At 61.5% G+C, this 57,671-nt stretch carries 52 protein-coding genes (1 of these 52 cut by a window edge); 41 read left to right on the top strand and 11 right to left on the bottom strand.

Annotation, left to right across the window (positions count from 1 at the left end; all coding sequences use genetic code 11):
* Positions 1-3 precede the first annotated feature (3 nt).
* From sake_RS09265 to sake_RS09255, 3 genes are all read left to right on the top strand, one after another.
* Positions 4-1,116, top strand: coding sequence for a dipeptide epimerase (locus tag sake_RS09265; RefSeq protein WP_129360608.1), 1,113 nt, complete (start codon positions 4-6; stop codon positions 1,114-1,116).
* Entirely contained in the window at positions 1,113-2,162 is a 1,050-nt protein-coding gene (locus sake_RS09260; protein WP_129360607.1) for a C40 family peptidase, read from the top strand. The genes sake_RS09265 and sake_RS09260 overlap by 4 nt, the downstream gene beginning before the upstream one ends.
* Positions 2,163-2,329: 167 nt before the next feature.
* Positions 2,330-3,016, top strand: coding sequence for a GDSL-type esterase/lipase family protein (locus tag sake_RS09255; protein WP_178945874.1), 687 nt, complete (start codon positions 2,330-2,332; stop codon positions 3,014-3,016).
* A 63-nt stretch (positions 3,017-3,079) separates the two neighbouring features.
* Here the strand turns inward: sake_RS09255 and sake_RS09250 are convergent, their stop codons facing one another.
* Genes sake_RS09250 through sake_RS09235 form a run of 4 tightly spaced genes read right to left on the bottom strand, consistent with a single transcriptional unit; the run spans position 3,080 to position 7,039 of the window.
* Positions 3,080-4,237 (bottom strand): isochorismate synthase MenF, encoded by a 1,158-nt coding sequence (locus tag sake_RS09250; RefSeq protein ID WP_178945873.1) that lies wholly within the window; start codon positions 4,235-4,237, stop codon positions 3,080-3,082.
* Positions 4,234-5,034 carry an SDR family oxidoreductase gene (locus sake_RS09245; RefSeq protein WP_178945872.1) on the bottom strand — a complete coding sequence of 267 codons (801 nt, stop codon included), beginning with the start codon at positions 5,032-5,034 and terminating at the stop codon, positions 4,234-4,236. Before sake_RS09245 ends, sake_RS09250 begins: the two co-directional genes overlap by 4 nt.
* On the bottom strand, positions 5,031-5,696 hold the full coding sequence (locus sake_RS09240) for an isochorismatase family protein (protein WP_238147705.1): 666 nt from the start codon (positions 5,694-5,696) through the stop codon (positions 5,031-5,033). The genes sake_RS09245 and sake_RS09240 overlap by 4 nt, the downstream gene beginning before the upstream one ends.
* 44 nt (positions 5,697-5,740) lie before the next feature.
* Positions 5,741-7,039, bottom strand: a complete 1,299-nt coding sequence (locus sake_RS09235; protein ID WP_178945871.1) for an alpha/beta hydrolase-fold protein — start codon at positions 7,037-7,039, stop codon at positions 5,741-5,743.
* A gap of 250 nt (positions 7,040-7,289) precedes the next feature.
* Between sake_RS09235 and sake_RS09230 the strand changes: the two genes are divergently transcribed.
* From sake_RS09230 to sake_RS09195, 8 genes are all read left to right on the top strand, one after another.
* Complete coding sequence (locus sake_RS09230; protein WP_129360602.1) at positions 7,290-8,405, top strand: nucleotide disphospho-sugar-binding domain-containing protein; 1,116 nt, start codon at positions 7,290-7,292, stop codon at positions 8,403-8,405.
* Positions 8,406-12,131, top strand: a complete 3,726-nt coding sequence (locus sake_RS09225; RefSeq protein ID WP_371811984.1) for an ABC transporter ATP-binding protein — start codon at positions 8,406-8,408, stop codon at positions 12,129-12,131.
* A gap of 49 nt (positions 12,132-12,180) precedes the next feature.
* Positions 12,181-13,350: a hemin ABC transporter substrate-binding protein gene (locus sake_RS09220; protein ID WP_178945870.1), complete on the top strand. Its 1,170-nt coding sequence runs from the start codon at positions 12,181-12,183 to the stop codon at positions 13,348-13,350.
* Positions 13,351-13,356: 6 nt separating this feature from the next.
* The gene (locus sake_RS09215; RefSeq protein WP_129360599.1) at positions 13,357-14,415 is read left to right on the top strand and encodes an iron ABC transporter permease; all 1,059 of its coding nucleotides are present in this window, start codon (positions 13,357-13,359) and stop codon (positions 14,413-14,415) included.
* Complete coding sequence (locus sake_RS09210; protein ID WP_197964423.1) at positions 14,412-15,278, top strand: heme ABC transporter ATP-binding protein; 867 nt, start codon at positions 14,412-14,414, stop codon at positions 15,276-15,278. Before sake_RS09215 ends, sake_RS09210 begins: the two co-directional genes overlap by 4 nt.
* Before the next feature lie 66 nt (positions 15,279-15,344).
* Entirely contained in the window at positions 15,345-17,087 is a 1,743-nt protein-coding gene (locus tag sake_RS09205) for a (2,3-dihydroxybenzoyl)adenylate synthase (protein ID WP_178945869.1), read from the top strand.
* A 26-nt stretch (positions 17,088-17,113) separates the two neighbouring features.
* Positions 17,114-17,347: a phosphopantetheine-binding protein gene (locus sake_RS09200; protein WP_129360598.1), complete on the top strand. Its 234-nt coding sequence runs from the start codon at positions 17,114-17,116 to the stop codon at positions 17,345-17,347.
* Between the two features lie 5 nt (positions 17,348-17,352).
* On the top strand, positions 17,353-21,435 hold the full coding sequence (locus sake_RS09195; RefSeq protein WP_178945868.1) for a non-ribosomal peptide synthetase: 4,083 nt from the start codon (positions 17,353-17,355) through the stop codon (positions 21,433-21,435).
* Positions 21,436-21,443: 8 nt separating this feature from the next.
* On the opposite strand, the gene sake_RS09190 is transcribed toward sake_RS09195, so the two are convergent.
* On the bottom strand, positions 21,444-22,352 hold the full coding sequence (locus sake_RS09190) for an acyl-CoA desaturase (RefSeq protein ID WP_243155673.1): 909 nt from the start codon (positions 22,350-22,352) through the stop codon (positions 21,444-21,446).
* Positions 22,353-22,828: 476 nt separating this feature from the next.
* Between sake_RS09190 and sake_RS09185 the strand changes: the two genes are divergently transcribed.
* Positions 22,829-23,344: a hypothetical protein gene (locus tag sake_RS09185; protein ID WP_178945866.1), complete on the top strand. Its 516-nt coding sequence runs from the start codon at positions 22,829-22,831 to the stop codon at positions 23,342-23,344.
* A gap of 22 nt (positions 23,345-23,366) precedes the next feature.
* On the opposite strand, the gene sake_RS09180 is transcribed toward sake_RS09185, so the two are convergent.
* Entirely contained in the window at positions 23,367-24,209 is an 843-nt protein-coding gene (locus sake_RS09180; protein ID WP_178945865.1) for a serine hydrolase, read from the bottom strand.
* 46 nt (positions 24,210-24,255) lie between these two features.
* Positions 24,256-26,214, bottom strand: a complete 1,959-nt coding sequence (locus tag sake_RS09175; protein WP_178945864.1) for an acyltransferase family protein — start codon at positions 26,212-26,214, stop codon at positions 24,256-24,258.
* A 171-nt stretch (positions 26,215-26,385) separates the two neighbouring features.
* On the opposite strand from sake_RS09175, the gene dapB reads away from it, so the two are divergent.
* From dapB to sake_RS09120, 11 genes are all read left to right on the top strand, one after another.
* Entirely contained in the window at positions 26,386-27,141 is a 756-nt protein-coding gene (gene dapB / locus sake_RS09170; protein ID WP_129360592.1) for a 4-hydroxy-tetrahydrodipicolinate reductase, read from the top strand.
* Positions 27,142-27,144: 3 nt separating this feature from the next.
* A complete protein-coding gene (locus tag sake_RS09165; RefSeq protein ID WP_129360591.1) occupies positions 27,145-27,762 on the top strand; it encodes a hypothetical protein in 618 nt (205 codons plus the stop codon).
* 21 nt (positions 27,763-27,783) lie between these two features.
* Positions 27,784-28,713 (top strand): 4-hydroxy-tetrahydrodipicolinate synthase, encoded by a 930-nt coding sequence (gene dapA / locus sake_RS09160; RefSeq protein ID WP_178945863.1) that lies wholly within the window; start codon positions 27,784-27,786, stop codon positions 28,711-28,713.
* Between the two features lie 55 nt (positions 28,714-28,768).
* Positions 28,769-30,475, top strand: coding sequence for a ribonuclease J (locus tag sake_RS09155; RefSeq protein ID WP_129360589.1), 1,707 nt, complete (start codon positions 28,769-28,771; stop codon positions 30,473-30,475).
* A 112-nt stretch (positions 30,476-30,587) separates the two neighbouring features.
* Complete coding sequence (locus sake_RS09150) at positions 30,588-33,611, top strand: DNA translocase FtsK 4TM domain-containing protein (RefSeq protein ID WP_129360588.1); 3,024 nt, start codon at positions 30,588-30,590, stop codon at positions 33,609-33,611.
* A gap of 34 nt (positions 33,612-33,645) precedes the next feature.
* Entirely contained in the window at positions 33,646-34,266 is a 621-nt protein-coding gene (gene pgsA, locus sake_RS09145) for a CDP-diacylglycerol--glycerol-3-phosphate 3-phosphatidyltransferase (RefSeq protein WP_178945862.1), read from the top strand.
* On the top strand, positions 34,263-34,772 hold the full coding sequence (locus tag sake_RS09140) for a CinA family protein (RefSeq protein ID WP_129360586.1): 510 nt from the start codon (positions 34,263-34,265) through the stop codon (positions 34,770-34,772). Before pgsA ends, sake_RS09140 begins: the two co-directional genes overlap by 4 nt.
* A gap of 212 nt (positions 34,773-34,984) precedes the next feature.
* A complete protein-coding gene (locus tag sake_RS09135; protein WP_129360585.1) occupies positions 34,985-35,437 on the top strand; it encodes a helix-turn-helix domain-containing protein in 453 nt (150 codons plus the stop codon).
* 223 nt (positions 35,438-35,660) lie between these two features.
* Positions 35,661-35,882, top strand: a complete 222-nt coding sequence (locus sake_RS09130; RefSeq protein WP_129360584.1) for a DUF3046 domain-containing protein — start codon at positions 35,661-35,663, stop codon at positions 35,880-35,882.
* A gap of 222 nt (positions 35,883-36,104) precedes the next feature.
* On the top strand, positions 36,105-37,259 hold the full coding sequence (recA, locus tag sake_RS09125; protein ID WP_129360583.1) for a recombinase RecA: 1,155 nt from the start codon (positions 36,105-36,107) through the stop codon (positions 37,257-37,259).
* A complete protein-coding gene (locus sake_RS09120; RefSeq protein ID WP_238147703.1) occupies positions 37,259-38,035 on the top strand; it encodes a regulatory protein RecX in 777 nt (258 codons plus the stop codon). The genes recA and sake_RS09120 overlap by 1 nt, the downstream gene beginning before the upstream one ends.
* Here the strand turns inward: sake_RS09120 and sake_RS09115 are convergent.
* Entirely contained in the window at positions 38,032-39,045 is a 1,014-nt protein-coding gene (locus sake_RS09115; protein WP_178945861.1) for a hypothetical protein, read from the bottom strand. The two genes, sake_RS09120 and sake_RS09115, sit on opposite strands and share 4 nt — an antisense overlap.
* A 90-nt stretch (positions 39,046-39,135) precedes the next feature.
* On the opposite strand from sake_RS09115, the gene miaB reads away from it, so the two are divergent.
* The 3 genes from miaB to dapF are packed head-to-tail and all read left to right on the top strand — an operon-like array spanning position 39,136 to position 42,665.
* The gene (miaB, locus tag sake_RS09110) at positions 39,136-40,659 is read left to right on the top strand and encodes a tRNA (N6-isopentenyl adenosine(37)-C2)-methylthiotransferase MiaB (RefSeq protein WP_129360828.1); all 1,524 of its coding nucleotides are present in this window, start codon (positions 39,136-39,138) and stop codon (positions 40,657-40,659) included.
* Between the two features lie 53 nt (positions 40,660-40,712).
* Positions 40,713-41,648: a tRNA (adenosine(37)-N6)-dimethylallyltransferase MiaA gene (gene miaA / locus sake_RS09105; RefSeq protein WP_129360827.1), complete on the top strand. Its 936-nt coding sequence runs from the start codon at positions 40,713-40,715 to the stop codon at positions 41,646-41,648.
* A 51-nt stretch (positions 41,649-41,699) separates the two neighbouring features.
* Positions 41,700-42,665, top strand: coding sequence for a diaminopimelate epimerase (gene dapF, locus sake_RS09100; RefSeq protein ID WP_129360826.1), 966 nt, complete (start codon positions 41,700-41,702; stop codon positions 42,663-42,665).
* On the opposite strand, the gene sake_RS09095 is transcribed toward dapF, so the two are convergent.
* Positions 42,658-43,278, bottom strand: coding sequence for a class I SAM-dependent methyltransferase (locus sake_RS09095; protein WP_129360581.1), 621 nt, complete (start codon positions 43,276-43,278; stop codon positions 42,658-42,660). The genes dapF and sake_RS09095 overlap by 8 nt on opposite strands.
* 172 nt (positions 43,279-43,450) lie before the next feature.
* Between sake_RS09095 and hflX the strand changes: the two genes are divergently transcribed.
* Positions 43,451-44,998, top strand: coding sequence for a GTPase HflX (gene hflX, locus sake_RS09090; protein ID WP_129360580.1), 1,548 nt, complete (start codon positions 43,451-43,453; stop codon positions 44,996-44,998).
* 29 nt (positions 44,999-45,027) lie between these two features.
* Positions 45,028-47,067 (top strand): ATP-dependent DNA helicase, encoded by a 2,040-nt coding sequence (locus sake_RS09085; protein WP_178945860.1) that lies wholly within the window; start codon positions 45,028-45,030, stop codon positions 47,065-47,067.
* 92 nt (positions 47,068-47,159) lie between these two features.
* Here the strand turns inward: sake_RS09085 and lexA are convergent, their stop codons facing one another.
* The gene (gene lexA, locus sake_RS09080; RefSeq protein ID WP_129360578.1) at positions 47,160-47,888 is read right to left on the bottom strand and encodes a transcriptional repressor LexA; all 729 of its coding nucleotides are present in this window, start codon (positions 47,886-47,888) and stop codon (positions 47,160-47,162) included.
* Between the two features lie 288 nt (positions 47,889-48,176).
* On the opposite strand from lexA, the gene sake_RS09075 reads away from it, so the two are divergent.
* The 7 genes from sake_RS09075 to sake_RS09045 are packed head-to-tail and all read left to right on the top strand — an operon-like array spanning position 48,177 to position 52,934.
* Positions 48,177-48,569 (top strand): LysM peptidoglycan-binding domain-containing protein, encoded by a 393-nt coding sequence (locus sake_RS09075; RefSeq protein ID WP_238147702.1) that lies wholly within the window; start codon positions 48,177-48,179, stop codon positions 48,567-48,569.
* A gap of 23 nt (positions 48,570-48,592) precedes the next feature.
* The gene (locus sake_RS09070; protein WP_129360577.1) at positions 48,593-49,720 is read left to right on the top strand and encodes a histidinol-phosphate transaminase; all 1,128 of its coding nucleotides are present in this window, start codon (positions 48,593-48,595) and stop codon (positions 49,718-49,720) included.
* A 57-nt stretch (positions 49,721-49,777) separates the two neighbouring features.
* Positions 49,778-50,392, top strand: a complete 615-nt coding sequence (gene hisB, locus sake_RS09065) for an imidazoleglycerol-phosphate dehydratase HisB (protein WP_129360576.1) — start codon at positions 49,778-49,780, stop codon at positions 50,390-50,392.
* Positions 50,393-51,157: an imidazole glycerol phosphate synthase subunit HisH gene (hisH, locus tag sake_RS09060; RefSeq protein ID WP_129360575.1), complete on the top strand. Its 765-nt coding sequence runs from the start codon at positions 50,393-50,395 to the stop codon at positions 51,155-51,157. It abuts the gene before it with no gap.
* Positions 51,154-51,321 carry a hypothetical protein gene (locus sake_RS09055; RefSeq protein ID WP_178945859.1) on the top strand — a complete coding sequence of 56 codons (168 nt, stop codon included), beginning with the start codon at positions 51,154-51,156 and terminating at the stop codon, positions 51,319-51,321. Before hisH ends, sake_RS09055 begins: the two co-directional genes overlap by 4 nt.
* Positions 51,322-51,330: 9 nt before the next feature.
* Positions 51,331-52,071, top strand: a complete 741-nt coding sequence (gene priA, locus sake_RS09050; protein WP_129360574.1) for a bifunctional 1-(5-phosphoribosyl)-5-((5-phosphoribosylamino)methylideneamino)imidazole-4-carboxamide isomerase/phosphoribosylanthranilate isomerase PriA — start codon at positions 51,331-51,333, stop codon at positions 52,069-52,071.
* A gap of 2 nt (positions 52,072-52,073) precedes the next feature.
* Positions 52,074-52,934 carry an SseB family protein gene (locus tag sake_RS09045; RefSeq protein WP_178945858.1) on the top strand — a complete coding sequence of 287 codons (861 nt, stop codon included), beginning with the start codon at positions 52,074-52,076 and terminating at the stop codon, positions 52,932-52,934.
* A gap of 33 nt (positions 52,935-52,967) precedes the next feature.
* Here sake_RS09045 and sake_RS09040 read toward each other — a convergent pair whose 3' ends face one another.
* A complete protein-coding gene (locus sake_RS09040) occupies positions 52,968-53,429 on the bottom strand; it encodes a DUF1844 domain-containing protein (RefSeq protein ID WP_178945857.1) in 462 nt (153 codons plus the stop codon).
* A 308-nt stretch (positions 53,430-53,737) separates the two neighbouring features.
* Here sake_RS09040 and infC point away from each other — a divergent pair, with 308 nt between their 5' ends.
* The 6 genes from infC to sake_RS09010 all read left to right on the top strand — a co-directional run.
* Entirely contained in the window at positions 53,738-54,451 is a 714-nt protein-coding gene (infC, locus tag sake_RS09035; protein WP_129360571.1) for a translation initiation factor IF-3, read from the top strand.
* Between the two features lie 156 nt (positions 54,452-54,607).
* Complete coding sequence (gene rpmI / locus sake_RS09030; RefSeq protein ID WP_030016127.1) at positions 54,608-54,802, top strand: 50S ribosomal protein L35; 195 nt, start codon at positions 54,608-54,610, stop codon at positions 54,800-54,802.
* Positions 54,803-54,887: 85 nt separating this feature from the next.
* Complete coding sequence (rplT, locus tag sake_RS09025) at positions 54,888-55,271, top strand: 50S ribosomal protein L20 (protein WP_129360570.1); 384 nt, start codon at positions 54,888-54,890, stop codon at positions 55,269-55,271.
* A gap of 140 nt (positions 55,272-55,411) precedes the next feature.
* A complete protein-coding gene (locus tag sake_RS09020) occupies positions 55,412-56,347 on the top strand; it encodes an RNA methyltransferase (protein ID WP_178945856.1) in 936 nt (311 codons plus the stop codon).
* A 60-nt stretch (positions 56,348-56,407) separates the two neighbouring features.
* The gene (locus sake_RS09015) at positions 56,408-57,373 is read left to right on the top strand and encodes a cation diffusion facilitator family transporter (RefSeq protein WP_129360568.1); all 966 of its coding nucleotides are present in this window, start codon (positions 56,408-56,410) and stop codon (positions 57,371-57,373) included.
* A gap of 3 nt (positions 57,374-57,376) precedes the next feature.
* A protein-coding gene (locus sake_RS09010; RefSeq protein ID WP_178945855.1) for a (deoxy)nucleoside triphosphate pyrophosphohydrolase crosses the window boundary here: on the top strand, positions 57,377-57,671 show its 5' portion. Its footprint extends 146 nt past the window's final position; 295 of the gene's 441 nt are visible here — the first part of the coding sequence; its start codon is at positions 57,377-57,379; the stop codon falls past the right edge of the window.

Raw genomic sequence — 57,671 nt, 5'->3', positions numbered from 1 at the left:
AATATGGTTTCGAACGGACAAATTCGGGTGCGGGACCTCCGCGCCATGCCGTACAGCGGACCCCTCAAGCGCCCCTTTGTCACCTCGCGCCGACGCGTCGATTCCATCCAGGGGGTCCTCGTCGAAATGGATCTCGATGACGGCTCCCACGGATTCGGCACCGCCGCGGAAACGTGGGCAGTCACCGGAGAATCCGTGGCCTCTGTCCTCGCCGCGATCAACGGGCCCCTCTTCGAGGCACTCATCGGAAAGGACGTGTCCTTGCGGGAAGCGGAGGACGCGGTTGCGAACAGTTGCGAGGGGAATATGAGCGCCAAGGCCGCGGTCGACGTCGCTCTCCACGATGCCTGGGCATCGAGCCTGGGATTGCCTCTCGTCGCGGCGCTGGGCGGGCGCAGCGATGCGCACGCCGTGACCGACATGACGATCAGCTTGGGGTCGCCGGAGACCATGGCACGGGAAGCCGTCGCGGCCAGCGAGGAAGGTTTCGAAATCCTCAAGATCAAGTTGGGCAGCGACCCTCGGACTGATCTGGACAGGCTCGAGGCCGTCCACGAAGCGGTCCCGGCTGCACGGTTTCGGCTGGATGCCAACCAGGGGTGGGAAACCAAGGAAGCAATACGCATGATTCGGCGTCTTGAAGATACGGGGATACCAGTGGACCTCGTCGAACAGCCCACGCCCAAAGGAAATTTGGAAGCCCTCGCGAAGGTAACGGCCGCCGTTGAGACCCCGATCATGGCCGACGAATCGGTGGCTACCGAGCGAGACGCCCTGAACGTGCTCCGCCGGGAGGCAGCGGACCTGATCAACATCAAACTCGCAAAATGCGGAGGCATTCGCTCGGCCATGTCGATCGCCGATCTGGCGGCGGTCTCCGGTGTCGGTTGCATGATGGGGGCCATGATGGAACCTCGCGTATCCATTGCCGCGGCCGCCCACGCGGCGCTGGCTCATCCGAACATCCAGCTGATCGACTTGGACTCCGCCGAATGGATCCAGGACCCACGCATCGCGCGAGGGTACGAGCGCGAGGGATCAAAGATTTCCCTCGCTGAGACTCCGGGGCTCGGCATGGACCTTGACCCCTCACTCACGGAAGGAACAGCATCATGAGATTTCACCGAATTATCGCGGCCGCCGGAGCCTTGGGCCTGGCATGTTCTCTCGCCGGAGCGCCGGCCATGGCGGAGTCCGACGGAGGAAGCCCGCAGGCGGCCACGCCAGGGGAGGGGATCAGTGTCGGCGACACTGCATTTGTAGACACTACGGTCGCAACGCTATGGGGCGAGCCCGGCAAGGACCGGCCGATCGACAAACCGTCCACGACCAACCCGGTGGATCTCGACCAGTGGAACAAGAATATGGAGGATACCGAAACCCGGGGCTGGTTGACCGGCAACACGGAAACCCAGGCAGTCTACGGCTCCGAGGTTTCGGTAACCGAGATTCAGGGCGACTGGTCCAAGGTCGTGGTACACGACCAGTCGACCCCGAAGAATGAGCAGGGGTACCCGGGTTGGGTCCCGACTCGGCAATTGATCGAGAACAACACCTTCGACCACCAGAAGGACGCCGGTCAACGAGCGGTCGTCACATCGCAGAAGGCCACGCTGACCAATGACTCGGGGAACGCGGATGAGAATCTGGAGCTGAGCTTCAACACCGAGCTTCCCGTGGTTCAGCGGACCGAATCCGGAGTGCAAGTGAGCTTGCCCGACGGTGGGACGGGCTGGGTCCAGCCGGACGAGGTCGCGCTCTATTCCCCGGGTGAGGGACCCTCCCGTCCGACCGGCAGCGACGTCGTCGAAACCGGCAAACAGTTCTTGGGCCTGCGTTACCTGTGGGCCGGTGTATCAGCCTACGGATACGACTGCTCGGGCTTCACCTACAGCATGTACCGAGCCCACGGGATCGATATCCCGCGCGATGCGGACGCACAGGCCGAATTCGGCCAGGACGTCGCGGAAAGCGACCTGCAGCCCGGCGACCTGCTGTTCTTCGCCCAACCGGGAGGCACGGGTGCCGTCCACCACGTCGGCATGTACATGGGCGATGGGAAAATGATCCACGCCCCCAACGAGTCGACCACTGTTTCGATCACCGACTGGAAGCAGTGGGACTCGAAGAGCGAGTTCTCAGGCGCCAAGAGAATGCTCTGATCTTGTGTCCGTCACGGCCCGGGCGTAGAACGCGTTATCGGGCCGTGGCTGCCGCACCATGGCGATGATGTGTACTACGTTTCTGGATAAGAGCCTGTGACCGGAAGAATCTCGGGCTGAACGACAAAGTGGCAGGACACAACATGGCGAGAGGGCTGAAGGATATTGTGAATTCCTCACAAGGAGCGTCGGACACAGCGGACAGGATCGGTGCGACGACCGCTTTGCGAAGGCGCGTCAGAAGCAGACTGTCAGCGCGGCGATACAAACCTCAGCAGATCAGCCGGCGGTCCCAGCTGGACACGTTGCCCTTGCCCGCGGGTCGCGTGGTTTTTCTCGGCGACAGCATCACCGAACACGGGCAGTGGCAGGAATGGTTCCCGGACATCCCCGTCGTCAATCGCGGAGTCGGAGGAGAGACCAGCGGGGACATACTCGAACGGGTGTACGGCGTCATCAACAGCCCGTCGGCGGTCATGCTCCTGATGGGCACCAACGACATCGGCCAGGGGAAACCGACCGAAGGAATTCTGAACAACCTCGCCGGGATTCTGGACCACATCGATTATTGCGCTCCGGGGACGTCCGTGGTGGTCCAGTCGATCATGCCCCGGGCTCTTTCCTACCGCGGCGAGGTTCTCTGGGCCAATGAGAGAATCCGGGAGATCGTTGCCTCGTACCCGGAGAATATTCGGTACCTCGACCTGTGGCCGGCACTGGCCACCCCGGAGGGGGCCTTGCGTCCGGAACTGAGTGAGGACGAACTCCACCTCAACGGGCCCGGGTATCAGGCGTGGGTCCATGTCCTCGAGCCTGTTCTCCGAGAACTCACCGTCGGCTCGCACACGGGGTAGACCGCAGAACGGCCCGACGGCTTCGGAAGCCGCCGGGCCGTTCTATCCGGTGAACCAGCCCGCTCAGGCCAGCCCCTCCAGCGTGCGCAGCACTGTCCCGAACTTGGAGGCCGTCTCGGCGTGTTCGCTTTCGGGCGTGGATCCCTGGACGATACCGGCTCCCGCGTAGAGCGTAATGTTCCGCTCCTGAATGCTCGCACACCGAAGGACGAGGGACCACCGACCGTTTCCGGCGGAATCGGTCCATCCCACCAAGCCGGAATAGTAACGCCTCGATTGGCCTTCGAGCTGACGAATCGCCGCGACGGCCTGTGCTGCCGGTGTTCCGCCCACGGCCGGGGTCGGGTGGACGGCCAGGGCCGCCTCCAGCGCCGAAACACCGGGCTTCAGAAGACCGGTGATCCGGGTCCCCAAATGCCACATGGAGTCCGTCCCGAAGAGCTCCGGTTCGGCGGGCACGCGGAGTTCACGCGCGAGCGGGCAGAGAGCATCGCGGATATGTCGGGTCACGAAGCCGTGTTCGTGCATGTCCTTGGGCGAGGAGCCGAGAAGTCGAGCGGCCTCGTCGGCCTCGGGCCCGCCCGGAGAACGGCCGAGGGAACCTGCCAAGGGATGGGTCACGAACCTGGAGTCGTTGAGATCCGCGATGATTTCCGGACTGGCACCGAGCCATGTGACCCCGTCGCTCAACCGGATCCGAAAGATATCGGCCCTGCCTCCAGCCGAGGAGAGCCGCTCCAGGATCCGTTGCTCGGTAGTATCCCGGTCTTCTCCCGGAAGGGGCAAGGTCATAGAACGGGACAGCACGATCTTTTTCATCTCACCGAGCTCGATCCGATCGAGGGCCTCCGAGACGATTCTCCGGTAATGCGGAGAATCCGGTGTGGTGTGCCGTGTTGTCGGAGCCGAAGCTGTACGTCTCGACACCTTCTGCGGAATCCACGCTGCTTCGCCAGTTATCCGCAACTCGGCCGGCTCGGAAGTGTCGAAGGGAATGATGCCGTAGAGCACCTGGGTCCGGCTCGTGGCCTGCTCCCGGTCGCGCAACCGATTCATCAGGTCGCCGGCCGCACCCGATTCGTGGGCGAACACCGGACGCAGAATCTCACCGCCCGATGCCTCCAGTGTCCATCGGCCTGAAGAGAACGTGAAATTCGGTTCGGGGTCCGTGGCTCGGTCCGGGTCCGTCGCCGGATGCGCCGTCAGTGTAGAGGGGTTCATCGTTGGGTGGCTCCTCCATCTACGGTCAGTTCCGCCGCCGTGATGTGAACTGCCCTAGCCGAAACCAAGAACTCGACGACCTCAGCGATATCCGCCGGCTCGGCGATGCGCCCCAACGGAATGCCTGTCCGATACAACCGGGAATCGCCCGCGACGGTCTGTTCCGTACGGGCGGCACCTTGCCACAGGGATTCCACCATGGGAGTCCGCGTCGTTCCCGGGTTCACGACGACGCAGCGGATTCCGGCCGAACCGACCTCCAATCCGAGGCTACGGGTGTAGTGGGAGGCGAAGGCCTTGCTGGCACCATAAGCGGCGAAGTCAGCACGCGGCCCGGTGCCCGCGTTGGACGCGACCGTCACGATGGATTTTTCGGGGCGTTGACCCGGCTCATGATCACCTTGGCGGATCATGGTGCGTGCAGCGGCGGAACTGACGTTGACGACACCGAGCGAATTGACCTCGATCATGTGGCGAACTTCCGATTCGGGGGCTTCCAACGCCGGTCCGGTCGCGATGATTCCGGCAGCGTTGATCACTGATCGAAGGCGGTATCGTGAGGACAATTCGTCGAAAACTTCCGTGACCGCGCCCGCGTCTGTGACATCGAGGTCGATGTACTCGACCCCAGAATGCTTCGGCTTGTCGGCACCTTCAGAGGCCGCGCCGGTACGGTCCGTCGAAATGACCACGGCATCACGGTGATCGGCGGAGCGGCGCCTCAACAGACTGACAATCTGGCGTCCGATGCCTCCCGAGCCGCCCGTCACGACAATTGCGTGAGGAAGTTCTTTCACCAGGCCATCTCCTCGATTGGACGCAAAGCAGCACCGAACTCTTCGATCACGGCCGAGGCCGCGCACACCTGACCGCAGCGGCCGGCGACGTAATCGAGGGCCATCTGATGGTGCTCACGGTCGAAATCCGCCTGAGCATCGGCAACGAAGAAGACCTGGATCCCCCTCATATATGCTTCCAACGCGGTAGCCAGGCACCCGATGTGGGAATAGACCCCGGTGATGACCAGCTGGTCCTTCCCGTGATTGCGCATCCGGTGTTCGAGGTCGCTGCGGTAGAACGCGCTGTATCGCCACTTCGTCAGAACAGTGTCTTCCGCATGGGGATCGAGCTCGTCGATGATTCGGGCCGCTTCCTCATCCGTCAGTCCCGGCCCCCAAAAGTCCGTCAATAACTGACGGTCGGCCGGGTCCTGAGCCGGAGGCTGAGCGGTGTACACCACCGGGGCCTCGGCGCGGTGAAAAGCTTGCCGGAGAGCCGCAGTGTTGTCTACCGCGGCGTCGATCTGCGAACCCGGCGAGCGATCGAATGCGTCGATGAAATGGTTCTGCATGTCGTGGATCAGGAGCAAGGCCCGTTGGGGGTCAAGCCGCCAATCGGTTCGGTTCGGCCATGGCGTGGGGGAATCGAGGTGATAGGGCAGGATTCTGGGTAGTGGCAAGGGGGCTCCTCACAGGTGGGGTTGAGATGATGGGAATTGCTTTCTCACCGAGAAAGCAAAGACATGAATGTGTTGTTGAGACCGTCGAGGACGGCCCCACGCCACCAGGCGAAATCGTGCCCACCGGCGTACGTATCGAACGTTGTTGCCCAACCCGCGTCGAGCATGACCTGGTGGAGTATTCGGCCATGGGGAAGGGTCAGTCCCTCGCGCTCGCCGACGGCCATGCTGACTCGGACGTCGCCTGCAGCGGATTGATGGAACCTTTCGGTGATCCAGTCCATTCCTTCGCGGGCTCCGAGATCTCGGGGTTTCGAGGCTCCGTCGGGGGTCCACCACAGGGAGGGCGAATGGGCGAGGGCATGACCGAAGACGTCGGGCAGTTCGAGGGCGGCGACGAGCGCGGAAAGACCGCCGAGACTCTGGCCGACGATCACGCGGTCTTCTCGACCGGACAGTTCCACTCCGGCGGATTGTGCGCGCTCTTCGGCCCAAGGAATGGCATGGTCCGCCACTGCGCGAAGGAAATCAGAGTTCGCCCCTAGATGGGCAATCCGATCGGGCGTGTCGGTATTGGAGATACCTAGTACGGCCAGCGGAGGTATCCGCCCGGCCTCGACCGCGGCTTCGATCGCGTGGTGGAGCGAGAGATTGCCGAACCAGATCTCGGCGTCGAAGATCGTGACCAAGGGCACGGGAGAACCGTCGGCGCCCGGCGCTTCCGGGGAGGGCACATAAAGCCAGTGGTCACGGGCCGTTTCCTCGGCGACGTCGCAGGGCAGTGTCCTCGTGCTCCTGAATATCCGGCCTTCCACGATCCGGGACGTGTGTCTGTCCCATTCCTGTTGGGCGGGGGAGAGTGGCCCCGAATACAGGGAAAGTCCGTGGGCGCCGCGATCCACGAGGGGATCCGAGGCGTTGAAGATGTCCCGAAGCGTGTCATATCGGTTGAATCGGGGCGGGCCCGGGTGCGGGGTCTCCTCGGGTTTCATGGGTTTGAAGCCGTAGCTGACCCGCAAATTCGGCTCAAGTTCCAGAGTCCTGACCCAGATATCGGTTCCGGGAACGTGTCGCATCAGACCGTGGTCGTAGTTGTCCTTGTCCGTGACCCTGTTCATGGCGAGGTGAACGGATTCGGTGCCCTGTGGATCGTCCTGGACGTGAGTGCCCCGCCAGAGAAAAGTAACCCTGCTCGAATCGGGGTCATTGATCGGAGTGCCCGACCGAGCCACCTGCTCCCACCATTGGCGAAGTTCACCGGTGTCGGCATGTGCCCAGGATCGGATCACAGCGTCTTCGTCCAAGAAGCCTGTGATCGTCGAAGGGCGATTCTGGCAGTTCATCGTTCGGGCGCATCCTCAAAGGTTGTCAGTCGTTTGCGGCATCCCTAAGGATCTACCGCAAATAAGCTATAGAAATCTAACTTATTTCATATTGAATCTCGGTGTGCAAGCGCGAGAGGGGAAGCGGGACGAGCATCGCGCCTCAGATTGAAATGTTGTTTGACCTGATGGACATCAACTCACAGATATGGTTAGGCTCAACAAACGTCGTATGCAGTAAAGCTTAGCTCCCTGAATTCTAAGGATATTGATGAGAGTCCTCGTGATCGGTCCGCCCCTTTACGGGCTGTTGTACCCCGTGATTTCCCTGGCTCAGGGGTTCAGGACAGCTGGACACGAGGTGGTCGTGGGAACCGCCGGTGAAATGGCACAGCATGTTGCCCAAGCCGGCCTCGTGTCCTTCGACGCCGCTCCGGCCCTCGACCCGGACGCCGAATACCGACGTCGGGAAGCAGAGCGGAAACGTCAGAATCTGGGAACGAAGCCGGGAGATTTCTCGTTCTTCAGCTACGAAATGACGGACCGACTGGTCGAGTTCACGGGTCAGTGGCGCCCCGACCTGATCGTCTACCCGCCGCTGGGAGTGGTCGGCCGACTGCTGGGTGCCCGATTCGGAATACCGACTGTCCTGCAGACCGTGGGATTTGCGCACCAGCAGAAGCATGTGGACACGGTCACCAGCTCATTGAGGGAGAAATTCAAGGAGCACGGCGTCGGTGAACCGTGTGAGGACGTGGCCTGGCTTGACGTCGCACCACCCAGCATGAGCGTTCTCGAGCACCCGACGGAGAGAACCCTGCCCATGCGATACGTTCCGTACAACGGCGGAGCTGTCTTCCAGGATTGGTGGCTTCGTCCCAGCAAACCTCGCGTCCTCGTGAGTCTGGGAACCCTCAAGCCCATGGTGGATGGCCTCGATCTGATTCAGTGGGTCATGCACCGGGCTGACGAGATCGATGCCCAAGTGGTTCTTCAGCTCAAGGACAATGCACGCGAAGAACTCGTCGACGAACTCCCCGACAACGTGGTCCTGACCGACTGGATCCCCATGGGCGGCTTGGTCAACAACTCCGATGTTTTCATCCATCACGGCGGAGCCGGAAACACTTTTACCGCTTTGGCCGCGGGAGTTCCTCAGATCGTCTTCGGCGAGGGAGCCGACCGACCCATGAACGCCAAAATCGTTCAGGACCGCGGCTGCGGGATTGTGCCTGACGAAGAAGGACTCACCGCGGATACGATTCGCGCCGTGGTTGACGGGCCCGCGTACAAGGAACAAGCCGGTCAGGTTCGCTCGGAGATCCAGGCCATGCCGGGACCGGCCGAGATCGCCGACCGGTTGGCTGGCGTCTTGGTGGGGGTGTAGATCATCTCTTCGACCGTTCACACCGGAGCCGCGACTCTCCGAAAGGAGGGTTGCCTCCGTCGGCTGATTCGTGTCTGCTGCGAATTTCCTCGCCTCGTTGTCCTGATTCTTATCGTGTCCGTCGCAACGATCGCGGCCGTCGTCGCCGGTCCTCTGCTGACGAGAGAAGGCATTAACGGGGCCATGGACGGGGACGTCTCCAAACTGTGGTGGCTCGGGGCCGGACTCGTGGCGATCGCCGCATTCGACTTCCTGGGTGACTACCTGCGTCGCTTCGCGGCGGGCAAGCTCTCCCTTCGCGTGCAGCACCGCCTCAGAAGCAGGGTCTTCGACTCGATTCAGAGGCTCGACGGTCCGGCTCAGGATTCGTTGCGGACCGGACAGGTCGTCTCGCGTACCAACAACGATCTGCAACAGGTCCAGTCCATGCTGCAGATGTGCCCGGTCCCCGTCTCTGTCATCTCCTACTACGTCTTCGGAATCGGGGTCATGCTCTGGCTGTCACCGAGTCTGACCCTCATCGCCGTGTCCGTCGTGTTTTTGCTGGGCATGACTGCTTGGCGAACACGAAAGCGGGTTTTCGAGACGTCGGCCAGAGCGCAGCACGACGTCGGCCAGATCACCGAGAACATTCGCTCGGCCCTGTCCGGGATATCGGTGGTCAAGTCATTCGTCCAGGAGACCCGCCACGTGAAGTGGGTCGAGAAGGCAAGCCATTGCCTGTTCTCCCGCCGAATGCAGACCATGCGGGCCCAGGCGGCACCCAGCGCGACGATGCTCGCCCTTCCTCCCGCGGGGCAGGCTGCACTGCTCCTGGTCGGCGGATGGCAGGTCACCACGGGACGCCTTGACCTCGGAACCTTTGTTGCGTTCTCCACGTATCTGAGCATGCTGACCGGTCCGACCCGCGTCATGGCCTCTTTCCTGGTGATCGCGCAGCGGACCCGCACGTGTGCGGAAAGAATCTTCGAGCTGACAGACGCCAAGCCCGAGATGCGGGATGGCGAGGCAACCCCGCCCCGGAGCACCGGGTTGGAGATGCGCAACGTTTCCTTCGGATACACTTCGGACGAACTCGTTCTTCGCGACGTGAACCTGACCGTCAAGCCGGGGGAGACCGTCGCGGTCGTCGGGGCCTCCGGCTCCGGAAAATCAACCCTTGCGCTTCTGGCACCGCGCTTCTACGACGTCAGCGGTGGCTCCGTGCTCATCGGCAACCCGGCGGATGCCTCGGACGTTCCCGAGGACGAGCGCCCCCGCGATGTCCGGGAACTGAAGCTCGAGGAGCTTCGGCGGGACGTCGGTGTGGTTTTCGAGGATCCGTTTCTTTTCCGCGCCACGGTGCGAGACAACATCGCCTACGGGACTCATGCCTGTTCGGACGAGGACATCCGGACCGCGGCCCGAGCGGCCGGTGCCGATGAATTCATCGCGCGTCTGGACCGCGGGTACGAGACCGAATTGGCCGAAGGCGGTCAGAATCTCTCAGGCGGGCAGCGGCAACGTATTGCCCTGGCCCGAGCCCTGCTGACCCAGCCCAAGGTGCTCATCGTCGACGACGCCACGAGTTCCGTGGACGCGACCACGGAGAGCGGCATCAACGAAACCTTGCGGCACTACGCGAGCGCCGACCGTCAGGGAGATTCTTCAGCCCGGCGTTGCACGCTCTTGATCGCCCGACGCCGCAGTACCCTCGACCTCGCGGACAGGATTGTCGTCCTGGACCGTGGCCGGACCGTGGGTGTGGGTACCCGTGAACAGCTCCTTCGGGACTGCCCGCAATTCGGCGAGCTCATGGCCGGTGGACACGAGGCCATCGACCGAGTATCGGCAGACGCGAGTCTTTGGCCCGCGGCCGAGGACCCGGACGGTACCGAGGATGACCTGGCAACCGATATGCCGGAAGGCGACTCGGCGAAACCCGGCTCTTGGCTCACGACCCTTCCCGAATCCGTGATGAACATGGCCGCCGATTCGAAAATCACGCGCGTCGTCCAGATGTTGAAGCCCGTCAAGGGCCTCTTCGGCGCGGCCCTGATCCTGATTGCCCTGAGCGCGCTGGTCAACGTGCTGGTGCCTCTCATGATTCAACGAGGCATCGACCTCGGGATCGCGCCGAGGGACCACTCAACGTTGCTCCTCTACGCGGTACTCGCGTGGGCAATGATCGCCGGGGACTGGTTCTTTTACATCGGGCAATCGCTGTTCAGCTCCAAGGGCTCGGAATCCGTTCAATACGGCGTTCGCGTGCGGAGCTTTCGCCACGTCCTCGGATTCGGACTTCCATACTTCGAGAAGGAACAGGGCGGACAGGTCATGACCCGGCTGACCGTCGACGTCGATTCGCTCTCGCGTTTCCTGCAGACGGGCTTGGTCAACGGGACGATGTCTCTGATCTCGATGTGCGGGATCGGAATCGCCATGCTGATCTTCAACCCGTTGCTCGCCGTCATTGCGTTGTCCCCGATGCCGCTGGTTCTCATAGCGACCCTGATATTCCGCAAACTGTCTACTAAGGCCTACGACCAGGCGAGAGAGGACATCGGAAAGGTCAACAGCTCTCTGCAGGAGAATATCTCCGGTCTGCGCGTGGTCCAATCGCACGGAAAACAGTCCGTGGCGGCCGGGTTCTTCCAGAAGGTCTCCGACACATACCGGAAATCCCGCGAGAAGGCGCAACGCTACATCGCCCTCTACTTCCCTTTCGTCGTGTTCTGCTCCCAAGTATCCAACGCATTGGTCCTTGTCGCCGGCGCGCACTTCGTCTCCGATGGCAGCCTGACCCCTGGCATCATGGCCGCGTTCTTGTTGTTCCTGGGACAGTTCTATGCGCCGATTCAGCAGCTGGCAAATATTTTCGATTCGTACCAGCAGGCGCGAATCGGCCAGAAGCGGACCGACGAACTGTTGTCCACCCCGCAAGAGGAAAGCGATCTCGTGGATTCGGACGAGCCGCATTCGCAGAATCCGGCTCGACTCTCGGGCGATATCCGCTTGAGCGGGGTCGGCTACACCCACGATGGTGCCTCCCAACCGGCCCTGAAGGATATCGACCTCGAACTCGCGAGAGGATCGAGCCTTGCCGTGGTCGGGAGCACCGGTGCCGGGAAGACGACCTTGGTCAAGGTCATGGCGTGGCTCTACCAAGCCGACCAGGGGCGAGTGCTGGTCGGTGGCAGCGAACGCGGTGGCCTGAATCGGCAGACCTACCGGCGGCGCGTCGGTGTGGTCAACCAGGCACCACACCTTTTCGACACCACGATCGCCGAGAACATCCGGTATGCGAGGCCCGGCGCGACGAATGCCGAGGTCGAAGAAGCCGCGCGACGCAGCGGGGCGATCCTCGCGATTGCTCGTCTGCCCAGAGGTTTCCAGTACCGCGTCGACGACGGCGGGGCGAATCTTGCCCAGGGTCATCGCCAGCTCATTGCGCTCGCCCGTGCCGAGCTCGCCGGAACGGATCTGCTGCTCCTGGACGAGGCTACGGCGCACCTCGACGCCGCATCGCAATCGGCCGTCATGGATGCGCTAGAAGCCACGGACGCGACCTCCGTGATCGTCGCACACAGACTCGCAACGGCCGCTCGGTGCGACCGAGTCGCCGTCATGGAGAACGGAAGGATCATCGAGTTCGGGACCCATGACGAGCTGATCACGCTGGGCGGCAGATACAGCCAGCTCAACGCTTCCGCCGCCCCCGTACCTGCTGCTTCCGACCGTGGCTGAAGAACCACCCCTAAGGAAGGGCCTTGTCGGCCCGAAGAAAAGAGGAAACATGTTACCGCATCATGAGAAACTCAACGAATCGAAGACCGTCGCTGTCGAGGAGAACGAACGCCCGTATCCTCCCGCGGACGGAAGCAACGGCAGAACACGTTCCCGCCGTGCCAGGGCCGGCCTGCGCGCCACGGGAGCGTTCGCTGCGCTGAGCATCGGAGCGCTGGTCTTGGCCGGTTGCGGGGACGCAGCCAGCACCGCCTCCGAAGGGGATCAGGCCAGCTCGAGCTCGGAGTCCTCATCGTCCGGCAACGGACAGGATCTCAAGCTGCCCGCCGGTTGGAAGCACGCGGTCGGCACCACCAACTTCGAGGACATCAAGGCTGATCCCCAGCTGCCCACCACGGTCAAGGACGGAACCGGAACCGAGGTCACGGTCAAGGACGCGTCCAAGATCATCTCGGCAGGGGACGGCATTTCGTCGACTTTGGCGGCCCTCGGCCTCCAGGACAAGATTTACGCCGCCCCGAGCAACAGCACCTCGCCCGCCGGCAAGGATGCCCCGGAGCACTTCGAGTTCAGCAAGCAGACCGGAACCGAAGGACTTCTGGCCCTGGACGGAACGTTGTTCATTGGGGACAACACCAAACGGCACGGTGAGGTTGCACAGCAGTTCCGTGACGCAGGAACCGACGCCGTCGTGGTGGACGACCAAACCACCCAGGCAGACAAACTCCAGGCAGTGGCCGACTACGTGGGGGCTCACGATGCCGGCGTGCAACTCGTGGATTCCTTGAACGCGGATATGGACAAGGCCAAGAAGAAGGTCAAGGACTCCAACCTCCAGGACCACAGCGTGATCCAGGTGACCTCCAACGGAGCCGGTGGCCAGAACTCGGTTGCGGGTACCGGAACACCCGGAACCGAGATGATCGAAAGCCTCGGTATGAAGTCCGTGGGGGCCGAGAGCGGGCTGCGCGGCCTGTCCCGCGAATTCAGCAACGAGGGGATCCTCGCGTCCGACCCGGACGTGATCGTACTGGCCGAGTCGGACTACGAGGCTTGGGGAGGAGAAGACGGATTGTGGGAAGCGTTCCCGACCCTCAAGGAGACTAAGGCCGGTAAGGAAGGCCGAATCGTGGTTATGCCGGACGCCCAGGTTCGCTACTCGAGCCCCGAACTGGGCGCCGGGGCGGAAGCTCTCGCCAAGGCGATTTCGGAGTTCTGAGACTGAATGCCGACAACACGCAGAAATTCGCACGGCGAGGAGATCCATCGTCTTCCCCTCTCCGCGACGTTGGCCCTTGGGGTCGTGATCCTGCTCGCCCTCATGGTCCTCTCGGTCTCGATCGGGCCTGTACGGGTCATGCTCGTCGATGTGTGGCACATCCTCTCGGCTCCACTTTTCGGTGGCGACGATTCGCTGAACCAGCGGGACGTTTCTGTGGTCTGGCAGTTGCGGGTCCCCCGCATTCTCCTTGGGGTGATGGTCGGGGCCGCTCTGGCGATCTCGGGTGCATGCCTTCAGAGCCTCTTCAACAATCCTCTGGCCGACCCCGGTATCGTCGGGGTCACCAGCGGGGCGTCCGTCGGCGCGGTCGGCGCGATCGTTCTGGCCGGTGGGTTCGCAACCGCGTGGGTTGTTCCTCTAGGCGCATTCGCAGCCGGCCTGGCCGTCACTGGGCTGATCTATCTCTTGGCCAGACCCGGCAGGACCACAGGTACGGCGAGGATGCTCCTCGTCGGAATCGCGGTTGGTTCAGCCTGCCAGGCCCTGGTCGGATTCTTCACCTACATTGCCGATGACTCGCAGCTTCAGACCCTGGTCTTTTGGCAGATGGGTTCGTTGGGACGGGCCAATTGGGCGCAGCTGGCTGCCGTTCTGCCGATTTTTCTTGTTGGCATGCTTTTGGTCCTTCGTTTGTCCAAGACTCTCGATGTACTGACCCTTGGCGAGCGTCAGGCTCAACACTTGGGCCTCAACGTCAAGGTCAGTCGATTCGTGGTGATCGTGACCACGGCACTGTTGACCGCGGCCGCCGTTGCATTCGCTGGGTCCATCGGTTTCGTCGGGCTCGTTGTCCCTCACATCATGCGCTTCATCGTCGGCCCTGGACACAAGGCGCTGCTGCCGGCCTCGGCAATCGCCGGAGCGGTTTTGGTCGTGGCCGCCGATGCCGCCTCGCGCACCCTGAACCCGCCGACCGAAATACCCATTGGTTTGTTCACGGCCGCGGTCGGCGCGCCCTTCTTCCTGTTCCTGATCCTTCGAGAGAAAAGGAGGATTTCATGATCCGCAAGGACCGCTCATCACGGAGGAAAATCAACCGAGCGCCCGAAGCAGATTCGGAGCCCGTGGCGAATACCTTGGCCACGGAGGGCGACATTGAACTCGGGGTCATCGACGTGACCTCCGCCGGTTACACGATCGGCGGCAAAACGCTGATTGACGACGTCACTTTCAGCCTCCGACCTGGGACGCTCACGGCGCTCGTGGGACCCAACGGCGCCGGCAAATCGACGATGTTGGGTCTGCTCGCGGGAGACTTCGAACCCAGCCGCGGAGAGATCCTTCTCTGCGGCCGCACCCCCAGCCAATGGCACGCATTGGAGCTTGCCCGCCGGCGTTCCGTGATGCTTCAGCAGCAGACCACGCACTTCGGTTTCAGTGTGGAAGAAGCCGTGACAATGGGGCGTCTGCCGCACGACGTCGACGCTCAGCGTGACCACCAGATCGTCGAGGATGCGTTGCTCGGCTCGGATCTGGTCCGTCTGCGCCGTCGCGACGTCACGACACTTTCCGGGGGCGAGTCAGCGCGAGTAGCGTATGCCCGAACCGTCGCCCAAACCACCCCGATCATGCTCCTGGACGAGCCGACCGCCGCGATGGACCTCCAAAATCAGGAGTCTCTTCTCCGGTCCGCCAGGGACCTCGCGGACCGGGGCACCGCCCTGGTCGTGGTTCTGCACGACCTCAACCAGGCCGCCAGGTATGCGGACCGGGTTCTCATGTTCTCCCGGAGCCGACTGGTTGCCGACGGTTCTCCTCCCGATGTGCTGACCCCCGAACGCGTCGAGGAGGTCTACGGCCAGAAGGTCTACCTGATGGAACACCCGCAGACGGGTGCTCCGGTTCTCATCCCGGCACACCGTTGATTCCGCACGGTGAGCGCACGGGCGATTCACCGAATCCAGTCCCTTCAACATGAAAGAAGTACGTAGATGACGTCCACAATGGGCCCCGGTCGAAGCCCACTGGCCGACTTCCCCGGCATCCCGGAGGAATTCGCCCAAAAGTACCGCGAGGCGGGCTACTGGATCGATGAAACTCTCCAGGAATTCATCCTGGCCCGGTGCCGTGAATTCTCGGAACGGACCGCGGTGATTGCCCATAGCGCCCGAGCCTCCGAGGCAAGCAGCCTCGCTACCGTGACCTGGACCTATGCCCAGCTGGAGGAAGAAGCCCGACGCGCCGCCCGGGTGCTTGCGGACGCCGGAGCGGTTCCGGGGGACCGCGTCCTGCTGCAACTTCCGAACACGGCGGAGTATATGGCCTATATGTGCGGTTGTTTCCTCCTGGGAGTCGTACCCGTTTTCACCTTGCCCAAGCATCGTGCGATGGATCTGTGCCAGTTCGCCCGGAAGACCGACGCCGCCGCCCACGTGGTGTGTCAGGGCGCCGAAGACTTCGACTACCTCGACTTGTACCGCCGGTACGCGGGAGACCTGCGCGCGGAAGGGCTCGTGCCACCCGTCCTCGTCGAGGTCGGTGGGTACACGGGCGAGGTCGATGCCGACGTCGTCGTGGTCAGGCAGAGTCCTGAACCGTTGGCCGATTTGCCTGCACCGGTTCGGAACCGGGGCTCGGAGCGTCTGAGCGAAAATGTCGCATTCCTGCAACTTTCGGGCGGCACGACGGGCATCTCCAAACTCATCCCGAGAACCCATGCGGACTACCTGTACTCGGTTCGGGAATCGGACAGGATCTGCGGAGTCGACCAGGAAACCGTGATGCTCGTGGCACTTCCCGCGGCGCACAACTTCACCATGAGTTCCCCGGGCATCCTCGGTGTACTGCATGCGGGCGGAAGTCTCGTCTTTGCGGCGGATCCCAGCCCGCAGACCTCCTTCGGCTTGATCGAGCGTGAGCGTGTCACGATGGCTTCGCTCGTCCCTCCTCTCCTGCAAGCGTGGATTGCTTCGGCCCAGCGCAGGACCCCCGATCTCGGCAGCCTCGAATTGATTCAGGTCGGCGGCGCCAAGCTGGCACCGAGCGTCGCCGAAAAGGTCGTCCCCATTCTGGGTGCGAGGCTCCAACAGGTCTTCGGAATGGCGGAAGGTCTGGTCAATTACACTCGTGATTCCGACCCGGAAGAGGTTGTCCTCACAACCCAGGGACGTCCTATCAGCCCGGAGGACGAGATCGTCATACTCGACGACGACGATCAACCCGTCGCATCGGGCGAAGCGGGACATTTGCTGACCCGTGGCCCCTACACGATCCGCGGATACTACTTGGAAGAGAAGGCGAATCTCTTCAGCTTCACGGAGGAAGGCTACTACCGCACCGGCGACATCGTCCGGCGTCATCCGGACGGGCACCTCGAAGTCACCGGAAGAGCCAAGGACCAGATCAACAGGGCCGGTGAGAAGATCGCGGTCGACGAGATCGAGGATATCGCCCTGACAGCCGACGGAGTGGCCGATGCCGTCGTGGTCGGTATCGCGGATGAAGACGTGGGGGAGCGGGTCGGACTCGTGGTGATGCCGCAACCGGGCGCGAACTTCGGGTCGGACCCCAGATCCTATTTCCGAACGTATTTCCGAGAGCAGGGCGTGGCGGAATTCAAGATTCCCGAGCGTGTGGAAATCCGCGCGAGCCTTCCGATGACCAATGTCGGCAAGATCTCGCGTCGCCATTTGCGCACGGCCTTGGCCAAAGACATGGCCACCACCAGACCGTAATTGTCCGTCAACAGAAGGAGAAAACCATGGTCGATGACTCGACCCTCAAGAACGTCCTGGCCCCTCACCTGAGCGAGGCAGGGTCCTTGGACAAAGCATTTGATGAACCCGAATCGAACCTCTTCGAACTGGGAATGGATTCCATTTCGGCCTTCGCCCTGTTGGACGACCTCCAGGACCACGGTGTGACCTTGGAATTCACCGAATTGATCGCCGATCCGAGCGTGAAGTTCCTGCGCGAAGCGTCAGAGAGGGGCTAGACGAAGTGCACCCCGAATGGTTTCCCCTCACGGACGCGGCCCTCGGGATCGGCTTCGCGACCACGCTCGACCCAGCCAATCCCTGCTACAACACGGCAGAGTGCATCGAATTCCCGACGTTGGCGGACGTTGACGCGTTGCGGGACGCGATCCTGACGGTGTACGCAGAAAACGAAGGTCTGCGGATCAGGCTCGTGCAACGAGGAAACGAACTCGGGTGGCAGCCGTTGAGCCTCGAGGAATTCGCCAGATCCGTGAATATCGCTCGAGTCGTGAGGTTGGACGCCCCCGCTGATGGAGCCAAAGAAGCGGTACTGGAATGGTGTTCCGGCACAGCAGGGCAAGCCCTGGACCTTGAGGCTGGCCAGACGGTCGATTCCGCGATTATCGAGTGCGGTGGACGCACCTGGTTCTATCACTGCGTCCACCACCTGGTCGCGGACGGCTTTGCGGCCTTCGACGCACTTCGCCGCGCCGGGCAGGTTTACGGTCAGATCACCGCCGGTCACCATCCTGAGCCGGCATCACGGCCTGGGCTGGCGGAGCTTCGGGCTCAAGATCTCGGCGACGCCGCCCGGCGTGCGAAGGACCAGGAGGCGTGGACGGACAGGCTCGAACGCGAAGGTCTTGAGGAAGATTTTTCGCTCGCCCAACGGCAGGCCCCACCCAGCCCACGTCCACATCGGGCAACACTTCCGATCGAACCCGAAATCCAGGATCGGCTGGTTTCGGTCGCGCGCGGCGCGGGAACTCAGTGGCCGGCCGGTGTTATCGCCGCGGTGGGATCCTATCTGGCCCGTGTTCTCGGTGTCGAAGAAGCCCGGTTCGGGGTGCCCCAGATGAATAGGGCTGTGCCCGGTGGGCCCCGGGTTGCGGCCCGGACATGTTGTACCGCGGTCAACATGCTTCCCGTGACGGTATCGGCAGTCTCCCAGCCTCGGGAGCAGCTTCTGGCGGTCCGCGAGCAAATGGTTTTCAACCAGACCCACGCCCTGGCCCGACAAGAAGATTTGGAACGCTATTGCACCCGGAGAGGTGGAAAGCTTTTCGGGGCGCAGATCAACGTCGTTCCTTTCGACGCCGTCCTACGGTTTGGCGGGCTGCAAGGGCGGGTCCACAACGTTACCGCCGGTCCGGTTCCGGATATGACCGTCTGCATGCGCGGAATGCCGGGACGGGGAAATGTGCTGAGCCTGGAGCTCACCGCGAATCCAGAGCTCTACGGACGCGATGAGGTCGATCGGCACGTCCGAAGGATCAAGAATTGGCTCGCCTCCTGGTCGCTGGCGGCCGTCGAGAACAGGAGCACTGCAGAGCTGGAGCAGGCACTGCCGGAGGAAATCGACGCGGTCCTCGGATTCCAGGGGGCTGACGAATTCGTCGAGCACCGCACTTTGCTCCAGAGGTTCGAAATCCAAGCAGATCGGACGCCGGAAGCCGTAGCCCTTCGAGAGGGGCCCGTCTACGATGCCGACGGGCGCTTCGGTGGGAGGCAACGTACCTACGCCGAGTTGAAGTACGCCGCGCAGTCCGTGGCCCGGGGCCTGGTGCGAGCCGGCGTACGGCCTCAAGATGCGGTTGCCCTCAGGACAGAACGTGGCGTCGAACAGTTCGAGCTGCTTTACGGTGTCCTGTATGCCGGCGCCGTTTACCTGCCCATTGATCCTTCCCTTCCGGCCCAGCGCGTCGAAACGATGCTCGCCGACGCGCAGTGCACCGTCCTCGTCAACGGTCCGGCAATCGCAGGGCTGGATTTCGGGACGAGCTCTCAGACGGCGATCCGCCAAATCGACTCACGGGAGCTTGCTGGCTCTCTCGAGCGCGAGCCGGAAATCCACGGCGAAGACGGTGCATCGCCCTCCGCCTCCGGTGAGTATCCTGGCCATTCGACACGCCCGGGGGATCGGGCCTATATCCAGTTCACCTCCGGTTCTACCGGACGCCCCAAGGGCGTGCCCATAACCCACCGCGCTGTGGACAATAGGCTCCGTTGGCAGCAACATCTGATTCCGATCGGGGCGGGGGACCGAGTCGCGCACAAGACCGCGATCTCATTCGACGTCCACGTGTGGGAGCTGTACTGGCCCCTCCAGCACGGCGGAAGGATCGTGATCGCGGCCCCCGAAGGCCACAAGGATCCTGAGTACTTGGCACGACTTATGACCGAAGAACAGGTTACGTGCCTTCATTTCGTGCCCACGATGCTCTCTGCTTTCCTCACGACGCCGTCCGTGCGCCACATACTCTCGGGGGCTTCGACGTCGCTGAGATACCTCGTGTGCAGCGGCGAAGCCTTGACGAGGGAACAGGTTCGTGGTGCGCATGAGGTTCTGGGGGTCTACCCGCTCAACTTGTACGGACCCACCGAAGCCGCAATCGACGTCACCGCGTGGGACACGTCCCAAGACCCGAATGCCGGCGTGGTGCCGATCGGAAAACCCGCCTGGAACACCGGGTGTTACGTAGTCGATCCGACCGGCCACGTGTGCCCTCCTGGGGTTCCGGGAGAACTGTGTCTTTCCGGTGTCCAGATCATGTCCGGATACCTGAATCGACCTGAAGCCGATGAAGTGGCCTTAGGGAAGCTGAAGGTTGTGCATCCGGCACCATCTCGCTCTCACGACGACGCGGCGCCGAGGACCGAGAAACTGCGAATATATCGCACGGGCGATGTAGCCGTCTGGCGTGACGACGGTGTCCTCGAGTACCGCGGCCGACGCGACCACCAGATCAAGATCCGCGGGCAGCGCCTCGAACTCGGCGAGGTCGAGTCGGTCCTTACCGACGTCGCGGGCGTTCATGCCGCGGCCGTACTCGTCAAAGACATCGGCGGACAAGACGTCCTCGCGGCATTCGTTGAGACGGATTCGGGCGGGGCCGAAGAAACGCTTGCGGCGGCCAGAACCCACTGCGAGGAGAACCTGCCCGACTACATGGTTCCGACGTTGTGGTCGGCGCTTGACCGAATGCCGGTCACCTCTAACGGAAAAGCCGATCGCAGGGCCTTGGATACGCGAGAACTGGTCGTTCCGGACCAAGGCGGGGTTCCCCAGAATCTTCGGGAGCAGGTCATGTGCACGCTGTTCGGCAACCTGCTGAATATTCCCGCGGTCGGCCCGGAAACGGATTTCTTCACGGCGGGCGGGGCATCGCTGAGCGCCCTCGAATTGGGCATCCGGGTCGAAGAGCATTTCGGGCTGTCTTGTTCGCTGGCCAAAATCTTTGCTCATCCGACCCCACGGTCGCTGGCCGGGGCACTCGAGAAGCAAGGCTTCGGAGAACTCGCCCCTGCGCTGCAACTTCGCCGTGGACAGGACCCGGCATTGGCGCCGCTGGTTTTCTTGCCTCCGGCCGGCGGACTGGGCTGGTGCTATGCGTCGCTTCTGCAGTACCTCGATCCTGCTCGTTCGGTTTGGACCCTGCAAGCACCGCAATTTGCGATGCCCGAGGCGCCGTGGCCGGAGGATCTTGAAGCGTTGTCCGCGGAATACGCGAGATCCCTCAGGCAAGTGGCCCCGGACGGTTGTATCCTCGGGGGGTGGTCGGTCGGAGGGATCGCCGCGGTCGACGTCGCGGCTCGCGCTTCGGACTCCGGTCTTCCGGTCCAGAAAGTCGTACTCCTCGACGCGTATCCGCCGGCGTACTGGCTCACCCGACCGGAGCCCGCGGAATCGGATCTGTGGATCGCCCTGATGAGAATGGGCGGGATCGAGCCTGAGACTGTTCCATCCGGTCTGGAACAGACCGTCACGGCCTTGCGGGAGCACGGTTCTGCGTTGGCGAACCTGGACGACTCCGCGCTGCGCACCTGCATCGCGTCCGTGTGGAAAGCCATGGGATACACGAGAGGGGACTCACCGCGCAGATTCGACGGTCGCGTGGTTCTCTGCTCGGCACGTCAAACCCTCGAGGCCGGTGCCGACCCGACCGCGTGGGAGCCATTGTGCAGTTCTCTGGAAACACACGTGGTTGATGGCGATCATGCGGCGGTTCTGCGGGGCGGAAATGCGCATCGCATAGCTTGCTGGATCGAAGGTCTCTCCTCCGACCGCCGCGAGCGGGAAGCCGCGACGGTCATCGGAGCCTGACGTCTCCTCTACGAATGCCCCACCGGAACGGGGACGCCTGGAGACTGGCGTTCCTGGACGAGGGGGCACGTGAAGACGTCCTTCTTGCCGAGTCCCACGCGGTTGATGTAATCGGCGACACGAACGTAGGCCTGGAGCAGACTCGTCCGGGTGTACGTGATTCTGTGCTCCTCGCAGTACGCGGCGATCATCGGTGCGGCCTTCCGGAGATGGGGTCGCGGCATCGAGGGGAAAAGATGATGTTCGATCTGGTAATTGAGTCCGCCCATCGCGGTGTCCAGGAAGCGTGACCCCTTGATATTTCGGCTCATCAGAACCTGCCTTCTCAAAAAATCGATACGCATGTTCTTGGGGACAATCGGCATTCCCATGTGGTTCGGGGCAAAAGCCATACCCATGTAGAAACCGAAGAGTCCGAGTTGAACGCCCAAGAACGCACCGGCAACTCCGGGGGAGAGGACCCAGAAGACGAGAAGCACATAGCTGGTGAGGCGGACGGTGATCAGCGTGATCTCGGCCCACCGACGCTTGAGCTTCCCTGGCGCGGCCAATCGTTGGACGCTGGAAACATGGAGGGAGAGACCCTCCAGGAACAGTAGGGGAAAGAACAGGAGACCTTGGCGCCCGCGCACCCACGTCCTGAGACGCGAAGACTGGTGACTGTCGGCTTGTTCAGCGGTGACCGCGAAAATCGGGAGCTCAATATCCGGGTCCGATCCGGATTTGTTGGGATTGGCATGGTGCTTGGTGTGCTTGTGCTGCCACCACCCGTAGCTCATACCCACGAGGAAATCCACGAGGACGATGCTGATCCAGTCGTTCCACCGGCCGGATGCAAAGATTTGGCGGTGCGCGGCATCATGCCCCAGAAAGGCGATTTGTGTCAGTACGCAGGCCAACACGCCGGCCGTGATCATTTGCCACCAAGTATCTCCGATGAGAATGAGCGCCAGAACTGTTGCAGAAAATGCTAGGAAAAGGCCAATTATTTTGGTCCAGTAATATCCATATCTCCGTCTCAACAAACCGCTCTGCCGAATATTCTTGGCAAGTTCGGTAAATTCTTGTGGGGCAGCTGTTCTGCCTCGTCGGGTGGATTGGGTACGAGAATTTGGCTCAGTGGCCATGATGTCCTCACATCTGGCGCCCTGGCCTTGCGCGTGAACGCGAAGACTGCAAAGGCGTCGATTGGTCCCACACCGTGCAGCACCCGATGAATGGGAAGGCCGCGCGGCAGAGAGGCAGGCTCCGGACATTTTCCGAGCGATCATGGGATTGCAATTCCTCTGTACCTGAATCATACAATCTTTTTCCGAACGCCAGCTGAAAATTCCTTTTTAATTTAATTCTTGGCGTGCTGTAGTCCGCGCAATATACGGCGTAGAGTTCATATATGGAAGAGCGAATAGAAAATATCCCGGATGAAGCTGGAATTCTGGGCCTGGGAGCGGTCATGACCGGATCCCTGCCGCCGACGCTCATGACCGACGAGGCGCCCCAGCAGTACATGGTCGACATCATGTTTACCCGTCGCCCAGTCAGCGACGAAATCGCTGCGATCACAGATCAGTCGACTCGAGATTTCCTGGTCGCGGCCGGTTATCCGAACGTCGCGCTCGACGTCGTGGACAGACGCCTCGAAGTCTCAGGGACCAACCTGGTCGAATTGCGAGACGGTCTGGCCACGGTGCTCAGCGAGCGACTGGCCATGATCGGCAGAGCGCTGCGTGGCGAGCGAAAAATTGCCAGGGATCAGGCCCTTCGAGACTCCGACTCCGAAGCCCACCGACTGTACCTCGTGAAGGATCTGGCCGAGCAGGTATCCTTCAAACTCCTCACGAGCGTCAACCAAGCCGCGCTCGAGCAGGACGAGGAAGATTGGGAGAATGAGGGTGGGGCAACCTCGTAGTCGGTCGTTCGGTCCGCGCTGTTCAGTCCAAGGTCCGATCCTCTCGGACATCGTCCCCTGTTCCCGAGCCGCTGGTTGAGTCGAGGCCCAGGGCCTGAACGATTGCGGCGATCGACTCGTCAGCTTCAGACTCCTCGAACCCGCGGGTGCACACCGCCAAATACCGGCCCTCAGATGTGGCCGGGTTGCCGATGAAAGCGACGTCGTGGCGATAACCGGGGACCTCGCCGGACTTGGAACCCCACCGTACGCGGGGTCCAAGAACCCGCCCGATCGGAGGAACGGTCTGCGCTTCCAGGGCACGCACAATCTCGACCGTGACGGGATTCGGCAACGGAGGGCGGTCTCCGACGAGACCGGTCACGGCGCCGCGCATGAGGTGTACCAGATCCGCGGCCGACGTCTCGTTCGTCAGTCCGCGGATCTCGGCCGCGGAGTCCCCGATCAGCCGTTCGACTCGGGTGACCTGAAGATTCAGATCGTGGAACACTTCCGTGACGGTCTCGAGTCCCGTTTCCCGCAGCAGGATGTTGGTGGCTTCATTCGAGGATCGAGAAATCATGACACGGAGGAGCTGTGAGACGGCCAAGCAGGTGCCATCGTGGGGAAACTGGTCGTCCAGGTGGTCTCCCGAGAGGGTGAAAGGCTCTCCGTCCACACCTCTGAAGGTTCTCGTAGCCGCGAAATTCGTCTCGAGGCTCAGCGAGCCGTCACGGACGTGCCGTCCGACGGCCAGCGCGACGCCCAATTTGATAGTCGACGCGGCATAGTAGACCTTCTGGGGCGATCGGCTCGCCAGTATTCTGCCGTCGGCATCGGTCAGAACGAAGCTCGTGGACGGCTCCAACGGAAGGTGATCTGCCATACATTCGAACTTAGCAGTTCGCTGCGTAGCGAGTCTGCCGAGGCCGTCACGGACCGCCGGGTTTGGGGCCCGGCTGGTCGCCGGGAGCGTTTCCGCCACCGGTCCGTTGCGCGAGTTTCTGTTTGGCCTCTCCGATCGCGTTTCCCACGGTCGATGCATACAGTTCCTGACCCGCCGCCTCGGGATGGACACCGTCCGAGACCAAAAGCTCCGGTTGGCCGTCGGAAGCCTTTGCCCAGTCCGCGACGACGATTTTGTCGTTTCCGGATCCGGCAGCGCGGATTGCGTCGTTCGATGGGCCGACCCAATCGAGTTTCTCGGGCGCTTGGCCCGTGACCAGGACGACCTCGCGTGTCTCGCCCGATTCCGAGATCGTGGTCAGTTTGTCGATGTCCTCGGATGAGACCTCGGCATTGGTCGACAGCGAAATCACCACGATCCGCCCCAGGGTTCCCTGATCGAGTCGTTTGCGTGCTAGGTCTATCCCAGCGGACATGTTTCTGCTGACCGCGGCATCGACGTCTATGCCTGGCGCATGGGACTGCAACGCGTCCGCAGAGGCAAGTGTCACGGAATCGCCGATCATCGTGACGTCCTCTCCTCCAGGCGACGGACGGTACGCTTCGGGCCCCGAGGAGCTGGGGGACGGCGAGGGCGACTCGGTCGACTTCAGGGCTTCCCGACCTTGTGCGATCACGGATTGTGCTTGCGTCTTTTGCGGGGCGTTCAGGCAGGCCGCGACCGTTCCCGTGACCGCGCACACCACGAGCGCCATTGATGCGATCGCGGCCCATCGGGCGCGAACGGGCCGGCCGAAAGCCCGGAAAAATGCATTTGCGGCTCCGAGGAAGCCTTTTCGGCGAACGGGCTGCTCGAGCCAACGGTAGGACAGAGCCGCAACGATGATTGTCAGGATCAGGACCAGGACGTTTTTGACCTGGTCGGGAACGGTGGGGGCGCCGTAGTGCAACAGAGTCATCACAGGCCAGTGCCATAAGTACAGACCGTAGGATCGTTTGCCGAGCCATTCCAAAGGGCTGAGGGACAAGAGCCGACGAAGCGATTCTGCACCGATGCCGCGAACGTCCGGAAGCAGAGTCTGAATGACCCCCAGGCCTAGAAGCGAAGCGCCCAGGAGGCCCCATGGCGCCAGAATCGTGGGTTCGTCCTCGGTGAGGATGCGAGCGAACACGGGAAGAAGGAAGAGGCTGGCCCAGCCCGCAAGGATTCGGAATACGTTGAGCGCGGGCATGTACCGCTGCTCGAGGGCCCGCACCCGAATTCCGGGGCGCGGCGGGTACATGCTCCACGGGATCATCAGTGCGAGGACCGCACCCGTCATCAGGCCGAATGCGTGGGTGTCCAGACCGTAGTATCCACGTGTCATATCTGGCTCAAAGTGGTTCCACAACACCATGGCGGAGATCGAGGCGACACAGAGCAAAGCGGGTACCAGCGTGCGTTTCTTCCACGACATCACCAGCATGCAGGTCGTGACGAGGATGACCGGCCAGGCCAAATAGAATTGTTCCTCGAGTGCCAGCGACCAGAAATTGGTGTACAGCTCGAGCGAAGTTCTCGAAAAATAATCGTTGCCCGCGACGATGCTCGCCCAATTCGACGTATACGTCAGGGCCGAGATCACTTGCCGCGGCATATGGACCAGGATGTCGCCGCCGATCAGGAACGCGACGCTCGTACAGATGAGAACGCAGGAGACCATTGCCGGTATCAGCCGACGCAATCGCCGCATCCAGAACTGGGGTAGGTGCATTTTTCCGGTGTACGCGGCTTCTCGCAGCAGCAGTGCGGTGATCAAGTAACCGGAAATCACAAAGAACAGATCGACCCCGATCAGCCCACCTGGCAATGCTCTCGGCCACAAGTGGTAAATCACCACTGAAATCACCGCGATAGCTCGAAGCCCATCAAGCCCCCTCAGGTGGAAGCGCTCTTGTCCTGCCTCGGGTGGTACGGGCGACGCAAAAAGGGACGACGAATTCATGAAGAGGGCAGAAATCCTTGGTGAGTGTGGTTTACCGGGAGTTCGAGGAAACTTCCCTGAACATGGTAATCACGTGAGGGCGGTTCCTGCTTCCCGGACGGTTGAGGCTTTCCTCATGAACTGGTCCGCCGCAACTCGGTGACCGACATATGCGGCGATAGGGTGGGAAGCATGACTGACGTGATCAAAGTTGCAGTACTCGGTGCGGCGGGCCGCATGGGCTCAGAAGCCGTCAAAGCCGTCAAAAATGCGGAAGATATGGAACTGGTGGCGGCCCTGGGTTCTCAGGATCGCCTCGAGGACCTGGGGAAATCGGGGGCGGACGTCGTCGTTGACCTCACGGTCCCCTCGGCCAGCGAGGAAAACGTCCGATACGCGGTCGAGCACGGAATGCACGCCGTTGTCGGGACGACGGGCTGGGATGAGACCAAACTCGACCGGTTGGGGAAGCTGCTCGCAGAACATGCGGGAACGGGCGTTCTGATTGCCCCCAACTTCGCCATCGGCGCGGTCCTCGCGGGAAAATTCGCCGCGACCGCGAGCAAATATTTCGAGTCCGTCGAAGTCATCGAATTGCACCACCCTCAGAAATTGGACGCTCCTTCCGGAACCGCGGCACACACCGCGCACGAGATCGCCGAGGCCCGGAAAAGTGCCGGACGCGGGCCGAGCCCCGACGCGACACAGTCCGACCCTCAGGGCGCTCGGGGCGCCGTCGTGGAAGATGTGCATGTCCATGCCGTGCGCTTACGCGGTTTGGTTGCCCATGAGGAGATCCTTCTGGGGGATGAGGGGCAGCAACTGTCGATTCGTCACGACTCGTTCGACCGAGTCTCCTTCATGCCAGGGGTTCTTCTGGGGATACGGACCGTTGGTGACCGCCCGGGGCTGACACACGGGCTCGACGGCTACCTGGACCTGGACTGAAGCGTGCGCGGACTCAAGATTTTCACGGCCGCGGCGGTCGTTCTGGTCGCAATCACCGTCTGGTTGCTCCCCGTACCTCCCGGGACGCGACTTTTCATTCTTGTCATCCTGGCGTTCAGTGCGGCTTTCGTCTTCATTGATTCGACCAACAAGGGCAAAACTTTCGCGGCCATCACGGTCGCGCTGCTCGCCCTGTACTTGGTCCTGACCTTGCAGCGAGGCATCCTTCTGGTGGCTTCGGGCGACATCGCGGGAATCCTGCTTGGTGCCGGTTTGATCGTGCTTCCGCTGATAGGCGCTTGGGCACTGATCCGGGAAGTCCTGTTCGGAGTGCGCGTCCAACAACTCGCCGCAATCCTGGGACGAGAAGGAGGCCTGCCCGAGGACAATCTGCCGCGCACTGCCTCTGGCGGTATCGACCGGGATGCCGCGGATGCGGAGTTTCCGGTGTACCAGCAGGAAGTCGAGGCCGACCCCGAAAATTGGCGCACGTGGTTCCGGCTGTCCTGTGCCTACGACGCGGCCGGAGACCGCAAGAGGGCAAGACGCTCCATGCGTGACGCCGTGGCTTTGTATCAGGGCAGGGCCGCCGGTGCTTTGTCGCAAGGCGAGGAGGCGTGAATTTGCTGTAGCCTGGGAGACATGTCTGAGTCTTCGATCGAGAACACAGCCCCCGTTGAGCCCCTGTTCGGTCGCCTCCTGACCGCGATGGTCACTCCTTTCGCGGCGGACGGATCCGTGGACGAGAAAGCCACCGCCGAGCTCGCCCAAGAGCTCGTCGCGCGCGGCAACGATGGTCTCGTCGTCTGCGGAACCACAGGCGAATACTCGACCATGACGGACGAGGAGAACGCCCGTGTCTTCCGCATCGTCAAGGACGCCGTGGGGGACAAGGCTTCGATTATCGCTGGTGTCGGCTCCAACGACACTCAGCACACGATTCATGTAGCGTCGCTCGCTGAAGAAGTCGGCGTCGACGGTCTCCTGGTCGTCACCCCGTATTACAACAAGCCGACTCAGTCGGGACTTCTGGCGCACTTCCGCACCGTGGCCGACTCGGTCAAGACCCCGATCATGTTGTACGACATCCCCGGCCGCGCCGGGATCCAGATCGCGCCCGAAACCATGGTCGCGCTCGCAGAACACCCGAATATTGTTGCCGTCAAAGATGCCAAGGCAGATTTCGCGAGCGCAACCGAAGTGATGTCTCGGACGGACCTTCAGTTTTACTCGGGCGACGACGGATTGACCCTCCCCTGGATGGCCATCGGTGCGCAGGGACTCATCGGAGTGACCACGCACGTGATTCCGGAGCAGTTCCGCGATCTCATCGATTCCGTCGTTCGGGGCGATCTGGCCACCGCGCAGCGAATCCATCGGGATGTACATCCGGTCGTCACCGCGACCATGACCCGGGTTCCCGGGGCCGTGGCCGCCAAAACAATTCTTCAATGGCAGGGAAGGCTCGCAACCAATACGGTGCGCCTGCCGCACGTTGAACCCACCGAGGCGGAGACCGCACGAATTCGGTCAGACCTCGAAGGGTCAGCCGCCGCCTCAAGCATCGAATAACCTCACGGGCCCCGCTGCAGAGCCGGCGGGGCCTTCATCATCAGAAAGGGGTCCCGTGACCCAGATACCTACCGATTTGCCCAAACCTCCGAAGCTGCAAAAGGACACTCTGCGTGTTCTGGCCCTCGGCGGACTGGGTGAGATAGGCCGCAACATGACGGTCTACGAACTCAACGGCAAGCTCCTGGTCGTAGACTGCGGTGTTCTCTTCCCAGAGGAGACCCAGCCTGGCGTCGACCTGATCCTGCCGGATCTGAACCATATTCTTGATCGTCTCGACGACATCGTTGCCATTGTCCTGACCCACGGTCACGAGGACCACATCGGCGCGGTTCCGTATCTGCTCAAGCGTCGGCCCGATATCCCCTTGATCGGTTCGCAGCTGACTCTGGCCCTGGTTGAGGCGAAGCTTCAGGAGCACCGTATTCGCTCGACGTCCATGGCCGTCGCGGAAGGCGATGTCGAGGATCTCAAGCCGTTCGAATGCGAATTCGTGGCCGTGAACCATTCGATTCCGGATGCCTTGGCTGTCTTCATCAGAACCAAGGCCGGGACGGTATTGCACACCGGCGACTTCAAGATGGATCAGCTTCCTCTGGACGGTCGCATCACCGACTTGCGTCACTTCTCCCGACTGGGTGAGGAAGGCGTCGATCTTTTCCTTCCGGATTCGACCAACGCGGAGGTCCCTGGGTTCACTCCTACGGAGAAGAACATCGGTCCGGTGCTCTCCGACGTCTTCCGGGACGCCCCCAAACGCATCATTGTGGCTTCCTTCTCCTCTCACGTTCACCGTGTTCAGCAGGTGATCGACGCCGCGGTCGAGCGAGGCCGTAAGGTAGCGCTGTGCGGCCGCTCGATGGTCCGCAATATGTCGATCGCCGAGAAGCTCGGCTACTTGCACGTTCCGGAGAACGTCCTGATCGATCTCAAGCACGTGGACAATTACCGCGATGACGAGGTTGTTCTGATGTGCACCGGTTCTCAGGGAGAACCCATGGCTGCGTTGTCCCGCATGGCCAGTGGGGACCATAGGATCCAGATCGACCAGGACGACACGATCGTGTTGGCCTCGTCCTTGATTCCTGGCAATGAGAACAGCGTGTTCCGGGTGATCAATGGCTTGCTCAAATTGGGTGCGAATGTGATCCACAAGGGCAATGCCAAGGTTCACGTCTCGGGCCACGCGGCCGCGGGCGAATTGTTGTACTGCTACAACATCCTCGAGCCGAATTACGTCCTTCCAGTCCACGGCGAAGTCCGTCACCTGATTGCGAACGGCAAGCTCGCGATGGAAACCGGTGTCCCCGAGGAGAACGTTCTCCTGGGCGAAAGCGGCATCGCGGTGGACATGAAGAACGGGCAGGCCCGGATCGTGGGCGCCGTCGATTGTGGCTATGTCTACGTTGATGGCAAGTCCGTGGGCGAAATCACGGACCAGGACCTCAAGGACCGCCGCACGTTGGGCGAAGAAGGCTTCGTCTCGATCGTGATTGTGGTCGATCGCAAGACCAAACGCGTCGTTGCAGGACCGGATATCCACGCCCGAGGCGTTGCAGAAGAAGACGCCGTTTTCTCGCCGATGATTCCCAAGATCACGGAGGCGCTCGAGGACGCTCTTCAGGAGCAGTCCGCCAAGCGCGTGACCAATCACCAGATGCAGCAGATCGTGCGCCGTACGATTGGCCAATGGATTGGTCGGAAGCTTCGTCGCAAACCGATGATCATCCCCGTGGTCGTGGAGGCCAATCAGGAGAAGTAGAGACGAATATCTCGCGGCGCAGAGCCACGAGCCGAGGGCGGTAATCCACAGATTCGCGCGGTTTTGACCGGAGCGAGTGTGGGTTCCGCCCTCATCGTCTACCCTGGAAGATATGGCGACTCGTACTTCCCCCACCCCTCAAAAGGGCGCATCGCAGTCGCGGCGTTCGTCGAGCGGCACCAAAAAAGCCGCCACTCGTTCTTCGCGTGCGACCACTAGCGCACCCGATCAGCCCAACTGGCTCATCCGGGCGATCCTCGGCGCGTGGGTTGGTTGTGCCCATCTCGTCGGCGGCGCAATCCGTCGAATGGGCACGTTGCGCACCGAATTGGCTCCTGAGGATCGGCGCGACGGCGGCGCCCTCCTGATGTTCATTTTGGCCCTGGTCACCGCGGCCGTCGAATGGTGGAGCCTTGCTTCCGTCGGGGTGCAGGCTGTGTCCTGGCCGGCCACGGCTTGGCATGCTGTGGTGGCCGGAACCTTCGGGCATATGGCGCTCGTCGCGCCCGTGATGCTCGGCGGCTTCGCGATCCGTGCCTTCAGACGCCCGACGGATATGGGCGCCAACAACCGCATTGCCGTCGGGTTGCTTCTCATGGTGATCAGCGGTTCGGCCCTCTTCGACTTGGCTGCCGGATCCCCGAGCATCGATTCGGGACTGGACGCCATTCGCGGGGGAGGAGGCATAGTCGGTTTGTTGGCCGGGGCCACGTTCTCCAAGCTGGTCACGGTTCCCGGCGCCGTCGCGATCCACATTCTCCTGGCTCTGATCTCGGTCCTGATCATCACCGCGACGCCGATTCGTCAGATCGTGCCGAATATTCAAGCAGCTTTCGCCCGGTTGGTCGGTGAGAAGCCTCAGCGCCAGGGAACCGACGTCTCTGCGCCGGAGCATGATCGCAGCTACCTCGACGAGGGCCATGACGAGGCGAAGACGACCAAACCCAAGCGTTCCTTGTTCGGACGGCGCAAGAAGACCGAGGAAGATTCGGGTCCCCTGGACACCTACGTGGGTGACGAGGCCTTTACGAGGGCAGTGGTCGACAAGAATGCCTCCACGGCGGATCCGCACGGTGGCCGTTTGGCAACCGCGCCCACCGAGGTGTTCGATCACCATCGCGATTCCGCGGCCGCTGGCGCCAAACCGCAGAAGAGAAAGAAGTCCGAGCTCTTCGACCTGGGCAAGTTCAATCGTGCGCGTGCCGCTCGGGATGGCGGGGAAGAATCGGGTGAGACTGCCGAAGCCGTCCAGGAGGACCTGGACCGGACCCGCGTGATCCAGAGTCCGGACGGAGACGCTACCGAGGTCCTTTCTCCCCAGCAGGCGGCGCCCCAGCGGAAGGCTCCTCAGGAGCCCGAGGAGCCGAATACTCAGTTCGAGGACCCCCACGAGGGCGTCTCTCCTTTGGTCGAAAAACCGAATCCTAAGGAAGCCGAGACTTTCTCATCGAGTGCACCCGCACCGTCGGACGAAAGCATCCCTCATGCACAGCCCCAGCGGGATGCGGCCCGTGAGGCCGCGCTATCGACCACGGATTATGTTCTGCCGCAGCAAAAGATGCTGATCCAGGGTCCTCCGGCCAAGGAACGCTCGGAAGTCAACGACTCCGTGGTCGAGTCCTTGACCAACGTCCTGGAGCAGTTCAAGGTCGATGCCCAGGTCACCGGGTTCTCTCGCGGTCCGACCGTGACTCGGTACGAGATCGAGCTGGGGTCGGGGACCAAGGTCGAACGCGTGACGGCCCTGTCCAAGAACATCTCGTACGCGGTCGCCAGTGCCGATGTCCGGATTCTCTCGCCGATTCCCGGCAAATCCGCGATCGGCATCGAGATTCCGAATACCGACCGGGAAACCGTCGCTTTGGGCGACGTTCTGCGGTCCAACAAGGCCCACGCCTCTCCGCACCCCATGGTCATGGGTGTCGGGAAGGACGTCGAGGGCGGTTTCGTCGTCGCGAACCTCGCCAAGATGCCGCACATGCTCGTCGCCGGTGCCACCGGTGCCGGTAAGTCATCCTTCGTGAACTCGATGATCACCTCGATTCTGATGCGTTCGACCCCTGACGAAGTTCGTCTGGTCATGGTCGATCCCAAGCGCGTCGAGCTCACGGCTTATGAGGGTGTACCGCACCTGATCACCCCGATCATCACCAACCCGAAGAAAGCGGCAGAAGCTCTGCAGTGGGTCGTCCGGGAAATGGACGCCCGTTACGACGACCTGTCCCATTTCGGGTTCAAGCACATTGACGACTTCAACAAGGCCGTTCGCGAGGGGAAGGTTCAACCGGAACCCGGTTCCAAACGTAAAATCCGCCCCTATCCGTACCTCTTGGTGATCGTGGACGAGTTGGCCGACCTCATGATGGTCGCTCCGCGCGATGTGGAAGACGCCATCGTCCGCATCACCCAGCTGGCGCGTGCCGCGGGTATCCACCTGGTCCTCGCGACTCAGCGCCCTTCAGTGGACGTGGTTACGGGCCTGATCAAGGCGAACGTGCCGTCCCGCATGGCGTTCGCTACCTCATCCGTCACGGACTCCCGAGTGGTCCTGGACCAGGCGGGCGCGGAGAAGCTGATCGGTCAGGGTGACGCTCTCTTCCTTCCGATGGGTGCGTCCAAGCCCATGCGTGTGCAGGGCGCATGGGTCACCGAATCGGAGATCCACGACGTCGTCGAGCACGTCAAGACTCAGATGCCCGTGAGCTATCGTTCGGACGTGATCCAGGACCAGCCGAAGAAGAAGATCGACGACGACATCGGCGACGACCTCGACGTCCTTCTTCAGGCCGCCGAACTCATCATCAACTCGCAGTTCGGGTCGACCTCGATGTTGCAGCGCAAGCTGCGCGTGGGCTTCGCCAAGGCGGGCCGCCTCATGGACCTTTTGGAGTCCCGCGAAATCGTGGGGCCGTCCGAGGGGTCCAAGGCCCGTGACGTCCTTGTATCTCCGGACGACCTTCCGGCTGCTCTGGCCAAACTCAGGGGCGAGGAGCCGCCCGAATCCTCCGGAGACGGTGGTGCGAATCCTGGAGGGGACCCCGTGGAAGAATCCTTGCAGAACGTCGCGCCGGACTACAACGATCACGCAGACGAGTCGAATGGGGACAATGACGCGTGGCAGCTGACCGGCCGATGAGACCGAAAATTGAAGGCCCGTGGAAGGGACACTCATGAGCACCGCAAAAGAACCCGAGGAGACGTCCAAACCGTCGAACCTCAACCTGCCGAATGCTCTGACCACGGTCCGGATCGTGATGGTTCCGTTCTTCGTGTGGTTCTTGGTCGCAGGTGGGCATTTCGGCGAGACTTCGATGTGGATGCGATGGGCGGCCGTCGTCATTTTCGGAGTGGCGATGTACACGGACAAGCTCGACGGGGACATTGCCCGTTCGAGAAATTTGATCACCGATTACGGCAAGATCGCCGATCCCATAGCGGACAAGCTCCTGACGGGAGCGGCATTCGTGGTGTTGTCGATCTTGGGCGAACTCTGGTGGTGGATCACCATCGTGATTCTGATCCGCGAGTGGGGAATCACCGTCATGCGATTCTTCGTGATTCGGTACGGAGTCATGGCCGCTTCCAAGGGGGGCAAACTCAAGACAGTTCTCCAAACGATCGCACTCATTCTGTTCATTCTTCCGCTCGGTGCACTCGGGTGGTGGGCCATGATCCCGGGGTGGATCGTGATGGCCGCGGTCGTCGTTGTCACCGTAGTGACTGGCATCGACTATGTGGCGAAGGCGGTCACCCTGCGGCGTGATTACCTGGCTGAGAACGGACGGTCATGAGCCGAATGGGCGTTCCCGAGACGGAATCCGCAGCATCCTTGGCGGCCAGAATCGTCGCGTCGGCGACTGTATCGGGTCAGACCATATCCACGGCGGAATCGTTGACGGCCGGTATGGTCGCATCAACCATCTGCTCGGTCTCCGGGGCCTCGGCAGCCTTCTGGGGAGGCGTGGTGTCCTACGACAACTCCGTCAAGGCGGGGGTTCTCGGGGTTCGGGAGAGCCTGCTGGCCGACAAAGGGTCGGTAGACCCCGACGTCGCTCGGGCCATGGCGGCCGGTGCGCGGCATGTCTGCGGCACTGATTGGGGGATCTCTACGACAGGAGTCGCCGGCCCCGAGCCCCACGACGGCAAACCCGTAGGATTGGTCTATATCGGTTGTGCGAGCCCGCTTGGTTTCGCAACGAAGGAACTGCGCTTTCACGGTGACCGGGCGGAGATCCGCGAGCAAAGCGTTCGGGCAGCCCTGCGTCTCCTGCTGGAAACGATGATCCTGGACGCCTGAAACGCGGTTCCCACAGCATGCCCAGGATATTCCCAGGCACCTTTCGCCATGAGCGGGAATGAATTCACAGGAAACTTGGTTTGAATAACTGTGACGGTGTGAAGATGATCCGTCCACAGGCCTAACGAGAACGTCAGAACTGCATTAGGCTGAAGAAATCCAGTGGCACTCAATACTAAGGGGCCACATCGAAAAGGGAGATAGGCATAAAGATGACTAAGCAACCCGTGTCCGTGAACGGCGTCGTCCGTTGGAAGGACGTGGGACAGTCAGAAAATTTCACGCCCGAACCGCAGGAGCCCAAAGTGATTGTCCTACGCCACGAAATCGGTGAGGTCCTTCGAGACATCCGACAGCGTCAGGGGCGGACCCTGCGCGAGGTGTCCCACAGTGCCCGTGTCTCGCTCGGATATTTGAGTGAGGTCGAGCGCGGTCAGAAGGAAGCCTCGTCAGAACTGCTCGCTTCAATCTGCGTCGCACTGGAGATTCCCATGTCCCAGATGCTCCGCGAGGTCTCCGACCGACTCGCCTCCGCCGAGGGACTCAACGTTCCCGATACCGTACCCAACGAGCTTTCCGAGGAGTTCCGCCGCGAATACGGCATGAACGCCGTGGGCTCCAGCGATCTGCCGGCCGTGCACCGGACCCGCCCTATCGTTCGATAGTTCCCGGAAAAAGCGTGAACGACCGAAATTTGGTCGTGTCCGCGGAGGACTCGCATCCATGAGTCCTTCCGAGTAGTTTGAAAATCCGTATTGTCTGCGATCAATTCGCAGGCAATGCGGATTTTCGCGTTTCCGGGTCCATATACCGGGCTTCTGCCTGTGGCTCTACGGCCGCTATTGTCGAGTTTGAGGAATGCTGTGATGAGCCCGGAAAGGAGAAACGGTGAAGGTTTCGGAGTTCTGGCGGAGCATGGAGGACGAATTCGGTTCCGGATACGCGCGGGTCGTGGGAAGCCAAACGGTTCTCGATGCGGTGGACAATCGCACGGCGAACGAGGCCCTCGAATCCGGAGTTGCACCGCTGAAGGTGTGGCAGGCCGTCTGCCGTCAGCACGATCTGCCGGAAGATCGTTGGTTGGGAGTCGATCCCGGGGAGCCCCGGTGAGTCCTGAGGCTCGGAGGCATTCGAAGACCGCAGGGGCGCGCCGATCGAAACTATATTCGAATTAGTGTTCGACATCGGCTAGACTGTTCGCAGATGCGAGACGCGGGTTTTCCACAGATGCCCCAAAGCGCTTAACTTGTCAGTCCCGGCGACTAGCGTGAGGACTGAAACGCACGACAGCAGGTCCTGCCACCACTGGAGGGCCACGGAATTGAGGTAATCATGGCTGCTAAATCGCGAAACACGACTTCCGTCTCCCGCGCAACCGGCACGGACCGAGAAAAGGCTCTGGACACGGTCCTCGCCCAGATCGACAAGAATTACGGCAAGGGCTCGGTCATGCGCCTGGGCGATCGAGAGGCCGTCAAGACAGAGACCATTTCCACCGGCGCATTGTCCTTGGACGTCGCCCTCGGTGTCGGCGGGTTGCCACGCGGCCGCGTCGTCGAGATCTACGGGCCCGAGTCCTCGGGCAAGACCACGCTCGCACTCCACGCCGTGGCCAGTTGTCAGAAGAATGGCGGCATCGCGGCATTCATCGACGCGGAGCACGCTCTGGATCCGGTCTACGCTGAAAAGCTCGGGGTTGACACCGATTCGTTGCTGGTTTCTCAGCCGGATACCGGTGAGCAGGCGCTCGAGATCATGGATATGTTGGTTGGCTCCGGGTCGATCGACATCATCGTGGTCGACTCCGTCGCGGCGTTGACACCGCGCGCGGAAATCGAAGGCGAGATGGGCGATTCCCACGTGGGCTTGCAAGCTCGCCTGATGTCTCAGGCCTTGCGCAAAATCACAGGCCGTTTGTCCCAAACCGACACCACGGCAGTTTTCATCAACCAGCTTCGCGAGAAGATCGGTGTGTTCTTCGGCAGCCCTGAGACCACGACCGGCGGTAAGGCCCTGAAGTTCTATTCCTCGGTGCGGATTGATATTCGCCGTATTGAGACTTTGAAGGATGGCGCCAATCCCATCGGCTCGCGCACTAAGGCCAAGGTCGTCAAAAACAAGATGGCCCCGCCGTTCAAGGTCGCCGAGTTCGACGTTCTCTACGGCGAAGGAATTTCGATCGAAGGCGGCATCATCGATATGGCGGTCGAACACAACATCGTCAAGAAGTCCGGCGCCTGGTTCACTTATGGAGGCGATCAGTTGGGCCAGGGCAAGGAGAACGCCCGCCGGTTCCTCAAGGACAATCCTGAATTGGCCGAAGAGATCCAACATAAAACTCTCGTCAAGGCCGGCATCATTGGCACGGAAGAAGAAGATGTTGATGGTGCTGCCGCACCAACTGAAACGGCGGCCGCGCCGGGTGACGGCGTGGACTCCGCCGGGCTGAGTGACGATCCCCTGGACGCCCTGCCTGAGAACTTCTAATGTCATTGAGCTCAGGACGCGGTGACGGCCGGAACCGCTATGGTTCCGGCCGTCGTCGTCAGGGACGGAAACTCGGGGGAGCGAAGACCCCGCCGGTCAAGGATTTGGGGTTGGAAGGTTCCGGGGCTGCAGACAAGGCCGCTGCAACGGTTCCCTCCAATACTGATCTGAATCCCCAAACCGATCGCGACAAAGCACGCGCGGACTCCACCGAGAAATCCGAGTACGACCGCGCGAAGGACATCGTCCTGCGCCAATTGACCATGGCGGCACGTAGCCGTGGCCAGTTGGAGGAAAAGCTCCGATCCAAAGAAATCTCCGAGGACACGGTCTCGGAGATCCTCGACCGATATGAAGACCTGGGGCTGGTTGACGACCAGCAATTCGCGGAGATGTTCGTCAGAAGCCGGTCTATGAGCCGAAAGCTCGCTCGCCCTGCACTCAGGAGAGAGCTGGCTCAGAAGGGCGTCACGGGCGACATCGCGGAAGAGGCTCTCGCGCAGCGCTCGGACGACGACGAGCGCGAAGATGCGAGGGAACTCGTACGCAAGAAAATCAAGAGGAACGTGGACCTGTCCGACAGAGCCGTTCACGAAAAGGAACTCCGACGCCTCGCCTCGATGCTTGCGCGCCGCGGTTATTCCTCTGGTATGGCCTTCGAAGTAGTCAAACAGGAACTTCGAGGTTCAGCTGACCAGTACTCGGACACGGGCTTGGACGGCGGCAACACGGTAGATGCGGACTTTGTCAGTTCGGAATACGAAGAACTGCCCTAAGGCAATGACTCGATACCGTGCAGAGGAATGCGGGACGGGGCGAGAACGCGCAGGATAGCCTCCAATGCCAGGCGGGCGCGGATCTCACGCTGACCGTCGACCTTCCATTGTTCGGCCAGTGAATCTGCTGCGTCGCCCCACTCGTCGGGATCGAGCAACGCGTGAAGTCGTTTGTGGCCGATGGCCGAAGGAAGCCCCATCCTGACCTCGGCGACCAGTATCGCGGGGTCGCAGTATCCCGTGCCTTCGGTATCGATTTGTCGGTACCCGCCGTCGGCCGAGGGCGCGAAATTGCCCGGAGTCATATCCCCGCACCACAGGACGGAGACCTTCGGGTCGAGCAACCGGCCAACGTCTTCGATTGAAAGGCGACTCCGGTCGAGCAATCCGAGCGAAGGCAGCGCCCCGGGGCGCCCCTTGGCCGCGGCTATCGGATCGGCCGCAGCCAACGAGTCGCGGAACCACAGGGCCGCCGAGGATTCGGCAGGAAGGACCATGCTCGGCCAGATGCTGATCCACTTGCGGAGATCTTCCCGATTCAGGTTCTGGTCCACACTCGAACCGAAGTCTTCGAATATCAATATCCGGTCAGCGTCGTCGTGGGCCACGAGGCGGGCGGATGACGGTAAAACGTCCGAACCGTATCGCGCTCTCAAATAACCGAAGCCACTCGCGTTTCTCGCCGAATCACGTCTGCGAAAATGTTTGACCACCACGGAGGCTTGCCCCGCGCGGCAACGCACGACGACGGACCGGTTGGTCGAGGACAAAAGCTCTGCCGAATCGATCGGCTCGCCCAAAAACTCTGCCGAAAGGGCACAACCGTGACGGAGGGGTTCCCGCGCTCGGGGTGACATGGCTCGCACCAAGTCTTCACCCGTGAAGAACACCACGGGCGGCGGGTCGTCGTGGTGATTGGGAGAGGAATCGGGCACAGGCCAAGGATACTTCGTTGTGGTCCGGGCCGGTTTGGGGGCGCTGGCCGTGACGCTCGTCAACGAGGTGGGCATGGGGTGCCCGGCTTCTTGTACGCTGGCAGGGTGACATCAAACCCAACCGAAGCACTCAGTCATACATTTCCCACGGAAGCTACGCAGCCGATGCCCGGCATCGACGAGCAGACGGGCGAGCACCGCACCTACGAGGTCAGGACCTTCGGGTGCCAGATGAACGTGCACGATTCCGAAAGAATTTCGGGTCTTCTCGAATCGGCAGGCTACGTCCCGCATACCGAAGGCACTCCCGATCTCGTGGTTTTCAACACGTGTGCGGTTCGCGAAAACGCCGATAACAAGCTGTACGGGAATCTCGGAAACCTGGCGCCGACCAAGCGCGAGAACCAAGGTATGCAGATTGCGGTCGGCGGATGCTTGGCCCAGAAGGACCAGGACACGATCGTCAAAAAAGCTCCCTGGGTCGACGTCGTCTTCGGTACTCACAACATCGGGTCACTTCCCACGCTCCTGCAGCGCTCCCGCCACAATGACGAGGCGGCAACCGAATTGCTGGAGTCCTTGGAGGTATTTCCCTCGACCCTCCCGACCAAACGCGATTCGGTCTACTCGGGGTGGGTATCCATCTCGGTGGGTTGCAATAACACGTGCACATTTTGCATCGTTCCGTCACTGCGAGGCAAAGAAAAGGACCGTCGGCCAGGGGACATCTTGGCCGAAGTGCAGGCCCTGGTGGACGACGGGGCCATTGAAGTCACCTTGCTGGGGCAGAACGTCAATTCCTACGGTGTCGAATTCGGCGACCGGCAGGCTTTCTCAAAGTTGTTGCGCGCATGCGGCGAGATCGAAGGCCTCGAGAGGGTCCGTTTCACAAGTCCCCACCCGGCCGCATTCACGGACGATGTGATCGATGCGATGGCTGAGACCCCCAACGTTATGCCGGTCTTGCACATGCCGTTGCAATCGGGCTCCGACAAGGTCCTGAAAGACATGAGGCGCTCGTACCGTTCCAAGAAGTTCTTGGGAATCCTGGACAAAGTCCGGCAGAAGATTCCCCACGCGGCGATCACGACCGACATCATTGTCGGATTCCCCGGGGAAACCGAAGAGGACTTCCAAGCGACCCTCGACGTCGTGGAGAAGTCCCGATTCTCTTCGGCCTTCACCTTCCAATACTCGATTCGGCCAGGAACTCCGGCAGGCGCCATGGATAACCAGGTGCCCAAGGAAGTGGTTCAAGAACGGTACGAGCGACTGACTAAGCTTCAGGACCGGATCAGCGAAGAAGAGAATGCCCGACAGGTTGGCCAGCGGGTCGAGGTCATGGTGTCCGCGGATTCGGGACGCAAGGGTGGACAGACGCACCGCCTTTCGGGACGCAGCAGGGATCAGAGACTCGTGCACTTTTCCGTTCCCGAGGGCGGCGAGACACCGCGACCGGGAGATTTGGTGACGCTCAAGATCACCGAGGCCGCACCATTCCACCTGATTGCTGACCCTCAATCCTTCGGGTCGACAGAGTATTCCGTACGTCGCTCGCGCGCCGGGGACGCGTGGGATCGTACACAGGCGGAGTCCTGTGGTGCAGGGACCGGCAAACCCGGCACCACAAATCTCGGTATGCCCACGATCCCTCGTAAGCCGTCGCTGGACCTGACCAGCGCCTCGTAGTGGTGAATCGTCCCCTGGGGCACGAGAGGACTGAAACAGCCGTCGGCTCCGAATTGGCCACCACATCGTCGAGGTCCACGAGTCCGATTGTTGCCGTGGTCGGGCCCACAGGTACGGGAAAGTCCGATCTCGCAGTTGCCCTGGCCCGCGCCGTCGACGGCGAAATCGTCAATGCGGATTCGATGCAGTTCTATCGAGGCATGGACATCGGTACCGCCAAATTGCCGATTGACGAGCGCGGGGGAATCCCGCACCACCTCCTGGACACCCTGGACGTGCGCGAGGAAGCCTCGGTTGCCGACTTTCAAACTGCGGCTCGAAACCAATTCGACGAAATCAGGGGCCGGGGTCGTGCCCCGATCCTTGTCGGCGGTTCGGGGCTCTATGTTCGTGCCGCTCTCGACGTGCTCGAATTTCCGGGGACGGATTCTTCCGTGCGTCGACGGTTGGAAAACGACCTCGCCGTTCGCGGTCGAGGAGCACTGCTCGATCGGTTGAAGGAAATCGATCCTGAATCGGCTCATCGGGTCAAGGACGACCGACGACTGATTCGTGCGCTGGAGGTTCACGAGGTCACCGGTCGACGTTTCTCCTCGTACATGCCCCGGCGCGAGTACATTCAGCCAGCCCTGCAGATCGGTCTGGATGGCGTTCGCGCCGTGCTCCACGACAGTTTGGCTGCTCGTGTGCACACGATGGTCGACCGGGGCTTTGTCGATGAAGTCGAACGCCTGGACGGGCAAGGACTGCGGGATGGTAGGACCGCCTCGCGCGCCCTGGGGTACGCCCAAATCCTTCAGGTTCTCGACGGAGAGAAAAGCCTTGACGAGGCGGTCGAGGAAACCATCATCGCGACGAGGCAATTCGCGAGGCGGCAGACCACCTGGTTCCGTGCCGACCCTCGGGTTCATTGGCTGAATTTCACGGAGCCTTTCACCAATAACGTGAACCGAGCCGTCGAGCTGTTCCACCGAGCCACCGAGGGTTAAACTGGTGTGGTGACTTCTCAACGAACCGATGCGCCCGAGCCCACCGAGACGATCCTCGACAACTCAACGCCTGCTGCCGAATCCTCAGAAGCGGCCAGCGAACCATCATGGGGTGAGTTTGCCGGGATCACCTTGACGAAAGGCCACGGAACGGGCAACGACTTCGTGTTGCTGACCGATACGGATGGACAGCTCGAACTGGATGACGCACTGGTCGCATCGGTCTGCGACAGGCACCTTGGTATCGGGGCAGACGGTCTGATCCGAGCGATCCGGTCGGAACGGCTCGCGGAGGGGAGGAGCCTTCTTGACCTTGCTCCTCGGGCCGAATGGTTCATGGACTACCGCAATGCGGATGGTTCTGTGTCGGAAATGTGCGGTAATGGGGTGCGCGTCTTCGTTCACTACCTGATTCAGGAGGGTCTCGTGTGCCTCGAGGAAGGTCAGACCTTGACCATCGGTACGCGGGGCGGTCCCAAAACGGTCGCCAAGGTCGATTCCGGCTACGCGGTCGATATGGGCCCGTGGGGATTCATCAATGGTGACGAAGCTCGGGATTCCGGATCTGATTGTCTCGTGACGGCGCGCGGCCTGAGGACTCCTCGTCCCGGAGTGTCCATCACCATGGGGAATCCGCACACTGTGGTGGCCCTCGCCGGGGAAGAAAAGCTCGAAAAATTGGGATTGGAATCGGCTCCGACAGTGAGACCGACGCCGGCGGACGGAACCAATGTGGAATTCGTGGTTCCCATGGATTCGGAAGAGCACGAGACCGTCGGACGGATCGCCATGAGGGTTCATGAACGTGGAGTCGGGGAAACCCAGTCCTGTGGTACGGGAGCGTGCGCGGCCGCCGCGGCAACACGTTTCTGGGCAGGCGAGGACGCTCCCGATGAGTGGGTGGTTGAGGTCCCGGGAGGGGCCGTGGGAACGACGTTCGTCCTGGGGCCGGATGAGCTCGAGCACGTTGTGCTTTCGGGTCCTGCGGTCCTGGTAGGGAAAGTGGTTCTCAACTAGTCCGCGTCGGGATGTGACGTCGAACTTCGATCACGCGGAAGCCCTTCGCCGTCGCGTATCGGCCGACGTCGAAGCCTTGGCCCAAGTGCTCGTCGATCCATGGCACCAGCGAGTCCGCCCCGAGGTTCTTTTGAACCACCAGGTAGGCGCAACCGCCGAGTGCCAGCCTGGGGAGCCAAGTCAGCAGAATATCGTGGAGGACCTCCTTGCCGACCCGGATCGGAGGATTCGACCAGATGGTATCGAAGGTCAATTCAGGATCGACCTCTTCCGGCAGAGCAGCGGAAATGGTCTCGATGCCCAATGCGGCGGCGTTGCGTCGTGTCAGCTCCAAACTCCGCTGATTGACATCGATTGCCGTCACCTTCGCGAGGGGATTCCTGAGAGCCATCGTCAAGGTGATGGGCCCCCAACCACAACCGATGTCCAAGAGGGAATTTCCTGAGGGCTGAGGGACTTCTTTAAAGAGGACCGCAGTTCCTTTGTCGAGCCCTTTGGGGCTGAAGACGCCCGAGGCTGTTACTAGCTCGCGCCTCACACCGTCGAGCTCGACGGTCAGGGGACGGGTCTGCAAATCGCCTTCATCATGCGAAGAAAAGTAATGCTCAGCCATGGTGAGCGATTTTACGGCATCGTGTGTGCCCCTTGGGGTCTCCGACGCCGAGGAAGTGGCCGAGTTCTTCTCCACACATTCGCCGGATGAGGCGGCCGCCGCATCGCGGCACAGATAGAATCATCGAATACCGCGTCGTGGGGTTGCCCCGCGACAAAAGAAGAAAGGCACTATGCCCCAGAACGAAACAACCGGACCCGACGAGCAGGGCGGCTCACAGCCGAGCGATGCCCAGCTGCGGGCTACGGTGGACCGAGTGCTCGGACGATTCTCCCCTGAGGAGGAACACGAGCAGTCGATCCTCGACCGCAAGGCCCGTGAGCTGTCGGAAGACAACACACAGCACACTGACGCCGACGGGGACCAACAAGAACTCGAAGAGCGCCGCGCGCTGCGACGCGTCCAGGGGCTTTCGACCGAGCTCGAGGACGTCACCGAAGTCGAATACCGCCAGTTGCGACTCGAACGCGTGGTTCTTGCAGGTATTTGGTCGGAAGGAACGCAAACCGAAGCCGAGGACTCTTTGCGTGAACTGGCAGCTCTCGCGGAGACGGCGGGTTCGGAAGTGTTGGATGGCTTGGTTCAGCGGCGCCTCAAACCGGATCCGGGAACTTTCTTGGGATCCGGAAAAGCTCAAGAGCTCCGTGAAATCGTGAACTCGACCGGCGCCGACACCGTGATCGTCGACTCCGAATTGGCGCCGTCGCAGCGACGCGCTTTGGAGGACATCGTCAAGATCAAGGTCATCGACCGCACGTCGCTGATCCTGGATATCTTTGCGCAGCACGCCAAATCGCGTGAAGGCAAGGCTCAGGTCGAATTGGCACAGCTGGAATACCTGTTGCCGCGTTTGCGCGGCTGGGGCGAGTCAATGTCCCGTCAGGCCGGTGGTCGGGCTGCCGGTGGCGAAGGCATTGGCTCTCGCGGGCCCGGAGAAACCAAGATCGAGTTGGACCGACGTCGTATCCGCACACGCATGGCAAAATTACGTCGCGAAATCGCGGCAATGAAACCGGCACGCGAAACCAAACGACTCAACCGACGTCGCAACCACGTTCCGTCCGTTGCGATCGCCGGTTATACCAACGCCGGCAAGTCGTCGTTGCTCAACCGGCTGACGGATGCAGGCGTTCTCGTCGAAAATGCGCTGTTCGCAACCTTGGATCCCACGGTGCGCAAAGCGGAAACACCGGACGGCATCGGGTATACGCTCTCGGATACCGTTGGATTCGTTCGCTCTCTACCGACCCAATTGGTCGAGGCCTTTCGTTCGACACTTGAAGAAGTCGCCGATGCTGACGTGGTCCTGCACGTCGTTGATGTATCCCACCCGGAACCGGAAGGGCAGATTCGTGCAGTGCGCGAAGTTTTGGCCGACGTAGACGCCCGCGACGTGCCGGAGATCATCGTCCTCAATAAGGCAGACGCCGCCGACCCGTACGTCATCGAGCGTTTACGCCAACGCGAACCGCGGCACGCCGTGGTTTCGGCACGGACGGGAGCCGGAATCGAGGAGCTCAAGCAGCTCATCTCGGAAACCATCCCGCGGCCGGACGTGCGGCTGGAAATTCTGGTTCCCTATACACACGGCGAAATCGTCTCTCGTCTGCACTCCTGGGATGCCGAGATACTGTCGACCGAGTTCGAAGAAAACGGAACGAGAATGTCGGTCCTGGTGAGGCCGGATACGGCATCCGAATTGCACGAATACACGGTCTAGGACGCTTGAGCGCGCGGAGGGAAACGCACATGGACGCTGCGCTGAGGGGCGATGAGCCAGAGACTCTGCCCGGAGCAAAGGACGCGCTGGAACTGCTGGACACGGCCGTAGAGAGATCCGGTGGGCAAAGGCGGGATGGGCAGAGGCTCATGGCTGCCCACGTGGCCCAGGCCCTGGAGATGAACAAGCATCTCTTGGTCCAGGCAGGCACGGGCACTGGTAAGTCCTTGGCATATCTGGTGCCCGCGATCCGGCATTCGATAGACGCCGAATCGCCCATCGTGGTGGCCACGGCGACCCTCGCTCTCCAGTCCCAGATTGTGAACCGGGATATGCCTCGACTGCTCGAGGCTCTGAACGATCAGCTCGAACGCCCGGTCGACGTCGCCCTGCTGAAGGGGCGGAACAATTACGTCTGCCTTCATAAGCTCGAGGGCGGATACCCGGATGAGGAAGACCCCAATTCGCTCTTCTCTCTGAACTCCGAAGGGGCATCTGCCTCGGGTCATCCTGATCAGTCCAGTTCGGGACTCGCGGAAGAGGTCGTGCGTCTGCGCTCCTGGGCGGAGACAAGCGATACCGGCGACCGGGATGAGCTGTTGCCGGGTGTGAGCGACAAGGCCTGGCGCCACGTCTCGGTGACCGCATCGGAATGCTTGGGGAGAAAATGCCCGCTCGTCGAGGAATGCTTTTCCGAGCTTGCCCGGCAAAAAGCGGGAGAAGCTGACGTCGTCATCACCAATCACGCTCTCCTGGCCATTAACGCATTCGAGGGAATAGGCGTTCTTCCCGAGCACGACACGGTGATCGTCGATGAGGCACACGAGCTCGTGGACCGAGTGACCGGCGCGGTGACGGGGGCAATTTCGCCCGTCATGGTTCGGTCGGCCGCCCGGGCGATCAGGAAAAACACGAGTGCCGCCCATGAGCCGCTCAACTCTGCCGCCGAGGCCCTGGACGCAGCATGCACCGGTAAGCCTGCCGAACTCATGGCTCACGGCCTGACGCCGGACCTGCAACGAGCCATGGAACTCGTGCGAGATGCCAGCCGTGCCGCATTGTCAGACACCAAGCCGGATGGCAAGGACTCGGACGCCGGGCGACAAATGGCCCGAGCCCGATTGACCGAAGTTCTCGAGTTGGCGGAAAGAACGCTAGGCGCAGACGGCAAATACGAGGTCGTCTGGATCAGCCGCGTCGGCGGTTGGGAGCCAGGTCGGGGCTATGTGGCGGCGGCCGATACCGACCCTGCGACGATTAATGTTGCCCCGCTTTCCGTGGCGTCGCGGCTCCGGGAAGGGCTGTTCCAAGACCGAACAGTCATCTTGACCTCGGCGACATTGTCCATCGGTCATTCTTTCGATTCGGTGGCCGGATCGCTCGGGCTCAAGGGCGAGAAAGCGCCCACATGGGAAGGGCTCGACGTAGGTTCGCCGTTCGACTATCCGAAGCAGGGGATGCTCTACCTCGCTTCGGACTTGCCCAAACCGGGTAGGGGCGTTTCCGAAGAGCAATTGGAACGAATCCTCCAACTGGTCGAAGCCTCGTCAGGCGGAGCTTTAGGCCTGTTCTCGTCCAAAAGAGGCGCGGAACAGGCGGCAGAATACGTTCGGAACAATTCGAATCTGACCATTTTGGTGCAGGGGGAGTCTTCCCTCCGAGGTTTGGTCAAGGAGTTCACGGAAGACGCAGACACATGCCTCTTCGGGACCATGAGTCTGTGGCAAGGGGTAGACGTCCCGGGCCAGTCCTGCCGCTTGGTTATGATCGACCGAATCCCCTTCCCGCGCCCGGATGATCCATTGTCCTCCGCACGCACACGCGCGGTGAGCCAATCGGGAGGAAACGGCTTCATGGCGATTTCCGCGTATCATGCGGCAATTCGACTCGCACAGGGTACCGGGCGGCTGATCCGCGCTCACGACGATCGAGGCGTGGTCGCGGTGCTGGATTCCCGGTTGGCGACGGCCCGGTACGGCGGATTCTTGCGCAGCGCGCTTCCACCGCTTTGGACAACCGACAAACTGCCCATCGTCACTGCCGCTCTGAGAAGGCTTTCGGCAGACTAGCCTCCGAGCCCGCTTCGGCTCCGACCCAACCGGGAAAAGCGCTTCAGCCAGCTGGTACGACTGAAGCGCTTTTTTGACGCGACGGTGGTGGCTCAGACGGAACGAAGTACCGAAACAACCTTGCCCATGATGGTTGCGTGATCGCCGAGGATTGGTTCGTACTGACGGTTCTGCGGCAGCAGCCAGGTGTGGCCGTCCCGTTGACGGAATGTCTTGACGGTTGCTTCTTCGTCGAGCAACGCGGCGACGATATCGCCATTCTCCGCATTGTTCTGCTGCCGAACGACAACCCAATCTCCATCGCAAATTGCCGCCTCGACCATGGAGTCGCCTCGGACTTCGAGCATGAACAATTGGCCCTGCCCAACTAATTGCCGGGGGAGCGCGACGACGTCCTCGACATGCTGCTCCGCAGTAATCGGAACACCGGCCGCGATCCTTCCGACCAGGGGAACCTGAGCCGTGGAACCTTCGGCGTCGTTCTCTGGGAACAGCTGGACAACCTTCTGGTCATCGTTGCCGGGGGCCCGCTTGGCCTGGCCGTTCGGGGCGGGGGCGCTGGGGGCCTCCTCACCCAGAGGCATATCGCAGAGGACTTCTATGGCCCGCGGACGTTTGGGGTCCCGGCGTATCAGGCCCAGGCTCTCCAAGCGGGAGAGCTGATGGGTCACGCTGGACAGACTCGATAGGCCGACGATGTCACCGATTTCCCGCATGGACGGAGGGTAACCGTGCGTCGCGATGGATGAGGCAATGGCCTCGAGGATCTTGCGCTGACGCGGGGTAAGCGGCTTGGCCTGTTGAGGAAGCTGGGTGGCCACCGGTTCGTCCTTCCCTGGGGAGCTTAAGTTGTCAGTCGCCCTGTGTGTACTAGGACTACGACCGACGGAGAAAGACGCTGAGCCCTGGCTTTCAGGAAGAGAAAGAAGCGCGTCATCCAGCCGATCGAGCCGACATGTTACCTCTCAGGCTAGGCCAGTGAAGGTGGCAAATCAAACATGTGTTCTATTTTTCTCGACAGTGTTCGAATAGTTTGGTAGAACAGATGTACGAACTCGAACAAATATTCGAGTATCGATCACTCTCGCTCAACATGAAGGAATCATCTGATGCGCACCGTTCTGTCCCTTAAGAACCGCGACACGGAGTGGATCCGCCGACCAGAAGCTACTCCGTCCAAGAACTCGCCGATGACCTTGACGCGCCGCGGTCGTTTTGTGTTCTTCGGTTTGCCGCTCCTCTCGACCGTGATCATTGCAGCAGCGCTTTTGATGATGTTTTTCGCTGCAGGGACGGCCAATGCAGGCACCGAAAGTGCGGGGGTTGTGACGAAGACCGTCACGGTCGGCAGCGGTGACACTTTGTGGGATATTGCTCGGGACGTGGATCCCAGTGGGGACACCCGGGAGGCAATTGCGAAGATCAATGACCTGAACGATCTTTCGAGCGGCCGCGTTACTCCGGGACAGCGTCTTATTGTGCCGGTGATTTCCGAGGGATGATCTGCAGTCCTTAAGATGAGGGGGTGACTGATTCATTGGATGCGTTGAATAGCCTGCCCCTTCGGGATGACCTCAGGGGTCGTTCACCCTATGGGGCCCCCATGCTTGAGGTTCCTTATGCCTTGAACGTCAATGAAAATACGCATCCCGTGCCTGTGGAAGTGGTCGACGCCATTACGGATGGTGTCAGAGAGGTCGCAAAGACCCTCAATCGATACCCGGACCGCGACTTCGTCGAGCTCCGCTCCGAACTCGCCGCGTTTCTGGGCCACGAGTTGCGTACGGAAAATCTGTGGGCTGCCAACGGCTCGAATGAAATTCTTCAGCAAATCCTGCAAGTATTCGGCGGTCCCGGCAGAAGCGTGATGAGCTTCGTGCCGACTTACTCGATGTATCCGCTCTTGGCCTCCGGCACCAATACCGAATTCATCGAGGGTGAGCGCGCTGATGACTTCTCCCTCACCGCCGAGTCTGCCGCGCGGCAAGTCGCAGAAGCTCGGCCAGAGGTCACCATTCTGTGCTCTCCTAACAATCCGACGGGTACCGGCCTCGATCTCGATGTCGTCGAAGCCGTATACGAAGCTGCATCGTCGTTCAACGGCATCGTCGTGGTTGACGAGGCGTATGCGGAGTTCGCTCGTGATCCCCGACGGACCGCTCTGACGCTTTTGCCGGGGCGGCAGCGGCTCATCGTGACACGCACCATGAGCAAGGCGTTCGCCTTTGCCGGTGCCCGACTCGGCTATTTCGCGGCGGATCCGAGCGTAGTGGATGCCGTCATGCTCGTGAGGCTCCCTTATCACCTCTCGGCGATAACGCAGGCAACCGCCCTCGCAGCATTGCGCCATCGTGGGCAACTCCTGGCTAACGTCGAAAACATTAAGACTCAGCGGGACCGGATCGTCGATCACCTGCGGCGTCTGGGACTTGCACCGGCCTCATCCGACTCGAATTTCGTTTTCTTCGGGGGAATCCACGACAGTCACGGCCTGTGGAAGGATCTCCTCGAAGACGGCGTGCTGATCAGGGACGTCGGCATTGCAGGCCATCTGCGAGTCACCGCGGGCACGGAGGAAGAGACCACCGCTTTTCTCGATAGTCTGGACAAACACGTCGAAAAGCATCGCGCCCCCGGGAGCGCCGCGAGCTAGCGCTTTACGAACCGACCACAACAGCGAGGGCCGCGCCCTCTTGACCGCAGGAGAGTCATGACGACCCCATCAACGGCACGCACCGCGAGTCTTGAGCGTGAGACGAGCGAATCCAACGTGTCCGTCACGATCGACCTTGACGGAACGGGTTCATCGCACATCGAGACATCGGTTCCGTTCTACGACCACATGCTGACCGCTTTGTCCAAGCACTCGTTGATCGACATGGACATCCAGTGTTCGGGCGACACGCATATCGATGTCCACCACACCGTCGAGGACACCGCGATCGTCCTGGGAGATGCGCTCAAGAAGGCCCTCGGTGAGAAGCGCGGGATACGTCGTTTCGGCCAGGCGGCCGTCCCCTTGGATGAGGCCCTGGCTCGTGCTGTGGTCGATATTTCCGGCAGGCCCTTCCTCGTGCACACCGGTGAGCCGGCCGGTTTCGAATTCCATTTGATCGGCGGGCACTTTACGGGTTCTATGGTGCGCCATGTGCTGGAGGCCATCGCTTTTCACGCGGGGATCTGTCTCCACATGGAGGTCGTTTCAGGGAGGGATCCGCACCATATCGCTGAAGCCCAGTTCAAAGCATTGGCCCGGGCACTGCGGGAGGCGGTTGAGCCGGATCCACGTGTCGAAGGAATTCCGTCCACCAAGGGAGCTCTGTAGATGGCGTCTTCGGAGAATCCATTGAAGGATCAGGAGCCGGAGAGTTCCGACCGGCCAACGGTAACGGTCCTGGATTATGGTGCCGGCAATGTTCGCTCAGTTGTTCGAGCGCTGGAAGCCGCTGGCGCCGACGTCGTGCTCTCTCGATCCGAGCGTGACGTCCTGGGTGCTGATGGGCTGGTGGTTCCAGGAGTGGGAGCCTTTTCCGCCGTGATGGGCGCCCTGCGCGCTGCGGACGCTCCTCGCATGATCGGCCGCCGTATCGCAGGGTCTCGACCGGTGCTCGGTATCTGTGTCGGTCTGCAGGTTTTCTTCGAGCACGGTGATGAGCACGGAGAGGAGACGGATGGGCTCGGCGAGTGGCCGGGTCTCGTGGAGCGTTTGAAAGCCGACGTCGTGCCGCACATGGGATGGAACCGTGTGCAACCGCCTGCCGAGACCGTCCTTTTCCAAGGAATTGAAAACGAACGTTTTTATTTCGTGCACTCCTATGGCGTTCAGCAATGGGAATTCGACCAGACCATAGAGGTTATGAAGCCTCCGCAGGTCACGTGGTCGCATCACGGCGGACCATTCATCGCGGCGGTCGAAAACGGACCTTTGTCCGCAACTCAATTCCACCCGGAGAAATCTTCCGCCGCGGGTCTTCAATTGCTCAGAAACTGGTTGGGGTCACTGCCGCGTACAAGGCGCCTGGATACCGAGGGCGAGCCCGTCGACCTGGCCAGTAAAGACATCACACCGAGAGGAGAAGAGCCGCGATGAGCCCTATTGTCTCAGGCCTCTTGCTCATGACCTTCGGCGCATTTCTCGCCGGGGGCGCAATTTCACTCCGAAAGCAGAAAATCACGGTCATCGCCCAAATCGTTCTTTGGGTTCTCGCGGTGGTTCTTTTCGCTTACGGTTTTTACGTTACGACTCTTGATTAAGGGGACCGCATGAATCCGAATGATCGCCTGGAGCTCTTGCCCGCGGTCGACGTCGCCAACGGCCAGGCCGTGCGACTCGTCCAAGGGGAGGCCGGATCCGAAACGGGGTACGGCGACCCCGTGGAAGCGGCGCTGGCGTGGCAGGAGGCGGGTGCCGAATGGCTGCACCTGGTGGACCTGGACGCAGCTTTCGGTCGCGGCAACAACTTCGATGTGCTTCAGCGAGTCTCGCAGGCCCTGGACCTTAAAATCGAGATGTCCGGAGGCATCAGGGACGACGAATCACTGGATCGGGCTTTGAAGCTCGAACCAACCCGGATCAACCTGGGCACAGCGGCTTTGGAAAATCCGGAGTGGACCAGGCGCGTGATCGCAGAACACGGTGACCTCATCGCGGTCGGACTAGACGTCCGTGGGACCACCCTTGCGGCCCGCGGTTGGACTCAGGAAGGCGGGGATCTCTGGGAGGTCCTGGACCGGCTCAATGCCGATGGTTGTTCACGTTTTGTGGTCACCGACGTTACCAAGGACGGAACCCTGCAGGGGCCGAACACCGAATTGTTGGCGGAAGTCGCGCAACGGACGGACAAACCCGTCGTCGCTTCGGGCGGGATCTCGTCGCTCGCCGACCTCGAGGCCCTCCGCGCTATGGTTCCCCGCGGTGTCGAAGGGACCATCGTCGGAAAGGCGCTGTACGCCGGGAAGTTCACTCTCGTCGAGGCCCTCGACGTCGCGGGTCGCCCCGAATAGCCATGGCCGACAAAAAAGATCTGCCCGCGCACATTCAGGCCCAATTGGCCAGCGCCGGTCGGGAAACGGACACCGGTGGTCAACCCTGGAAGGGTCGGGACTTGGGGGAGGGGACCTCCCACACCCATCAGTACCCCAGGGATGACGGTAGGACACCGGCAGAACTCGCGGACGCTCTGAAGCGTTTCTCGCGAGGAGAAGCGCCAGAGGAATTCGTGGTAGACGCCATGGCCGGAATTCGGCTCTTTGCACCGGTACTGGCCGAGTTGTCCCAATCACACATCACCGAAACGGGTCTGGTCTCGGACAAGGAATCGGATATGGCGCTCGTGAGCATCCAAGCTCCCGACGGACGCAAGGCCTTGCCGGTATTTTCCAACGTGGATGCTTTGACCTCGTGGCATGAAAAAGCGCGGCCTGTGGCCGCTGATTCCCGAAAAATTGCATTGTCAGCGGTTGAGGACGAAAACCAGATGCTCGTGCTCAATCCAGGAACCGATCTGACCTTCGTGGTTCGCAGACCGGCCATGTGGGCGATAGCCAAGGGGAAACGGTGGCGTCCGGCGTACTCCGATCCGGCTGTGCTCGAAGCTCTTCAGGAGTGCGGTGTTGCGGAACCGAACATTGCCACGGTCAACATGGCGCCCGGAAGAGGAGTTGGCTGCCGCGACGCTGATGGCCACATTTTGCCGGGCGGTGGACCGGGCCCCGAATTGAGCATCGAACTTTCGATTCGACCGGGTCTGGACCAGCAGGAACTCGACGACGTCGTGCAAGGGTTCCAAAACAGGTTTTCTACCCATGAAATTCTGGCGGAGCGAGTCGACTCTGCCGACATCCGCTTGCGTGCGGCGTCAGCTTGAGCTGAGCACCCCGCCAGTTCGCAGATCGGCTGGTCAGAAGACGGGGCCGGTGAATTTTTCGCCCGGCCCCTGGCCCGGCGCGTCTGGAGCGATCGACGCTTCGCGGAATGCAAGTTGCAACGAGCGAAGGCCGTCGCGCAGCGGACCGGCATGCTGCGACCCGATTTCGGGGGCGGCAGCGGTTACCAAACCTGCGAGCGCCGTGATGAGTTTGCGCGCCTCATCGAGGTCCTTGACCTCAGCCGCGTCTTCCTCGGCGGCCAGACCGCACTTGACGGCTGCGGCACTCATCATGTGCACGGCTGAAGTGGTGATGACTTCGACGGCCGCGACATCGGCGATATCGCGCATCTGCTGGCCTATGGCCTCGATGTCCTCAGGTGTGGGTTCAGAACCTGAGGTGTTCTGGGTCGCCGCAGCAGCCTCGTCGAATCTGTACGTTTCCTGCGGGTGCTCACCTGAAGTCGAGTCCTGGGATGAAGGATTGTTGGTCATAACCCAAGCTTCCCACAAGGATGCGAGGACTCGGTCCTGGGTGACGGAGATTGTCGGGAACGCCACTGGGCCCCAGGGTAACCATGGTGTATAGTGTTGAGGAGTTTCAAGCGGAGCATGTCTCCCACCCGCGTCAGTCCAGTGGATTGCCGGGTTGCGCCCCGAAGACTCGGGTGCTCTCGCCAGTGGTGGCGGGTGCTATCTGGATCATTGGGCCATGCCTCCGTTTGAAAGCAACGGGGGCTTTTTTGTTGCCGTTGCATGCACGAACAACCTATGGGGAAACCCGCTAACTACAGGAGTGCCACATTAGCGATCCACGTATCAATGACCGTATCCGCGTCCCGGAAGTCCGCCTGGTAGGCCCAAGCGGTGAACAGGTTGGGATTGTCCGCGTAGAAGACGCCCTGCGTCTGGCGCGCGAATCGGATCTTGATCTGGTCGAGGTAGCACCGTCCGCCAAGCCGCCGGTATGCAAGCTCATGGACTTCGGCAAGTACAAGTACGAAGCCGCGGTCAAAGCGCGCGAGTCTCGTCGGAACCAGACGAACACGGTGCTCAAAGAGATCCGTTTCCGTCTGAAGATCGATGACCACGACTACGAAACCAAGGTGGGGCACGCCAAGCGTTTCCTGGCCGCAGGTGACAAAGTCAAGGCCATGATTCAGTTCCGCGGTCGCGAGCAGCAGCGCCCCGAAATGGGCGTCCGGCTTCTCGAGCGCATGGCTGACGATCTGGCAGAGGTAGGGGCCGTCGAGTCCAACCCCCGCCAGGACGGCCGCAATATGGTCATGGTTATCGGACCATTGCGTAACAAGGCTGAGGCACGTGCCCAGGCACGCCGCGATCAGAAGAACCAGCAGGGCGGTGGCCGCAAGACGCGTGAGCGCGTGGACACCAGCAATGCGGAGCCGGTGACCAACAGCATGGCAGATGCCATGCCTGCCGAGCTCAAAGATCAAGCCAAGGGGCAGGAAAGCGAGACTTCGGCCACACCGAAGCCCAGTTCCTCCGCAGAGTAAACAAGGGCTCAGCCGTTTCGGTTGACCCTGCGGCACGTCGGATTTGCTTCCGCGTGGCAGGATCCCCGCCAGCAGTGGCCTGAACGGTCACTGCAAGTCCAACCCGTCACGCTCCACGGAGCGTGGAGGGAGAAGAACGTTAGGAGAACGGCTGATATGCCGAAGCAGAAGACTCACTCTGGTGCCAAGAAGCGCTTCAAGCTGACAGGTTCGGGCAAGGTCAAGCGCCAGCAGGCCAACCGCCGCCACTACCTGGAGCACAAGTCCTCCCGTCTGACTCGTCGCCTCGCGAGCGATCAGATCGTCACGGGCGGTCAGGCCAAGGTCATTAAGAAGATGCTGACCAAGTAGTCACTTCGCCCCGAGCGGCTCAGGCCGTCTCACTAGAATTCTGGGCCCCTTCGCCGCGGCCCACCGAACAGTTAGGAGTACACACGTGGCACGTGTGAAGCGGGCGGTAAACGCCCATAAGAAGCGTCGTACAACTCTGGACCGTGCGTCCGGCTACCGTGGGCAGCGTTCGCGCCTGTACCGCAAGGCCAAAGAGCAGGTTACGCACTCGCTCGTCTACAGCTACGACCACCGTCGCAAGAAGAAGGGCGACTTCCGCCGTTTGTGGATCCAGCGCATCAACGCGGCTGCTCGCGCCGAGGGTTTGACCTACAACCGTTTCATTCAGGGCCTCAAGGCCGCTGAAGTCGAGGTCGACCGTCGTATGCTCGCTGAGCTGGCCGTCAACGAGCCGACCGCTTTCAAGGCCCTCATCGACATCGCCAAGAACAACCTTCCCGAGGACACCTCCGCAGCCAAGGCCGCCTAAGGCCGCGCGGAGCCTTCCCGGGCACCGAACGACGCCGCCGCACCCTCTCCCACCGTGGAGTCGGCGCGGCGGCGTCGTCGTTTTTGCATGCCCGGTTCCGACCGCGGTGTGGGTCCGTCGGCTTCGGGTAGCCTGGCACAGTGGATATTTTCGAGACGCTCTCACGCGAGCGCACCCTGATCAACCCGGCCGCCGATCGTGTCAAAGACATCGCTGCTCTGGCTCGCCCGCGGACCCGGGCCAAAAGAGAGCTGTTCATGGTCGAAGGGCCTCAGGGAGTCCGTGAGGCCCTGGCCGCTCATCGGGACCATCCCGTGCTCGATGCCATCTACGTCACCGAGGCGGCCCTGGAGAAGCATCCCGGTTTGGGGGATGCGATCGCGGCGGCCGAGGGGAGCTCGGCTCCCTCGGCCGGCGGCAAACGCCGCAAGGTTTTCATACGGCTAGTAACCGATGAGGTTCTCGCTGCGATGTCCGATGCCTTGACTCCTCAGGGCGTGATCGCTGTGGCGCACGTTGAGCCCAGCCTCGGCAACAGTCCGTGGGCTGTCGGTCATGATCCCGGGCTGATCGCTGCAATGGTGCGTGTACAGGATCCGGGTAACGTCGGCACGCTGATCCGTGCCTCCGATGCAGCCGGCGCGGACGCCGCGATCACGACCAAGGGCAGCGTCGACGTTCTGAATCCGAAGACGGTCCGCTCCACAGCCGGTTCGATGTTTCACCTGCCTGTCATGGTCGGCATGGAGATCCACGAGCTCGTCGGCAAGGCACGCAAGAGCGGCATGATGGTTTTGGCCGCTGATGGCTATGGCGACCACAGTTTGGATGACCTGTCCGACGCAGCTGCCCAAGCTCGGGTGGAGAAACGAAAGGACTCCCCGGCCGATGGCATCGATCTCCGACGGCCCACACTGTGGCTCTTCGGCAATGAAGCGCAAGGCCTGACGGATGAGGAAAAGAACCTGGCCGACGCCCGAGTCGCCGTTCCTGTCTACGGACGCGCCGAATCCCTGAACGTTGGGACAGCGGCGACAGTTTGCCTCTATTCGAGCGCACGAGCCAGGCGACCGTAGGTTCTTCGTGCCCGAGGGCACCCTTTCCCACGACGAAGTCCAACATCCGGGAGGCACCACATGGCTGACAACGGCGGAAACAAAGCGATATTTGCGGCGCTAGGCGCCAACTTCGGTATAGCGATCCTGAAGTTCGGGGCGTACTTGCTGACCAAGTCCTCGTCCATGCTCGCGGAATCGATCCATTCCCTGGCGGACACCGGAAACCAGATCTTGCTCCTCATCGGTGGGAAAGCTTCCAGGAAAAAGGCCGACAAAGAGCATCCCTTCGGCCACGGACAGAATCGTTACATCTATGCTTTTCTGGTCTCGATCGTCATGTTCAGCCTCGGCGGGCTCTTCTCGTTGTACGAGGCTTGGGAGAAATGGCACGAACCCCACGCCATCGAATCGTGGGCGTGGGTCCCGATCGTGGTTCTCGTGGGCTCGATTCTGCTTGAAGGCCGCTCGTTCCTCGTCGCAAACAAACAGGCTCAGCAGAACCGCGGACGTCGTAGTTGGCTGGGCTACCTGCGCGCTGCCAAGTCCCCGGAGCTGCCCGTCGTGATGCTCGAGGACTCGGCCGCCGTAACCGGCCTTGTCCTGGCCCTGGTGGGGGTGGTGATGACGGTCGTTACCGGCGACGGTCGCTGGGATGCGGCAGGTTCGGGGGCGATCGGAGTTCTCTTGGTCGTCGTTGCAGTGTTCCTCGCTGTGGAGATCAAATCCCTGCTGGTCGGGGAGTCCGCCAACCCGGAATCGGAACGCAAAATCCGGGAGGCTATCACCCAGCAGGCCGATACCGATCTGATCCACCTCAAAACGATGCACCTCGGCCCGGAGGAGATTCTGGTGGCCGCCAAAATCGCCGTTGCTGGAAACGTGAGCACCGTAGGTCTTGTGGATGCCATCAACGCAACGGAAGCCAGGATCAGAGACGCGGTACCAGAAGCTCGTGTCATTTACATCGAGCCGGATATCTATCGAGAGAATTACGTGTCCACTGGGCCCGAAAGCGACGACGGGCCAGGCACAAGAGAGGACTGACGCGTGGATAGCTCCGAACAGAAGTACCCGGTGCAGGTTGTAGGCGCCGCGCTCGTCGACGACATATCGGCCCCAACTCGGCTATTGGCAGCTCAACGTTCTGCACCCGCTGCCCTCGACGGATTGTGGGAATTCCCTGGCGGAAAAGTCGAGCCGGGTGAGGATCTGCTGGAGGGCCTGCATCGCGAATTGAGCGAAGAGCTGGGCATAGAAGCGGAGCTCTTCGACGAGGTCGAAGGCCCCCACCCACAAGGGTGGCCTCTCAACGAAAGACTCGCCATGAGGGTGTTCATTGGCA

The sequence above is a fragment of the Kocuria sp. TGY1127_2 genome, from assembly GCF_013394385.1.
Taxonomy (GTDB): domain Bacteria; phylum Actinomycetota; class Actinomycetes; order Actinomycetales; family Micrococcaceae; genus Rothia.
Note: the sequence above shows the minus strand (reverse complement) of the source record. Positions and strands in the feature narration are given on the sequence as shown.

Coding starts and splice junctions, on each gene's coding strand:
- sake_RS09265 (WP_129360608.1), top strand. CDS start 4: ATGGTTTCGAACGGACAAATTCGGGTGCGGGACCTCCGCGCCATGCCG.
- sake_RS09260 (WP_129360607.1), top strand. CDS start 1,113: ATGAGATTTCACCGAATTATCGCGGCCGCCGGAGCCTTGGGCCTGGCA.
- sake_RS09250 (WP_178945873.1), bottom strand. CDS start 4,237: ATGAACCCCTCTACACTGACGGCGCATCCGGCGACGGACCCGGACCGA.
- sake_RS09235 (WP_178945871.1), bottom strand. CDS start 7,039: ATGAACTGCCAGAATCGCCCTTCGACGATCACAGGCTTCTTGGACGAA.
- sake_RS09230 (WP_129360602.1), top strand. CDS start 7,290: ATGAGAGTCCTCGTGATCGGTCCGCCCCTTTACGGGCTGTTGTACCCC.
- sake_RS09220 (WP_178945870.1), top strand. CDS start 12,181: ATGTTACCGCATCATGAGAAACTCAACGAATCGAAGACCGTCGCTGTC.
- sake_RS09215 (WP_129360599.1), top strand. CDS start 13,357: ATGCCGACAACACGCAGAAATTCGCACGGCGAGGAGATCCATCGTCTT.
- sake_RS09210 (WP_197964423.1), top strand. CDS start 14,412: ATGATCCGCAAGGACCGCTCATCACGGAGGAAAATCAACCGAGCGCCC.
- sake_RS09205 (WP_178945869.1), top strand. CDS start 15,345: ATGACGTCCACAATGGGCCCCGGTCGAAGCCCACTGGCCGACTTCCCC.
- sake_RS09200 (WP_129360598.1), top strand. CDS start 17,114: ATGGTCGATGACTCGACCCTCAAGAACGTCCTGGCCCCTCACCTGAGC.
- sake_RS09190 (WP_243155673.1), bottom strand. CDS start 22,352: ATGATCACGGCCGGCGTGTTGGCCTGCGTACTGACACAAATCGCCTTT.
- sake_RS09185 (WP_178945866.1), top strand. CDS start 22,829: ATGGAAGAGCGAATAGAAAATATCCCGGATGAAGCTGGAATTCTGGGC.
- sake_RS09180 (WP_178945865.1), bottom strand. CDS start 24,209: ATGGCAGATCACCTTCCGTTGGAGCCGTCCACGAGCTTCGTTCTGACC.
- sake_RS09175 (WP_178945864.1), bottom strand. CDS start 26,214: ATGAATTCGTCGTCCCTTTTTGCGTCGCCCGTACCACCCGAGGCAGGA.
- dapB (WP_129360592.1), top strand. CDS start 26,386: ATGACTGACGTGATCAAAGTTGCAGTACTCGGTGCGGCGGGCCGCATG.
- dapA (WP_178945863.1), top strand. CDS start 27,784: ATGTCTGAGTCTTCGATCGAGAACACAGCCCCCGTTGAGCCCCTGTTC.
- sake_RS09150 (WP_129360588.1), top strand. CDS start 30,588: ATGGCGACTCGTACTTCCCCCACCCCTCAAAAGGGCGCATCGCAGTCG.
- pgsA (WP_178945862.1), top strand. CDS start 33,646: ATGAGCACCGCAAAAGAACCCGAGGAGACGTCCAAACCGTCGAACCTC.
- sake_RS09140 (WP_129360586.1), top strand. CDS start 34,263: ATGAGCCGAATGGGCGTTCCCGAGACGGAATCCGCAGCATCCTTGGCG.
- sake_RS09135 (WP_129360585.1), top strand. CDS start 34,985: ATGACTAAGCAACCCGTGTCCGTGAACGGCGTCGTCCGTTGGAAGGAC.
- recA (WP_129360583.1), top strand. CDS start 36,105: ATGGCTGCTAAATCGCGAAACACGACTTCCGTCTCCCGCGCAACCGGC.
- sake_RS09120 (WP_238147703.1), top strand. CDS start 37,259: ATGTCATTGAGCTCAGGACGCGGTGACGGCCGGAACCGCTATGGTTCC.
- sake_RS09115 (WP_178945861.1), bottom strand. CDS start 39,045: ATGCCCACCTCGTTGACGAGCGTCACGGCCAGCGCCCCCAAACCGGCC.
- miaB (WP_129360828.1), top strand. CDS start 39,136: ATGCCCGGCATCGACGAGCAGACGGGCGAGCACCGCACCTACGAGGTC.
- sake_RS09095 (WP_129360581.1), bottom strand. CDS start 43,278: ATGGCTGAGCATTACTTTTCTTCGCATGATGAAGGCGATTTGCAGACC.
- hflX (WP_129360580.1), top strand. CDS start 43,451: ATGCCCCAGAACGAAACAACCGGACCCGACGAGCAGGGCGGCTCACAG.
- sake_RS09085 (WP_178945860.1), top strand. CDS start 45,028: ATGGACGCTGCGCTGAGGGGCGATGAGCCAGAGACTCTGCCCGGAGCA.
- sake_RS09075 (WP_238147702.1), top strand. CDS start 48,177: ATGCGCACCGTTCTGTCCCTTAAGAACCGCGACACGGAGTGGATCCGC.
- hisB (WP_129360576.1), top strand. CDS start 49,778: ATGACGACCCCATCAACGGCACGCACCGCGAGTCTTGAGCGTGAGACG.
- hisH (WP_129360575.1), top strand. CDS start 50,393: ATGGCGTCTTCGGAGAATCCATTGAAGGATCAGGAGCCGGAGAGTTCC.
- sake_RS09055 (WP_178945859.1), top strand. CDS start 51,154: ATGAGCCCTATTGTCTCAGGCCTCTTGCTCATGACCTTCGGCGCATTT.
- priA (WP_129360574.1), top strand. CDS start 51,331: ATGAATCCGAATGATCGCCTGGAGCTCTTGCCCGCGGTCGACGTCGCC.
- sake_RS09045 (WP_178945858.1), top strand. CDS start 52,074: ATGGCCGACAAAAAAGATCTGCCCGCGCACATTCAGGCCCAATTGGCC.
- sake_RS09040 (WP_178945857.1), bottom strand. CDS start 53,429: ATGACCAACAATCCTTCATCCCAGGACTCGACTTCAGGTGAGCACCCG.
- rpmI (WP_030016127.1), top strand. CDS start 54,608: ATGCCGAAGCAGAAGACTCACTCTGGTGCCAAGAAGCGCTTCAAGCTG.
- sake_RS09015 (WP_129360568.1), top strand. CDS start 56,408: ATGGCTGACAACGGCGGAAACAAAGCGATATTTGCGGCGCTAGGCGCC.